We start from the raw sequence: 54,646 nt of genomic DNA on the forward strand, positions 1-54,646 counted from the left end.
AGCCTGACCCGGGCAGCCATCGATCTCGGCAGCAAACAGCTCAAAACCATCAAGGGGTTTCCGGAAGATACCCGCCGCGCCCTCAAGGAGTTTCTCGCCAGCCCGGAGAGTTACGGCATCGGCGATCACCAGAAGAAGGTGATCCGGCTGCTGGAGTTCTACCAGCAGGCGATCAAGATCCAGCTGCTGCCGCGCAAGCCGCTGATCCCCCCTTCGGCGGAGATCCCCACCGAGCTCTCCAGCCCGGCCCCTACCGACTCCTTTGACATCAAGGCACATGCCCAGATTTCAGACGAGTTGCAGCGTCTCATCACCGAGCTCGACTTTGCCGGCGCCGTGGGCGAGAGCCTCGCAGACATCCGCCGCCAGTTGCTCGGGGGCATCACCCCTGCCCTGCTGGCCGAAGTCTGCCTGCAGATCATCGAGCTCATCATCGAGGGTACCCGGGAAGAGCGCAAAGCCTCCCAGGCGTTTCTCAGCACCCTGAACGAGAGTCTCTCCTCGGTCCATTACAGCTTTACCGAATCCCTGGATGAAGGGCGGGCGCTGCAAAATGCCGCCCATCTCAGCGGACAGGCGCTGGAGCGGGAACTCGCCGCCATCGATCGCGCCATGGCAGCCCATGACTCGCCACAGATACTCAGGGGCGCCATTTCTGGGCATCTGGACACCATCCGCCGGCTGCAGCAGGAGCGGGAGGAGATGGCCAACCGCGAGCGCCACCTGCTCACCCGCCTCTCCACCATGGAGTCCAAGCTGCGCTTGATGAAGGAGGAGACCGCCGAGTACAAGAAGCGGCTGACCATCCAGAAACACAAGCTCTTCCTCGACAGCCTGACCCAGGTACACAACCGGGCGGCCCTGGACGAGCGGCTCGAGCTCGAATACAAACGCTGGTTACGCTATGGCACCCCCCTGTGCCTGGCCATCATCGACATCGACCACTTCAAGCACATCAATGACAACTACGGTCACATGGCCGGCGACAAGGCATTGAAGGTGGTTGCCAAGGCCCTGCAGAACGCCTTGCGCGACACCGACTTCATCGCCCGCTTTGGCGGTGAGGAGTTCGTGGTCTTGCTGCCGAACATCAATCCGGACAAGTACCAGAAGCCGCTGGAGAACCTGCGTCAGACCATCAAGAGCATCCCGTTCCGTTTTCGCGATGCCAAGGTGGAGATCACCATCTCCATCGGCGCAACCCTGTTCAAGGATGGGGACAACCCGTCAGATGTGTTTGAACGGGCGGACAAGGCACTCTACCACTCCAAGCACACCGGTCGGGATCAAGTGACACTGGCCTGACAAGCGGCTAAAAAAACAGCGAACAGTCGTCGCCCTATTTCCCTCCACCCTCTGTTACCACTACTATCGATCTCAGGGGATGCAACATAGCGTCCCCTTTTCTCCCCAGGGAAAAACACAACGATAACAAGTGAGTAAAGGGGAACCTATGATTACGCACATCAATCCCGTCGGCAGCATGGATTTGCTGTCACAGCTTGAGGTGGATCGCCTCAAGCAGACTGCCTCCAGCGATATCTATCAACTGTTTCGCAACTGCTCGCTGGCAGTGCTCAATTCCGGTAGCCATACCGACAGCTCCAAGGAGATCCTGGAGCGCTTCAAATCGTTCGATATTCATGTGATCCGGCGCGAGCGCGGGGTCAAGCTGGAACTGTTCAATGCCCCCGAGCACGCCTTTGTCGATGGCGAGATCATTCGCGGCATTCAGGAGCACCTCTTCTCGGTGCTGCGCGACATTCTCTATGTCTCAAATCAGCTCGAGTCCAACCGCCTGGTCAATCTGACCAACTCCACTCATATCTCCAACGTGGTGTTCGCCATCCTGCGCAACGCCAAGGTGATCCTGCCCGGCGCCGATCCCAACCTGATCGTCTGCTGGGGTGGCCACTCCATCAACGAGATCGAATACCAGTACACCCGCGCCGTGGGCAGCGAGTTGGGCTTGCGTGAGCTGAACATCTGTACCGGCTGTGGCCCGGGTGCCATGGAGGGCCCGATGAAGGGGGCCGCCGTCGGCCATGCCAAACAGCGGGTGCGCAACGGGCGCTACATCGGCCTCACGGAGCCTTCCATCATCGCCGCCGAACCGCCCAACCCCATCGTCAACGAGCTGGTGATCCTGCCGGATATCGAGAAGCGGCTGGAAGCCTTCGTGCGCCTCGGTCACGGCATCATCATCTTCCCGGGCGGGGTCGGCACCGCCGAGGAGCTGCTCTACCTGCTCGGTATCATGATGCACCCGGCCAACGATCGCCAACCCATCCCCATCGTGCTGACCGGCCCGAAAGAGAGCGCCGACTACTTCCGCGCCATCGACGACTTCGTCAAGGCGACCCTGGGGGAAGCCGCCACCAGTCTCTACCGGATCATCATCGGCGATGCGCCCGAGGTGGCCCGCGTGATGAAGGAGGCGATGCCGAAGATCCGCGAATACCGCAAGTCGGTGGGAGATGCCTACTCCTTCAACTGGTCCCTGCGGATCGAGCCCGAGTTCCAGCTGCCGTTCGAGCCGGATCACGCCAGCATGGCCAGCCTGGATCTGCATCGCAACCAGCCACCCCAGCTGCTGGCAGCCAACCTGCGCCGCGCCTTCTCAGGCATCGTCGCAGGCAACGTCAAGGAAGGGGGCATCAGGGCCATCGAGAAGAAGGGTCCCTTCAAGCTGCACGGCGACAAGGAGCTGATGCACCTGATGGACAGATTGCTGGAAAGCTTCGTCAAGCAGCAGCGGATGAAGCTGCCGGGCAGCCAGTACGTTCCCTGCTACGAGATAGTCAAATAGTCGGGACACCACAATGCACCGGAGGGGCCCATGGGCCCCTCTTTCATTGACTGGTCTTCTACGGGGTTAGCAGGAGACGCCACCATTGTTACAATGGCACTCCCCGACGCCCGGAGTGCCCCATGCCACACCTGCTCATCATCGATGCCCTCAACCTCATCCGCCGACTGCACGCGGTGCAGAGCCAGCAGGGACTGACCCCGGCTCAGGCCCTGCTCGCCACCCGTGCCAACCTCATCAACACCTGCAAGAAGCTCCTGGCGGCCAGCGAGCCGACCCACGCCATCGCGGTCTTTGACGGTGAGGTCCACAGTTGGCGCAAGACGCTCTATCCCCCCTACAAGGAGGGCCGCACCCCCATGCCGGATGAGCTGAGGGAAGGGCTTGCCGACCTGCAGGACGCCTTCTGGGAGTGCGGTGTGGATGCCCTGCTCTCCCAGACCGACGAGGCGGACGATCTCATCGCCACCCTGGCAAGCGGCATTGCCCAGCACGGCGCCAGCGCCACCATCATCTCCACCGACAAGGGGTTCTGCCAGCTCATCTGCCCGCAGATCCGGGTGCGGGATTACTTCAACAAACGCTGGCTGGATGCCGCCTTCGTCCAGCAGCAGTACGGCGTTACACCGACCCAGCTTGTGGACTTCTGGGCCCTGACCGGTATCAGCGGCTCCAACATCAAGGGGGTGCCCGGCATTGGCCCCAAGACCGCCACCCAGTTGCTGCAGCAATACGGGGACCTGGCTGCCATGCTGGAGGCCTGTGAGCGGGAGGAGGCCACCAGACCCCTGCTCAAGCTGCGCCAGCACCGGGAAGAGGCCCTGCTGGCCCAACGCCTGGTCCGGCTGCAGCACGATATCCCGCTCGGGTTCAACCTGCGGGAGATCCGCTACCCTCCCGTCCCTGATGCCGGGGCGTGATCCCCAGCACACCATTTCCCAAGACAGGCCGTACCTGTTGACATAAATGGGTAAAATGTAAAGAAACATGGAGAATGTGGTGCAAAAATGGTATAAAGCCGACGAATCCTCCCCCTCTGTTCCCTAGAAGTGGATACGCCTCATGTCAAAAAGAAAGATTACCGTCATCCCGGGCGACGGCATCGGCCCCAGCATCATCGAATCCGCCATCCAGATCCTGACCCACGCGGGTTGTGACTTCGACTACGAATACGCAGACGCCGGTCTGGTTGCCCTGGAAAAACATGGCGAGCTGCTGCCCCAGGCCACCCTCGACCTGATCGAGAAGAACAAGGTCAGCCTGAAAGGCCCGCTCACCACTCCGGTCGGCGGCGGCTTCACCTCCATCAACGTCTCCCTGCGCAAGAAGTTCAATCTCTACGCCAACGTGCGCCCCGTCCTCTCCTTCAAGGGCACCAAGAGCCGTTACGACAACATCGACATCATCACGGTGCGCGAGAACACCGAAGGCATGTACTCCGGTGCCGGCCAGAAGCGCAGCGATGACAACCAGAGCGCCGAGGCGATGAGCATCATCACCCGGGAAGGGGCCGAGCGCATCGTCACCTTCGCCTTCGAGCTGGCGCGCCAGGAAGGACGCAAGAAGGTCACCATCATCCACAAGGCCAACATCCTCAAGTCCACCTCCGGCCTGTTCCTGGAAGTGGCCCGTCAGGTCGCGGCCCGCTACCCGGACATCCAGAACGAGGAGATGATCGTCGACGCCGCCTGCATGAACCTGGTGATGTACCCGGAGCGCTTCGATGTGATGGTCACCACCAACCTGTTCGGCGACATTCTCTCGGATCTCTGTGCCGGTCTGGTGGGGGGGCTGGGCATGGCGCCAGGCGCCAACATCGGTGAAGGGGCCGCCATCTTCGAAGCGGTACACGGCTCTGCGCCGGACATCGCCGGCAAGAACATCGCCAACCCCACCTCGGTGATCCTCGCCTCCATCCAGATGCTGGAGTATCTCGGCATGCAGGACAAGGCGGAGCGCATTCGCGAGGCCGTGCGGACGACCATCGAGTCCGGCGATCGGGTGACCCGTGACCTGGGGGGCACAGCGTCCACCAGCGAATTCACCCAGGCCATCATCGACCGTCTATAAATAGAATCCAACCATATGATTTTAAAAGGGAGCTTCGGCTCCCTTTGTTTTATGCCAACGCCTCCCTACCTCCCTCGCCAGATGAATACTATGTTGATATGAGGGATAAGGAGATCCACCATGCGTGCTACTTTCATCTTGCTGATTGTCAGCAGCAGTGCCACGGCATTAGACAGGCCAGTCGACAATGCCTGGTTGACGCCGCCTCCCCAGCACGAGGCGCCAGCCAAGCAGACCTGGCAATCCACCCTGGATACCAACGATCTGCTCAAACAGCCCAAGCCGCTCTCCCTGGGGGTGGATATCACCACCGACAGCAACGGTAATCGGCAGATCACCCCCTATCAGAAACTGAACCTCACGGCAGAGAAGAGCGTCAGCCTCTCCTTCGAAAAGCAAAAGCCCAGGATCAAGTTCAACGCTGGCGGCATCAACACCTCGGTCAAGCTTCGCGGGGATGGCGTCAAGATGCAGTTCAACCCCAGTGACAAGACCATTCCCCTGCAAATTGAGCTGAAGATCACCGACGACGAGTCCATGATGCGTCTGGACTACCGCTTCTGATGACCCAGACACAAAAAAACCGGACGTCGCCGTCCGGTTTTTTCATGCCCTGTTCCCGATGCTGCTTCAGGACTTGGGGGACAGCTTGGAGACCCAGAACTTGTTGTAGACGTGCACCGTGATCTCTTCGCGATCGTGATAGAGCTGTTTGGCCTGAATGATGAAACCGCCGTCGATGTCGGCCAGCAGTCCGCGCAGCACCTCGATGTTGTGCACCGCTTCGGCGTAGCGCTTCTTCATCGGCAGCTTGAGGTTGAACATGGCTTCCTGACAGTCGTTCTCCCTGAACCAGTCGGCCACCATGTGGGTCACTCGCGCCGGCTTGTCCACCATGTCGCACACCAGCCAGTAGGTATTCTTCTTGCTCGGCCGCCACACGAAACCATCGTCACGGATATGCTTCACCTGACCTGTGTCCATCAGGGATTGGGCCATCATGCCGTTGTCCACCGCCGTCACCATCATGCCGCGACGCACCAGCTGATAGGTCCAGCCACCCGGGCAGGCGCCAAGATCCACGGCCTTCAGGCCGGAGCACAGGCGCAAGTCCCACTCTTCCTTCGGCACGAAGACGTAGAACGCCTCTTCCAGCTTGAGGCTGGAGCGGCTCGGGGCATCGGCCGGGAATCGCAGGCGCGGGATCCCCATGTGGAAGGCAGAGTTGTTGAAGGAGTAGGAGTACCCCAGCATCAGGTGGTCATTGGCCAGGAAGAAGGCGTGGAACACGGGACGGTTCGGGGTCTCCTTCTTGGTCAGGATCTCGTTGCTGCGCAGCGCCTGGCGAAGCGGCACGGTGAACTTGCGGCAGAAGGCGGAGAGCTCCTTCGCCTCGTTGGTATCGGCCGTCTCCACCCGCAGATCACCGCAAATGGCGTAACCGCTCGCCGCCTCCAGGATGGGAGAGACCCGATCGCTTATTTCCAGATCTTTCAGCTCGTGGGTCACCACCAGCATCTGGCGAATGAAGATGAGCTCGCGGAACGGCAGCTTGCGCGCCAGCAGATCGGCCTGCTCCTCGTCATACAACTCGAAGATCACATAGCCGCTGTCGTCCTTGACCCGGGCAAAGCCGTAGCACTGCATGTTGCCGGCACGCTCGGTGATCTCTGCCGCCGCCTCTTTCTCAAAACCCGGGCGGCAATAAAGCAGCAGATTATTCATTCTTTCCTCCAAGACGACAGCCGGCCCACATCAGAGCCGCCCATCCCAACATAAAACAGAGGCCACCGGCCGGGGTGATGAGCCCCAGCCCCTTGCTGCCAAGCAGCACCATGGCGTAAATACTGCCGGAGAATCCCAGGATCCCCAGCACAAAGACGGCGCCCGCGAAGGTGATCACCTTGCCGCGCACGCCGCACAGCCCCAGCACCAGCAGGGCCAGGGCGTGGAAAAACTGGTATTGCACGGCGGTGTTGAACGCCGCCAGCAACGAAGGAGCAATGCCGGTCGCCGCCAGCCCGTGAGCGCCGTAGGCCCCGAGCATGGTGGCCGTCAGGCCGAAGAAGCCCGCCAGCACCAGCCAATGTCGTTGGATCTGCATCTTCTCTCCTTGCACGCTTCTTCTCTCGACCCGCTCGAGATGGTCAGGAGCGGCCCACCGCCGCGATAAAATCCTTGATCCGCTCCGCAGCCAGGCGCAGGTTCTCCTGCTCGCTCATGCCGCTCGCCTTTCTCGGTTTGAAACCATGATCCCCGTCGGTCAGCCAGTGGACCGATACGGCGGGTGAGAAGGGGAAATCGGCCAGCTCGGCGCGAGAACCGAAGGTATCGCGCTCCCCCTGCAGCAGCAGCGTGGGCGTCGTGATCAGCTTGAGCACCTCGCCCCGCCATGCGTCGGGCTTGGCCGGGGGGTGGAAAGGATACCCGAGAACGATCAATCCTGCAGCATCCATCTCGTCGTCCCCCTCGCAAAACAGCTCGGCCGCCATCCTCCCCCCCATGGACTTGCCCGCCAGAAACAGCCGGGGATGGGCAAACTGACGCACCATCTCGCGCCAGTGAGCCAGCAGCACGGGTTGTCTGTCCGGCGGCCTGCGTTTGCCGTCCTGAGCCCGTTTGGTCATGTAGGGGAAGTTGAAGCGCACTACCTCGATATCCGGCCCCGCAAGCAGTCGTGACAACTCGGCCAGGAAGCTGTGCTCCATGCCCGCCCCCGCGCCGTGGGCCAGCAGAATGCGAACGGGGGCGTCACTCGCCCCCTCTCTTGTCAGGTCAGTCACCAGGTCAACTCCTCAGGCATCGGCAAGGCGGGCACGCCTGCGGGCCTCTTCCTGCTCCACCAGTTCCAGCATCCAGTCGCGAAAAGCCACTATCTTGCCCTGATCGGACTGCTGCTCCTGACACACCAGATAGAAAGCGTTCTTGCTCACCAGCACCTGTTCGAACGGGCAGATGAGACGACCCGCCTCTATCTCCGGCTGGGCCAGCACGCTGTGGCCGAGCGCCACCCCCTGACCGTGGATCGCCGCCTGGATCACCATGGTGGAGTGGCTGAAGATGGGCCCCTGATTCACATTGGGCGCGTCGATGTCGAGCTGGCGGAACCAGGCCTTCCAGTCGCGCCGGGAGGTGTCGTGCAGCAGGGTGTGACGGGTCAGATCGTCCGGGGTGCGCAGGGGCTTGGGGCCGGTCAGCAACAGGGGCGAGCAGACCGGGATCAGGTACTCGGTGTGCAGCTTGTCCGAACGAAGACCCGGCCAGTTGCCGCGGCCGTAGTAGATGGCCACGTCCACGTCGTCGGTGAGGGAGCCCTCGTCCATGTCCACCGCCTTGATCCGCACATCGATGTCCGGGTGGCGTTCGCTGAACTTGACCAGGCGGGGCACCAGCCACTGGATGGCGAAGCTCGGCTGCAGGGAGACGGTGAGCGCCCCCTTGGCGCTGCGGGCCAGCAGCTTGTCGGTCGCCTCGGAGATGGAGGCAAAGATGTCCTTGATATCGAGGAAGTAGCTTTGCCCCTCCTCGGTCAGTAGCAGGGAGCGATTCTTGCGGCGAAACAGCTTGATGCCGAGATACTCCTCCAGCGCCTTGATCTGGTGGCTGATGGCTGCCTGGGTCACGAACAGCTCTTCTGCTGCGCGGGTAAAGCTCAAGTGACGAGCCGCGGCTTCAAACGCTTTCAGTGCATTGAGCGGAGGTAAACGACGAGACATGGAATCGGCCGACGATGAATTTTTCTAATGGGGCGCATTATAAATTGTCGGTTGCGGGTCGACCAGTGAATAAACATAATTCGCCACGCAATTCGTTGTCATATGGCTCACACCTTCTCTTCCATGTTGGTTTACATGTGGTTTTTGTGAGTGAGTCGACAGTGATTGTGGTGTTGTGTTTCTTCCTCTGCGGGAAGAAGGGCTAAATCAGGTCGATTTAACCCAGTCTGTCATCTGAATGTGTTTGGCGCCTCCGGTTGGATGGCGCCTTTTTTCTTATCCTCCCCTACACCCGGAACTGGCCCACCAGTTGCTGCTGCTTGTCCGCCAGTTGCGACAGCTCGCGCCCGTTGTCGGCGGAGGTCGCCGCTTCCGCCCGAATGGTATGGCTCACGTCGCGAATGTTGCTGACGTTGCGATTGATCTCGTCCGCCACTCCGCTCTGCTCCTGCGCAGCCCTCGCGATCTGCTCGTTCATCTGGTGGATGGTGCCGACAGCCTGGATGATCTGCTCCAGCACGCTGACCGACAGCTCCACCTTGGTGAGGGTCAGATCCGCCTGGTGATGGCCGGTCAGGATCGCCTTCACCACCGCCTCCGTCCCCGACTGCAACTGGCCGATGAGGTTCTGGATCTCGACGATGGCGTTCTGGGTTCGGCCCGCCAGGTTGCGCACCTCGTCGGCGACCACCGCAAAACCGCGCCCCTGCTCACCGGCTCGGGCCGCCTCGATGGCCGCGTTCAAGGCCAACAGGTTGGTCTGCTCGGCAATCCCCTGGATCACCACCAGGATGTCGTTGATGTTGTCGCTGTTGGCGGAGAGGTGCTCCACCACTGGTTTGGCATCGCTTATCACCGTCATCAGTCTGGACATGGCCTCCTGGGTCTGCGCCACCACGGACTTGCCCTCCTGGGCCGCCGTGTCGGCCTCATCGGCCGCCGCCACCGCCGCATTGGCATTGCCGGCGACCTGCAGGGCGGTAGCGCTCAACTCTTCAAACGCGGTCGCCACCAGATCCACCTCCTGATACTGGGACTGCATGCCGGCGCTGGTACGGGCTGCTCCTTGCGCCGCCAGGGCCGCACTGGCCCGAGTGCCCGCAACGGTGTCGATCACCTGGCTGATGGTGGATTGCAGCTTGTCTAGGAACTTGTTGAACCACTTGGCCAGCTCGCCTATCTCGTCATCCCTGCGCAGATCGATGCGCTGGGTGAGATCCCCCTCCCCGCTGGCGATGTCCTTGAGGCGTGCCACCACGGCGCGGATGGGCGCCACGATGCGCTGGGCCATCAGCCAGATGCAGAGCAGGGCGAGCGCCGAAATCCCGCCACCTATGGTGAGCTGGGTTGCCACGCTGCGCTGGGCCTGATCCTCAAGCTCCCCTTGCAGTTGCAGGGCCGAGGCGAGCACCACGGCGCGGGGCAGCTCGATATAGATGCCCCACTTGCGATCCGTACCGCGCATGCTGACCGGCACGAAGGTCTGCAACAGTGCGCCATCCGGGCTCCAGCGCGTCACCACATCTCCCTTGGTCAGCCACCCCTTGAGATCCTGCGCCAGCCCTTGCTGCTCCAGCAGATTGCCAAGGGCGACCGGGAACCCTTCCACGCCGGCCACCCGCCCTTCACTGCTGAGCAGAAGCACCTTGCCCTGCCCCTTGTAGAGGGTCCGGCCCATCTCTTCCACCAGGCTCTGCAGGGTCCCCAGGGAGATGTCGACCCCCACCATGCCAAGCAGGGAGCCCTGGTCCAGCAGCGGCACGGTTACCGAGGTCATCAACACCTGCTGGGTCCCCACCTCGTCCACATAGGGTTCGAGCAGACAGAGCGCCTTGCTGCGGATGCTGCAACTGTACCAGTCGTTCTCAAGACCGCCGTGTCCGGAGGGCTTGTCGTTGGCCAGCATCGCCTCGTCCATCACCTCCAGGTTGACCTTGCCGTCGACCCTGGCCCAATAGCTGGAAAAACGCCCCTTGTCGTTGGCGCCAAGCGCCGTCGACCCCTGATAGTTGTCATCCTCCCCGTCGAGCTGGTTGGGTTCGAATACCGCATAGACACCGAGCAGGTTCGCTGACGACTCCGCCGCATCCTGCAACTGCTGGTTGACGGCATTGCGCAGCGCCTCGGAGTGAACGAAGTTGTCGGCCGCGTTCTTGCGCTGGAACAAGATGCCCTCGGCAAGCAGGGTCGCCCTGAAGTAAGCCTCATCGAGGTAGCTGGTCACCCGGGCTGCCTGGGTCGCCCCCATGGCCTGCATCCAGTTTTCTGCCGCGTGCTGCCCCTCCAGGGTGGTGGAGGTGAGCACCTGCTCCTGCATGCGGGCCGCGTTGAAAAGAGAAGAAGCCACCAGCGCGACGGCACTGGCCAGCAGACAGCAACCGGCGATCAGGGTGATCCGTCCCTGAACAGAAAGAGAACTCATGCCACTATTTCCTAACGTCTACAGATGTGAACACTGTATCGGTTTTGGATACAAAAACTTAACTAAATCAGCAGAGATCCAGGCTTAATTGATTGATTTCACCCGCTCCGGGCAAACCAACGACCAGACCGAGCAGGCGAATGGGTTTTCCTTGAGCCCGTTGCAGTCCCTCGTGCAGCAGATCGTGGAAGCGGGCCGCCTGATAACTCCCCTTGCGATAGACGGTGGTCTGGTGAAAATCGGCAAACTTCAGCTTGATCCCCTGCCCCATCAGCATCTCCGCAGGGCAGGCCTTGGCAAAACGCTGCTCCAGCTCAGGAATGAGCCGGCTGAGCACCTGCCAGCAGGCGTCCTCGTCCAGCACGTCGCTGGCGAGCGTCGTCTCCACACCGATGCTCTTGCGCACCCGCCTGGCCTGCACCGGCTGATCATCATGCCCCCAGATGCGGCCGGCCAGCATCTCCCCGAGCTTGCCGAAACGGGCGATCAGCTCCTCGTTGCCGAGCTGGCGGGCATCTTCGCAGGAGTAGAGCCCGAGGGACTCCAGCCGCTCTGCCGTCTTGCGGCCGATGCCGGGCAGCTTGCCAAGGGGGAGCTGGCGCACGAACTCGTCCACCTCCTGGGGGCGGATGACGAACAGGCCGTCAGGCTTGCGCTGCTCGGAGGCGAGCTTGGCCAGAAACTTGTTCGGCGCCACACCGGCCGAGGCAGTCAGCCCAAGCTCGGCGCTGATGGCGGCGCGGATCTCCGCCGCCATCAGGGTGGCGCTGCCACCGCAGCGGGGACTCTGGGTCACGTCGAGATAGGCTTCATCGAGGGAGAGCGGCTCCACCTGCTCGGTATAGCGCAGGAAGATGGCGCGCAACTGGCGCGAAGTTTCTTTGTAGACGGCCATCCGCCCGGGGATCAGCACCAATGGCGGACAGAGCTTTCTGGCCAGGGCGCTCGGCATGGCGGAGCGTACCCCGAAGCGGCGCGCCACGTAGTTGCAGGTGGAGATGACTCCGCGTCGGTCAGCAGCGCCACCGATGGCGAGCGGCACCTCCCTGAGGGCCGGGTTGTCCCGCATCTCCACCGCGGCGAAGAAGCAGTCCATGTCGATGTGAATGATCTTGCGCATGGCCGTGTCTGTTGCTGTGTCGACAGCCTCCCGAACAGATCATAGGGATAGACCCTGGGCATCCGGCGAGGAGGCGTGTCGAACGACAAAAATACTGTATGGATAACCAGTTGAACGTTCCATGCTACCCCAAGCCTGTCATTTCTGCCAGCGCGCCAGCGCGGGCTAGGGCATAGACTCTCAGGGCTCCCATTTGCGGGGGCTGGGAGGTGCAGGATGAAAAGATTCTGGCCGCTGCTGGGCCTGCTGCTGCCGCTGACGGGCACGAGCAAGGATCACCCGACTGCGGAGTGCAACTGGCTCTATCAGCGCATCGCCGCCTTGGAAAAAGCCATACAGCAAGGGGATGAACTGGGCACCAGGGAGGAGCTGGCAAAGCGAAAGAAAGAGTTCAAGGCAAAGGCATGCAGCCAATATGACTACTGACCCCATGCCACATAAAAAACGAGCCGACCCAGGGGTCGGCTCGTTTCGTTGCAAGGCTGCCTTCAGAGCGATATCCGCCGTTAGATGATGCGGTTGTCCACAAGCATCTTGCGACGGGCCTCTTCCTTGGCCATCTTCTTCTTGCGGTTGTCGCAAGGCTCGGGGCAGTCGCACTCCTTCTCGATCCCGATGGAACCCAGGCCGCCACAGGAGCCGGAGATGGACTTGCGCTGGAAAATGTAGCCGATGGCCATGGCCACCACGACCATCAGAAACACCCCGAAGGTGATCAGAAAGATCTGCATGTAGTTACCCCTTACTTCTTGACCAGATATGGTTTGAAGGCATCCGAATAAGCCTCTTCGAACCCGTCATCCGTCTTGGTGATGGTGAAGATGGCCAGCCCCCGTTCCTTGGCATAGGCCAGGCTCTTCTCCGGCCCCATGACCATAAACACGGTCGCCAACCCGTCTGCTGTCATGCAGGAGGGGTGGATGACGGTCACCGACACCAGGCGGTGCTGGATGGGCTTGCCCGTCAGCGGATCCATGGTGTGGGAGAAGCGCTTGCCGTCCAGCTCGTAATAGTTGCGGTACTCGCCCGAGGTGGCCACCCCGTTGTCACCGGGCAGGATCACCTCCTGTACTGAACCGGCATTGACGGTCGGCTTCTCGATGGCGACACGCCAGGGATGCCCCTTGCCGTTGACACCGTTGATGCGCAGCTCGCCGCCTATCTCCACCAGATAGTTGCGCGCCCCCTGGGACTCCAGGTACTCGGCCACCTTGTCTACGCCAAACCCCTTGGCAATGGCGGAGAGATCCACGTAGAGGTCCGGGATGTCCTTTTGCAGGGTATCGGCATCGGCAGAGGTTATCACATGCAGATTGCCAAGGCCCGTCTTCTGCCGGGTCTGGGCGATCAGCTCGTCGGACGGCACCTTGGTCGGTCTGGCATCCGGCCCAAAGCCCCACAGATTGACCAGAGGACCGACGGTGACGTCCAGCGCCCCGCGGCTCTCGCGGCCAATGTGAATGGCCTCGGTTACCACCCGTGCGGTATCGCGGGAAACCACCACAGGGGTATTGCTCTTGTGCTGGTTGAAGCGTGACAGCTCGGAATCCGGGCGATAGGTCGACATCTGATCGTTGACCCGCTCCAGCAAGACGTCGACCTCGGCTTGCAGCCTGGCGGCATCCTGAACAGCACTATCTGCCACCTTGATGGAGTAGTAGGTACCCATGGTGCTGCCGGTGATGTGGATCTCCGGCTTCGATTGGACCGTTTCCTGACCGCACCCAGTCAAGAAAAAGGCTAGCCCGAAGGCTAGCCAGGTCTTTACAACGCTGTGCATGGATTAACCACCGAAGTCATCCAGCAGGATGTTCTCATCTTCAACACCGAGGTTTTTCAGCATGTTGATGACGGCGGCGTTCATCACGGGAGGCCCGCACATGTAGAACTCGCAATCCTCAGGCGCCTCGTGGTTCTTGAGGTAGTTCTCGAACAACACGTTGTGGATGAAGCCGGTGTAGCCATCCCAGTTGTCTTCCGGTTGCGGATCGGACAGGGCGACGTGCCACTGGAAGTTGTCGTTCTCGGCCTGCAGCATGTCGAAGTCTTCGACATAGAACATCTCGCGCTTGGAACGGGCACCGTACCAGAAGCTCATCTTGCGCTTGGTCTTCAGACGGCGCAGCTGGTCGAAGATGTGGGAGCGCATCGGCGCCATACCCGCACCACCACCGACGAACACCATTTCGGCGTCGGTGTCCTTGGCGAAGAACTCGCCGAACGGACCGGAGATGGTCACCTTGTCACCGGCCTTCAGGCTGAAGATGTAGGAAGACATCTGGCCGGGAGGGGCAGTCCAGTTGCTGGGCGGCGGGGTTGCGATCCGCACGTTCAGCATGATGATGCCGAACTCTTCCGGATAGTTCGCCATGGAGTAGGCACGGATGATCGGCTCGTTGACCTTGGACTCCAGCTCGAAGATCTTGAAGCGATCCCAGTCGCCACGATACTCCTCGGGAATATCGAAGTTCTTGTACTGCACGTGGTGGGCAGGCGCTTCGATCTGGATATAACCACCGGCGCGGAACGGCACGCTCTCGCCATCGGGGATCTGCAGCTTGAGCTCCTTGATGAAGGTGGCCTTGTTGTCATTGGAGATGACGGTACAGTCCCACTTCTTCACGCCGAAGATCTCTTCCGGCAGCTCGATGTCCATGTCGGAACGGACGGTGACCTGACAGGCCAGACGCTCGCCATGACGGGCTTCGCCCTTGCTGATGTGATCCAGCTCGGTCGGCAGGATGTCGCCGCCGCCGGATTTCACACGCACCTTGCACTGACCACAGGAGCCACCGCCGCCACAGGCGGAGGAGACGAAGATACCACTGCCGGCGAGCACGCCAAGCAGCTTGCCACCCGCCGGGCTGGTCACAGCCTTGGCCGGGTCGCCGTTGATGCTGATTGTCACGTCACCGGCGGTCACCAGCTTGGACTTGGCGAACAGAATGACTGCCACCAAGGCCAGCAGGATCACGGTGAACATGACCACACCCAGAATAATTTCCATCTATATTTCCTTTCCGATTACAGGGAAATACCAGAGAAGGACATGAAGCCCAGCGCCATCAGACCCGCGGTGATGAAGGTGATGCCGAGGCCGCGCAGGCCTTCCGGAACATCGGAATATTTCATCTTCTCGCGGATCCCTGCCATCGCGACGATAGCCAGCATCCAGCCTGCACCCGAACCCACGCCATAGACCACGGACTCAACGAAGTTGTAGTCACGCTGCACCATGAAGGAGACGCCGCCGAAGATGGCGCAGTTCACGGTGATGAGCGGCAGGAAGATACCGAGGGCGTTGTAGAGGGCCGGGAAGTACTTGTCCAGGGCCATCTCCAGGATCTGCACCAGGGCCGCGATCACCCCGATGAAGGTGATGAAGCTCAGGAAACTCAGATCCAGACCGGATACCAAGGCACCGTCTTTGAGCACGTAGTTGTAGATCAGGTTGTTGGCCGGGACGGCAACGGTCTGAACCACGATAACGGCAATCCCCAGGCCCATGGCGGTCTTGACCTTCTTGGACACCGCCAGGAAGGTACACATCCCCAGGAAGAAGGAGAGCGCCAGGTTCTCGATGAAGATCGAGCGAATCAACAGACTGATATAGTGTTCCATACCTTAATCCTTCGCCTCCACCTGCTTGGGATCCTTGGTGCGCACGCCCCAGATGATCAGACCAATGATGAAGAACGCACTCGGCGGCAGCAGCAGCAGGCCGTTGGGCACATACCAGCCACCATTGTTCACCAGCGGCAGCAGCTCGATGCCGAACCAGGTGCCGGAACCCAGGATCTCGCGCACGGTGGCCACGGTCAGCAGCACGGCGCCATAACCCAGACCGTTGCCGATACCGTCCAGGAAGGAGGGCAGCGGGGCACTCTTCATGGCGTAGGCTTCGGCACGACCCATCACGATACAGTTGGTGATGATGAGGCCGACGAACACCGACAGTTGCTTGGAGATGTCATAGGCATACGCCTTGAGCACCTGGTCAACCACGATAACCAGCGAGGCAATCACCGCCATCTGGGCGATGATCCGCACGCTGTTCGGGATCTGGTTGCGGATCAGGGAGATGAACAGGTTGGAGAAGGCGGTGACCGCGGTAACGGCCAGCGTCATCACGAACGCCGTCTTCATCTGGCTGGTAACGGCCAGCGCGGAACAGACACCCAGCACCTGCAGTGCGATGGGGTTGTTGCCGAGCACAGGCGTCAACAGCAACTTTTTCATTTCGCTCTTGTCAGCCATTGTTGATTTCTCCTGCACGTACCTTGGCCAGGAAGGGACCGAAGCCCTTGGGGCCCATCCAGAAGTCGAAGGTGTGCTGTACACCATTACCGGTCAGGGTTGCACCAGACAGGCCGTCGATTTCATGCTCGGAACCAGCCGGAGCATGGCCCTTGATCACCCGCAGCGCAGGCTGACCGTTCTGGTCGAACAGCTTCTTGCCGACGAACAGCTCGCGCCAGGCCGGGTTCTCGATCTCGCCACCCAGACCCGGGGTTTCACCGTGGTCATAGTAGGTGATGCCCTTGATGGTCTGACCGTCGGCCGCGACCGCTACGAAGGCATACATGGTGGACCACAGACCCTGGCCGTAGATCGGCAGGATGATGTTGTCGACCTTGCCTTCGGCATCTTTCGCGAAGAACACGGGAACCAGCTTGGAGATCTGACGCAGGCCGGCCTTGTCGTCGGCCGGGGCCAGACGGATGCTCTTGGCCGGATCCTTGGCGGCAACCTTGGTGTCGAAGTTGTCGGCGTCGCCGTCAACGAACTCACCGCTGGTCAGATCCACCAGACGCGCTTCAATCTTGTCGCCATAGAGCTGGGCCAGATCACGCTTGGCCACGGCGCTGATGTCGACGCCGGCGACGGACAGGATGTTGCTTTGCTTGTCCAGTGCCTTGTTTTCCAGCTGGGCCGGACGCAGACCCACGGCAGCCACGGAGACCACGATGGAGCAGACCAGACACAGACCGGTCACTACGGCGAGAGTGCCGGTAGTAGAGTCTTTATTAAACGCCACGTGCGATCCTCCGCTTGATGTTCGCCTGTGCCACGAAATGGTCAAACAAGGGGGCAAACAGGTTGGCGAACAGAATGGCCAGCATCATGCCTTCCGGGAATGCAGGGTTAACTACCCGGATCAGCACCACCATCACGCCGATCAGGGCGCCATACCACCACTTGCCCTTGTTGGTGAAGGCAGCGGAGACGGGGTCGGTCGCCATGAAGGCCATGCCGAACGCGAAGCCACCCAGCACCAGGTGCCAGTGCCACGGCATGCTGAACATGGGATTGGTATCGGAACCGATGACGTTGAACAGCAGGGAGGTCGCAACCATGCCGACCATGACGCCGGCGATGATGCGCCAGGAGGCGATGCGCATGTAGACGATCATGGCTGCGCCGATGAGGATCATCAGGGTGGAAACTTCACCGATGGAACCGGGCAGGTTGCCAAGGAAGGCATCCATCCAGCTGATGGCTTCACCGGTGGCACCGTTGATCAGCGCCATCTGGCCGCCCTGGGCCCACTGGCTCAGTGCGGTTGCGCCGGAGAAGCCGTCAACAGCAACCCAGACCGCATCACCGGAGATTTGACCCGGGTAGGCGAAGAACAGGAAGGCACGACCCGCCAGCGCCGGGTTCAGGAAGTTTTTGCCGGTACCACCGAACACTTCCTTGGCCAGCACCACACCGAAGGTGATACCCAGGGCAGCTTGCCACAGGGGCAGCTCGGGCGGCACGATCAGGGCGAACAGGATGGAGGTCACGAAGAAGCCTTCGTTGATCTCGTGCTTGCGCACCATGGCGAACAACACTTCCCAGAAACCACCGACGATGAAGACGGTGATGTAAATCGGGAAGAAGTGCGCCGCACCGATCAGCATCTTGCTGCCGATGCCGGCGACGGCCGGATCCAGCGAGGCACCGAACAGGGTGGCCAGGGCGTATTGCCAGGAATCGGCACCGGCCGCGCTGCCCATGTGGGCGATGGCGGCGATGGACTGGTTGCCGACGTTGTACATGCCCCAGAACATGGCCGGGAACACAGCCAGCCACACCATGATCATCATGCGCTTCAGATCGATCGCATCACGGACGTGGGCGGCATTGCGGGTCACGGAACCCGGGGTATAAAACAGGGTGTACGCCGCTTCGAACAGGGCATAGTACTTGGCGTACTTGCCACCCGGCTCGAAGTGATGTTCCATATTTTCAAGAAGTTGCTTGAAACTCATCGCTTAACCTTCCAGTTCGATCTTGGTCAGGCACTCACGCAAGACGGGGCCGTACTCTGTCTTGCCGGGGCAGACGAAGGTACAGAGCGCCAAATCTTCCTCATCCAGCTCCAGGCAGCCGAGCGCCTGCGCGCTGTCGGTGTCACCGGAGATCAGATCCCGCAGCAGCAGGGTCGGCAGGATGTCGAGCGGCATCACACGCTCATAGTTGCCGATAGGCACCATGGAGCGATCACTACCGTTGGTGGTGGTAGTGAAGTTGATGAGTTTGCCCTTCATCAGGTGAGAGAGGGTGGTACGGGTGATGGAGAACTTGTTGGCACTGGGTTTGACCCAGCCCATGAACTCTTTCTCACGGCCTTCGCCCAGCACGCTCACCTGGTTGTGGAAGCGACCCAGATAGTCATGGACCCCTTCGGCCTTGGCACCGCTCAGCAGGGAACCGGAGATGATGCGGTTTTCGTCCGCACGCAGCTCGTTGTTGGTCAGCTGGCTGAGGCTGGCACCCAGACGGGTACGCAGCAGACGCGGCTTGATGACGTTCGGGCCAGCCAGGGAGATCACCTTGTCGGTGAAGATCTGGCCAGTGGTGAACAGCTTGCCGTAAGCGATCACGTCCTGATAGTTGATGTGCCACTGCACCTTGTTGGCACCGACCGGATCCAGGAAGTGGATGTGGGTGCCCGGCAGACCGGCGGGATGCGGACCGACGAACACGGCTTCCTTGACCTGGGCCAGGGAGGAGTGCGGCAGGCTGGCTTCGCCCTTGCAGACGTGGACAGTACCATCGGTCAGGCGGGTCAGCACGGCCAGACCGTCGAGGAAGGCCTGGGCCTGTTCCTTGATGATCAGCTCCGCACTGGCGGCCAGCGGGTTGGTGTCCATGGCGGTGACGAAGATGGCGCGCGGGGTGGAACCCACGGCAGGCACCTTGCTGAACGGGCGGGTACGCAGCGCGGTCCATTGGCCTGATGCGACCAGGATCTCCTGCACCTTGCTACGCTCGAGCTGTGGCAGCTCGGCGGAGGCAAAATGCTCAAAGGTCACCTGCTCGTCGGACCCATCGATGTCGATGACAACGGACTGGAGAACACGCTTGGCACCACGGTTGATCTCAGAAACCACACCGGTGGCAGGGGCCGTGAATTTAACGCCGGGATTCTTCTTATCTTCGAAGAGCTCCTGACCTTTAATGACGCGATCACCTACTTTGACAAACATAGTAGGACGCATCCCCACGAACTCTTCGCCGAGTGTAGCAACACGGGTGATGGCCGGGCCATCGTAGATTACTTGCTCCGGAGCACCCAGCACGGGGATGTCCAGTCCTCTTTTAATTGTAATCATACTCACTTGCACTACCGTTAAGGGAAGACAGGTTGGTTAGCGCCGAGAAATACATCACGACGAGTTGTTGAATGAGCCCGTCAACATCGCGGAAAGCTGTCGAAGAAATAAACAAATCAGCAACATACAGGATCATTCAAAAGCGCCTGAGTTTACCACCTTAGGCGAGTTAGCCGCCACGCCAAATGGGGAAAATCCCCGCCCTATCACAAAATTAACCTTCACTGAATATTTCGCGCACGTCCTTGCAAACCGTGGTTTTAAAGGACTTTTCGCAAAACTAACCATATAGAGGTATTTTTCAGGCATAAGGAAAAGGATTAGAAAAAATAATGCCATCCCCCTCATCCCTGGCTGCACACCGTTCGTGATAGCGCTGTTAATGGCCCGAGGAAGGCGCCATCAGGAGGTCCAACGGCTCACGCAAAGGGGGATTTGCTGACGCAACCCGGCGTCTTTGGCGCCTGCTCCCTGGCCTGCCACTCGGATTCGGTATAGGTATGCAACGCCAATGCATGAATGGCTCCCGCCAACTCGTCGGCCAGCACCCCGTTCACCTGACGATGGCGCCCCAGCAAACGCTGTCCCTCAAACGCCTGGCTCACCACGACTACCTTGAAGTGGCTTTCGGAGCCCGGTGCCACCCTGTGCATGTAGCTTTCATTGATCACTTCCAGGTGGCTCGGGGAGAGCGCGGCGGCCAGCTTGGCCTCTATCTGTTGTTGCATGCTCACGGTAAGGACTCCTCGTTGAATATCCGGCCATTGTAGCCAGGGTTGTGCGCCCGATGCATCAGGTACGAAGGATCCGCTCGCTCTCGCCGCACCGGACTGGTGAATTTCTCCGCCGCCGCTAGAATAGCGCCACTTTCACCGCTGCCGGGCAACACGGGGCAGACGGTCGCCATTCATCAATCACACGTTGGACTCTTGCCTATGCAAACCCTGCTCGACACGGCCCACTGCCGCCTGACCCTGTATCGTTACCCGCGGCAGAGCCAGGATCCCCTGCAGGCCTGGGATGCGGCGGACGAGTACCTGATAAGCCACCTTGCCGAATCGCAGCAGGCACCTGACGGCCCCGTCATCATCATGAACGACGGCTTCGGCGCCCTGGCAGGCTATCTGCATGCCCACGCCCCCGTCTGCGTGACCGACTCCCACATCAGCGAGCGGGCCACCCTGGCCAATCTGGCGGAAAACGGGCTGGATCCCCACGCCATCACCCTGCAGGATGCCCTGGCCCCCCTGCCCGATGCCCCCGCCCTGGTGGTGATCAAGGTCTCCAAGTATCAGGCGCTGCTGGAGCAGCAACTGCTTGCCCTGCGCGGGGTCGTCACCCCTGCGACCCGCATCATTGCTGCCGGCAAGGCCAAGGACATCCACACCTCCACCCTCAAGCTGTTCGAAAAGTATCTGGGGGAGACCCGCACCTCGCTCGCCTGGAAGAAGGCGCGCCTCATTCATTGCACCCCGGCCGCCGAGCGCCCGTCCCTGACCAGTCCCTTCCCGACCGTCTGGCCGCTGGAAGGCACCGACATGCTCATCCACAACCATGCCAACGTGTTCTCGCGCACCAGCCTGGATATCGGCGCCCGCTTCATGCTGGACAACCTGCCCATCCACAGTGCCCGCAGGGTGATCGATCTGGGCTGTGGCAACGGCGTGCTCGGGCTCTCCCTGCTGGCGCGGGACAGCGAGGTGGAGGTGACCTTCATCGACGAATCCCGGATGGCGGTGGCGTCCGCACGGCTCAACGTCGAGCACAACCTGCCCGATGCCCTGCCCCGTGCCCACTTCATGGTCAACAACTGTCTCGATGACGTTCCCGTCGGGGCAGCGGACAGGATCCTCTGCAATCCCCCCTTCCATCAGTTGCAGGCGATCACCGATCACATCGCCTGGCAGATGTTCAGCGACGCCCACCGGGTGTTGCCTCAGGGGGGCGAACTCTGGATAGTAGGCAACCGTCATCTGGACTATCACAACAAACTCAAGCGCCTGTTTGGCAACGCACAAGTCGTTGCGTCGAACAGCAAATTCGTTATTTTGAAAGCCATCAAACGCTAAAGATAAAGCTAAAGGAAACCCATGATGAAAAAGTCACTCTTGCTGCTGGCCGCTCTGGTATTGGGCGGTTGTGCTACTCACTGGCCCGAGAGCGCCCTGCTCAACCCGCAAGTCATCCCCTCCAACCAGCAGTACTACTCCGGCAACCGCATCACCATGGAAGGGGTGGACAAGCGTGAAGCCGCCTATGTCTTCTCCATCAAGAAGAAAGAGAAGGCTCCTGTGCTGGTGAACAGCAGTCAGCCTCTCAACAGCCTGCTGGCTGAAAAACTGGCGGAAGGGCTGCGCAGCCAGGGCCTGGAAGTGGGCAACAGCGGCACCACCAACCTGACGCTGGCCATCTCCACTGCCGCCGTCACCGTGGAAGAGAAGACCTTCACCTATGTCACCAAGTCCCGCGTCAGCCTGCAGGTGATTGCGGACTTCCAGGGCAGCAAGCTGACCAAGCAGTTCAACATGTCCTCCAGCAAGGAGGGCCCGGGCGAACCGAGCATGGCCGATCTGGAATCCACTCTGAACCAGCAGCTGGGCAGCGTGCTGCAGCAGATCATGGCCGACGAGGCGCTGCGCGGTTATCTCAAGGGTCAGCCGAGCTGAGCGAGGATATATAAATGAAGAAACTCTGGTTACTGGTCACCCTGATCGCCCCCCTGGCTTTTGCCGGTCAAAAAGTCCAGATGGAGACCAACCATGGCACCATCGTCGTGGAGCTGGCCCCCAAACAGGCGCCCCAGACCGTGAAGAACTTCCTGCGCTACGTGGCAGACGGCAGCTATGACGGCAGCCTGTTCCACCGGGTGATCCAGAACTTCGTGGTGCAGGGTGGAGGCTACAACCAGCAGTTCCAGCCCCTGCCGACCTTCGATCCCGTGGTCAACGAGTCCAGAGGCGGCCTGCCCAACAAGCGCGGCACCATCGCCATGGCCCGCACCCAGGCGGTCGACAGCGCCACTCGCCAGTTCTATTTCAATCTGGTGGACAACGACAACCTCAACGCCAATGCCGGCGCCGGTTACACCGTGTTCGGCCAGGTCGTGAAGGGGATGGAGGTGCTGGACAAACTGGCCCAGGTCCAGACCGGCTACAGCTCCATCCTGCGTGCCAACGACGTCCCCACCAGCCCCATCATCCTGAAGAAAGTGGTGCTGCTCGCGGACAAATAACGCGGCCCGGATCACATTCCACCGCGTCCCTGAACGGGTCACCGGTCTCTTTTTCTATACTCTGCTCCCCGATGTGTGCCACGCATCGGGGAGCAGAACCAGAAGGAGGAGCCGGTGACCTGTCATGATTACATAACCCAACACGCCGGCCCGCTGGCCCAGGCGGTTCGCCATTTTCTGGCACGCAAGATTCCCTATCAGCAGCTGGAAGACTTGAGTTGGCAGCTCCTCTCCCACTGGCAGGCGCTCTGCGTGATCCCCATGGACAAAACCCCCGCCAACGCACAGGAAGGAGTGTTCTGGCATCTGCTTCACAGCCTGCACCTGTGGGATGAGCAGCGCCTCCTCTGTGATGACGCGCTGCGCCTGCAACTCATGGCCTGCGCCAATTTTCTCGCCGACGGGGGCCCCTGCCCGCACCACTGCATCGGCTCACGTCCCTGAAACCTGCCGCCCGCCACTCGGCTTGCCTTGGCTACGCCTGCCGAACCTGACAAAATGACCCCCTTTTCCCAGAGGAGTCAGGCTGTTGAACAATCTCCGCCCGCCCAGTCACACACCGGGCCGCGCCACCCGCTGGCGAGATGCCCTCGCCGTCTATCTGGAAGCGCGGGTACTCATCCTGTTCGCCATGGGATTCTCCTCCGGCCTGCCCTTGCTGCTGGTCTTTGGCACCCTCTCGTTCTGGCTGCGCGAGGCGGATGTCAGCCTGACCGACATCGGTTACATGAGCTGGGTTGCACTGGCCTACGGTTTCAAGTGGCTGTGGTCGCCCCTGGTGGATCGGCTGCCCCTGCCCCTGCTGTCACGGCTGCTTGGGCGACGACGCAGTTGGATGCTGTTCTCCCAGGTGCTGATCGCCCTCTCCCTGGTGGGGATGGCCTATTGCGATCCCAAGACCCAGCTCGCCCAGCTGGCCCTCTTCGCTCTGCTGGTGGCCCTCTCCTCTGCCACCCAGGACATCGTCATCGACGCCTATCGCATCGAATCCGCTCCCGAGCGGCTGCAGGCGGCCATGGCCGCTTCTTATATGACGGGGTATCGACTCGCCATGATCATGGCGGGAGCGGGGGCGCTGGCGCTGGCGGCCTGGCTCGGCAGCAACAGCGGCTATGACTATCGCGGCTGGCAGCTCACCTATCTGCTGATGGGAGGGCTGATGTCTCTTGGCATCCTCACCACCCTGATGAGCCACGAGCCGCAGATCGATCTCAAGAGTCAGGACGAGCAGCAGATGGCGCGCAAGGCCACCCTGCTGGCACGGGGTTGGTCCCCCACGCTGGCCGGGCTGGGGGCCTGGACCTACGAGGCCATCTGGTGTCCCTTCGCCGACTTCTTCCGCCGCTACGGCTCCTCGGCCCTGCTGATCCTCGGGCTTATCGCCTGCTATCGCATCTCGGACGTGGTGATGGGGGTGATGTCCAACAGCTTCTATGTGGATCTGCAGTTCAGCAAGACGGAAGTGGCCACCATCACCAAGGTCTATGGCGTCATCATGACGCTGGTGGGAGCCGCGCTCGGGGGCGTGCTGGTGATGCGCTTTGGCACCCTGCGCATCCTGTTCCTCGGCGCCGTGCTGACCGCCAGCACCAACCTGCTGTTCGCTCTCCTCAACGAAGTGGGCCACAACCTGGAGCTGCTGACTCTGATCATCTCGCTGGACAACCTCAGCGCCGGCATAGCGACGGCTGCGTTTGTAACCTATCTATCGAGCCTCACCAACGTCGCCTTCTCCGCCACCCAGTACGCCCTGTTCAGCTCCATCATGCTGTTGCTGCCCAAGTTGCTGGCGGGGTTTTCCGGTCGGGTAGTGGAGCAGATCGGCTACAGCCACTTCTTCATCGGCACCAGTCTGCTCGGTATTCCGGTGATGATCCTGATCATCATGGTTGCCAAACGAGGTAGCACCTTGTCACCACAAACGCACAAATAGCAAGCGTTTGCGCATTTTAGGGGGTGATTAGATTCACAAATCCTGACAAAGTTCCCTGGTACTTGTTTATCCGCTGAATTTATTTGGCTAGAATCCCTTCCGCTCCTTGTGGGCAGGCTACGGAAAACCTCAACTAACGCACAAGAGACCAATAAAATGGCCAAATTTACCAAGACTCTGATCGCTGCCGGTCTGCTGGCTGCCTCCGCCACTCCGGCACTGGCTGCCGATTACAGCGGCGACATCCACAAGAACGACTACAAGTGGTTCCAGTTCAACGTGATGCACACCATCGATCAGCTGCCCTACGCTGAGTCCGAAGGTGGTTACAACGATACCTACTTCGAAATGGAGTTTGGTGGCCGTTCCGGTATCTTCGATCTGTACGGTTACGTCGACGTATTCGACATCTTCCAGAACCGTCACGACGACAAGCACAACCAGGACAACCTGTTCATCAAATTTGCACCGCGCATCTCCATCGATGCCATGACCGGCAAAGATCTCTCCTTCGGCCCGGTGCAGGAAGTCTACATCGCCAACCTGATCAACGTCGGTGGTCCGGATGGTCTGTTTGAAGCCATGACCGGTCTGGGTGCAGACGTCATGGTGCCCTGGTTCGGCAAAATGGGCATGAACCTGTATGCCCGTCACGTCAATGAAGGCGGTGGCGAGCAGGGCTGGAACGGCTATCAGTTCTCCATGAACTGGTTCAAGCCTTTCTACACCTTCTCCAACGGCAGCTTCGTAGCCTATCAGGGTTACCTGGATCACCTGTTTGATGCCAAGGACACTTCCACCGACGGTACCGCCATGTTCAACGGCCTGTACTGGCACTCCGACCGCTACGCCGTCGGTTACGGTCTGAAGTACTTCAACGACATCTACGGCATCCAGAACGGTTCCTACGGTCTGAAGACCACTGGTTTCGGCCACTACTTCTCCGTGACCTACAAGTTCTAATCGAACTCGTCACACGGACACAAAAAAACCGGAGCAGCTGCTCCGGTTTTTTTATGCCCTCATGCTGGCAGTGGGGGGAGAGTCGCGCCCTCCCCGTTCGCCATCAATCGCGGAAGTTCTGGAACTGCATCGGCTGGCCCAGTTCGGCGCCACGCACCAGCGCCATGGTCTCTTGCAGATCGTCGCGCTTCTTGCCGGTGACCCGCACCTCGTCGCCCTGGATGGCGGCCTGCACCTTGATCTTGGAATCCTTGATGAGCTTCACCAGCTTCTTGGCCACTTCCTTGTCGATCCCCTGCTTGAACTTCACGGTCAGGTGGAAACGCTTGCCGGAGTGGACGCTGTCACCCACGTCCATGGAACTGTTCTCGATCTGGCGCTTGAGCAGGGCGCCGCGCAGGATCTCGACCATCTGCTTGAGCTGGAAATCGGCGTCGGCTTCCAGCTTTACTTCTTCCTTGTTCAATTCGAAGCTGGCTTCCACACCACGAAAATCGAAACGGGTCGCCAGTTCACGGTTGGCGTTATCAACGGCGTTCAACACCTCGTTCATTTTGACTTCAGAGACAATATCGAATGACGGCATAGCCGGGCTCCTCATGCTGTACTTCAGGTTGTGCTGACAGGTGGGCAAATCTACCAGAAAACGGGCAAATTTGCTGATTTCGATGGGATTGCTCTGCTAGAATCCCCTGCGCACAGGAATGGTGAGACCCGTTAGAACCCGTCCAGAAGCGGTCGCGAGAGGTCCGACACTCGGTGAAGTGCAGCCCAGGAACCCGTATGGTTATGCATACATGAGACTCCCTGGCTGCGCATGAACCTTGAGCACGACCCGGCAACCAGCTCATGCACCGGTTCCAGGTATTCACCAAGCGACATCTTCCCTTATCCCGGGTTGGCGGTTGACAGGATGGCAGCCCTTCCCATGATCGAGCCTCTTCATGCCAAGCGGATTACGCGACAACAACCTGAAAACACGCCGTCACCCTGTCTCTCCCGAGTGGACCTTGCTGGGCTGCGGCGCCCTGGGCGGCGTCTTCGCCTCCCTGTTAACCCAAAGCGGCCAAGCAACCCGCCTCCTGCTGCGCGAGCGCCATCGCGCCACCTTGCACCCCGGCGTCGACTTTACCTCCCTTGAGGGGCATACCCAGCTCCTGGCCATCGAACGCGCCTTCATCGACAAGCCGGGCAGCATCAAACGCCTGCTGGTCATGACCAAGGCGGGGCAGGTGATATCGGCCCTCACTCCTCTGGTCGGGCAACTGGCGGCAGGAGTGCCCATCGTGCTGCTGCACAACGGCATGGGGATCGCCGATCAGGTGGTCGCACTCTTCCCCGACAATCCGGTGATCGCCGGTGTCACCAGCCATGGCGCCATGCAGAGCGGCCACTTCGTGTTCCGCCACACCGGCAAGGGGGAGACCTGGCTGGGCCCAATCAACGAAGCGGCCCGTGCCCATGCCCACCTCGCCGACGAGCTGGCCAGCGCCCTGGGTCAGGCCGGTTGGGATGAGCAGATCCTGACACGCCAGTGGCAGAAACTCGCCGTCAACTGCGCCATCAATCCCCTCACCGCGCTCTACAAGCTCAAGAACGGCGAATTGGCCGGTCCGCGTTTTGCCGATGCCCTGCAGCAAATCTGCGTGGAAGTGGCTGACGTCATGCGGGCCGAAGGTCAGCCTACCGGCAGCGAAGAGCTGCTGCGCCGCGTCATGATGGTGGTGGAGCTCACCGCCGACAATTACTCTTCCATGTATCAGGACATGGAACAGGGCCGCGAGACCGAGATAGAGGCCATCACCGGCTTCCTGCTGGGCAAGGCCGCCCTTCACGGTATCGCGGTACCGGTCAATCAGGGCCTCTATCAGGCCGTCAAAGAGAAGCGCTGAGCAGAGCTGGCAAGCAAGGAGTGCAGGATGAGCGTACTGGTACTGGTGGCCCCCGGGTCGGAAGAGATAGAGACGGTTGCCATCGTCGATACCCTGGTTCGGGGTGGCATCGATGTGGTGCTGGCCTCCTGCTGCCCCACTGGAGCGCGCCAGATCCGCGCCTCTCGCGGGGTGCAACTGGTGGCGGATTGCCATCTCGACGAGCTGACTACCCGTGACTTCGATGCCATGGTCGTACCGGGCGGTCTGCCCGGCAGCGAAGTGATCCGCGACACCCCCCTCGCCATCGACCTGCTACGGGAGCAGGCAGGCCTCGGCCGCTGGCGCGCCGCCATCTGTGCCGCACCCGCCGTGGTACTGCACCATCACGGCTTGCTGGGAGATGCGAGCATCACCTGCCACCCGGGCTTTCAGGCCCGTCTGCCAGAGACACAATTGAGCACGGAGCGGGTCGTGACCGATGAAGCCCATCGCCTGATCACCAGCCAGGGCCCGGGTACCGCCATCGAGTTCGCTCTCGAGATAGTACGGGTACTGCGAGGTGACGAGGCCGCCCGTACGGTGGCCGGTCCCATGGTGTTGCCCCCCTCGCTATCGCCATAACCACATCGGGCACTCCGATGAAAGCGACAGAGCCCCCTTGTTTGGTCTATGTTGGCTGCTCTTGTGCTAGATAAAACAATCCGGGCTTCCCCGGCCTGGCACCGGCTGTTAACATGCGCCCCTTATGCCTGTTATGTGCTCTGGGGTGGCCGTCACGCCGCCCTGACCCTGCCCTGTGCGGCCTCTGCCGCCTGACTCCGGTTATGCCGACCGGCCGGTTTACCCGACCATCAACAGCCAATCCAACCCTGTGATCCCCGCCATTCCCCCTGATTTGCGGGCCTGTGGCCATGGATCCTCAACGAGCGAGAAAATCCCCATGCTGGAACGTGCAAGACAAGAGTGGTTCTCCAACATACGGGGCGATCTGCTGTCGGGCATCGTCGTCGCCCTGGCGCTGATCCCGGAGGCCATCGCCTTCTCCATCATTGCGGGCGTCGACCCCAAGGTCGGCCTCTATGCCTCCTTCTGCATCGCCGTGGTCATCGCCTTCGTCGGCGGTCGTCCCGGCATGATTTCCGCCGCCACCGGCGCCATGGCGCTCCTGATGGTGACCCTGGTCAAGGAACATGGCCTGCAGTATCTGCTGGCGGCCACCCTGCTCACCGGCCTCTTCCAGATAGCGGCGGGCTACCTCAGGCTCGGCAGCCTGATGCGGTTCGTCTCCCGCTCCGTGGTGACCGGCTTCGTCAACGCCCTGGCCATCCTTATCTTCATGGCCCAGCTGCCCGAGCTCACCAACGTCACCTGGCAGGTCTACGCCATGACCGCAGCCGGGCTTGGCATCATCTATCTGTTCCCGCTCGTTCCCGTGGTGGGCAAACTGCTCCCCTCCCCCCTGCTGTGCATCGTCATCCTGACGGCGGTGGCCATCACCCTGGGCATCGACATCCGTACCGTGGGCGACATGGGCGAGCTGCCCGATACCCTGCCGGTCTTCCTCTGGCCCGACGTCCCCCTCAATCTGGAGACCCTGGCCATCATCTTCCCCTATTCAGCGGGGCTGGCGGTGGTGGGACTGCTCGAGTCCATGATGACGGCAGCCATCGTCGACGAGATGACCGACACCCCAAGCGATCGCAACCGCGAGTGCAAGGGTCAGGGGATCGCCAACATCGGCGCCGGTCTGCTGGGAGGCATGGCGGGGTGCGCCATGATTGGCCAGTCCGTCATCAACATCAAATCCGGTGGCCGCGGCCGCCTCTCCACCTTCGTGGCGGGGACCCTGCTCATCCTGATGGTGGTCTTCATGGATGAGTGGATCCGTCAGATCCCCATGGCAGCCCTGGTGGCCGTGATGATCATGGTTTCCATCGGCACGTTTTCCTGGGAGTCGGTACGCAACCTGAAGAGCCACCCCCTCTCCACCAACCTGGTGATGGTAACCACCGTCGCCGTGGTGGTCGCGACCCACAACCTGGCACTCGGGGTATTCGTGGGGGTGCTGCTCGCCTCCCTCTTCTTCGCCCACAAGGTTGCCCGCGTCATGCTGGTCAAGAGCGACAGCGAGCGCAGCGGCGCCGTGCGTACCTATCTGGTGCGGGGCCAGGTCTTCTTTGCCAGCGCCGAGCAGTTCCTGGCCGGTTTCGATTTCAGGGAGGAAGTGGAGAAGGTGGTCATCGACCTGACGCACGCCCACTTCTGGGACATCACCGCCATCACGGCCCTCGACAAGGTGGTCATCAAGTTCCGCCGTGAGGGGAAAGAGGTGGCGGTCATCGGCCTGAACGACGCCAGTGCCACCCTGGTCGATCGCTTTGCCATCCACGACAAACACCAGGAGGGAGAGCCCCTGCTGGCCGAGCATTGATCCCGGCGCGCCCCAAGAGGGCGCTGCCTGCAAGCCATAAAAAAAGCCCGTTTCTCCCCATGAGCTGGGCTTTTTTTGGGCTGTTGGATCACAGTCAACACACGCGCCTCGGCTTGCCATCCTCAACCGATGCGGCAATGCGGGGTCATGGCCTGCCGTCAGGGTGCAAGAGGGGCCAGGAAAGCAGGAACAGGGTGCCGCCCCGCCCGCCGGGTTGGCAGACCGCACTGCCGCCGTGGGCCTCGGCAATCGCCTTGACCACGGCCAGCCCGAGCCCGCTGCCGCCACTCTTGCGCGAGCGTGACGGATCCCCCCGGCGAAACGCCTGGAAGATATGGGCGGCGACCTCCTCGCTGATGCCGGGCCCTTCGTCTTCCACGCTCAGGATGCACTGGGTGCCCGAACGATGCAGACGCACGGTCAGCATGCCCGGCACCGCGTGCTTCTGGGCATTTTCCAGCAGCGCCATCAGGGCCTGACGGATGCGAAGTGCATCGCAACAGACCCAGAGCTCGGCATCGAGCTCCCGCTTGAGGGTGAAACCGCTCGCGGCCAGAGGGGTGGCAAACGCCTCAAGCACCACGGCAAGCTCGTCGGCCAGCCTGATCGCCTCTCGTTGCAACTCCAGGTGGCCGCTGTCGTTGAGACTGAGTACCCGCAAGTCTTCGATCAGGTGGGTCAATCCCTCCACCTGACGCAGCAAGCCTTCAAAGAGCGCACGCTCTGGCGGAAATACCCCTTCGGCCAGCCCCTGCAAGCGGCCACGCAAGATGGTCACCGGGGTGCGCAATTCGTGGGCGATGGCGGCATTCCAGAACTCCCGCTCACGGGTCATGCTTTGCAATCGCTCGGCCATGGTATTGAAGTCCCGCACCAGTTGCGCCGTCTCCCCGATCGCCTGTTCATCCAGCAGCACACGGGCGTCGAGCCGATCCTGTTTGGTGCTCCCATCATCATGAACCCGGTCTTCTTCCTGCCCTTCATCCTGGTGCCGATGATCAACGCCATCCTGGCCTGGTCCGCGGTGGATCTGGGTCTGGTTGAGAAGGTCGTGATGCTGACCGCATGGACCACGCCGGCCCCCATCGGCGCCTCCTGGGCGACCAACCGGGCCTTCAGTCCGGTCATCATGTGCTTCATCTGCATGGGGATCTCCGCCCTGATGTATTACCCCTTCGTGCGGGCTTACGAACGCACCCTGCTCAAGCAGGAAGCCGAGACGGCTGAAGCGGAAGAAGCCGCCAGATCAGAAAAAGCAGACACAATCACACCAATTCAGAGTCAGGCGTAAGCGCCAGGCGTAAGCGCCACGCCGCCTGCACGCCGGTCATCAAGAGGAAACTGCAATGCAATATACATTCCCCGAAGGCTTCTGGTGGGGTAGCGCCTCGTCGGCCGCACAATCGGAAGGAGCTGCCAATGTGGGCGGCAAGGCACCGACCATCTGGGATCACTGGTTCGAGACGGAGCCACACCGTTTCCATGGTCAGGTTGGCCCGGCCAACACCTCCACCTTCTACGATCGTTATCGTGAAGACATCGCATTGATGGAACAGATTGGCCACAACAGCTTCCGCACATCCATCTCCTGGGCCCGGTTGCTGCCGGATGGCCACACCGTCAACCAGGAGGCCGTAGACTTCTACAACAAGGTTATCGATGAGCTGCTGGCCAAGGGGATCAAACCCTTCATCGGCCTGTTCCACTTCGACATGCCGATGTACTGGCAGGAGCAGGGAGGCTGGGAGAGCCGCGAAACCGTGGCGGCTTATGCCGAGTACGCAGCGCTCTGCTTCAAACTGTTCGGTGATCGCGTCGCCTGCTGGATGACCTTCAATGAACCCGTTGTGGTAGTGGAAGGAGGGTATCTGTATGACTTCCATTACCCGAACCAGATGGACTTCAAACGGGCAGCCCAGGTGGCCTATCACATGATGCTGGCCCACAGTCTGGCGGTGAAGCGTTATCGCACACTCTCCCTGCCCGGCCAGATCGGCATCGTCCTGAACCTGACCCCCTCCTATCCGCGCTCTTCAAACCCGGCAGACTTGAAGGCCTCGTTCATTGCCGACCTGTTCTTCAACCGCGCCTTCCTCGATCCTGCGGTGAAGGGGGTTTATCCCCAGGAGCTGATCGATATCCTGCGCGAGCACGATCAGATGCCCGTGGTGCAAAGCGGCGACTGCCAACTGCTGGCCGCCGGCAAGATCGATCTGCTCGGCATCAACTACTACCAGCCGCGGCGAGTGAAGGCACGCATGACGGCCATCAACCCGGACTCCCCTTTCCTGCCTGACTGGTTCTTCGAGAATTACGAGATGCCAGGCCGCATAATGAACCCTTATCGCGGCTGGGAAATATATGAGCGCGGTATTTATGACATATTGATCAACCTGCGCGACAACTATGGAAATATCCCAAGCTATATCTCCGAAAATGGTATGGGTGTCGAAGGGGAGCACAGATTCATTGGTGAAGATGGTCAGGTAAAAGACGATTATCGTATCGACTTCATTCGCGGCCACCTCCAGTGGATTCATACCGCCATTGCCGAAGGAAGTCATTGCCGTGGTTATCACCTGTGGACCTTTATTGACAACTGGTCCTGGATGAATGCCTACAAGAACCGTTATGGATTCATCAGCCTTGATTTGGAAAGCCAGCAGCGCACCGTCAAGAAAAGTGGTGAATGGTTCGCCAACGTCTCTCGTAATAATGGATTTTAAGGAGTCATAAATGATGGATCTTGAAGAAGCAGTCATGGGCATCATCGTCAATGCCGGCCAATCTCGCAGTCTCTGTTTCGAAGCCCTGCGTCAGGCTCGTGCTGGCCAGTTCAGCGAAGCGGATGCCTTGCTGCTCCAGGCCACCGACGCGGGGAAGGCTGCCCATGCCGTACAAACCAAACTGATTGAAGCCGATGAGGGCGAAGGCAAGACCAAGATGACACTGGTCATGGTACATGCCCAGGATCACCTGATGACCTCCATTCTGTGCCGCGAACTGGCCACCGAACTGGTCGAGATCTATCGCCGCCAAGCCAGCTGATTTTAACTCATCGGATCGGGAGTCCGTGCTTTTGCCACCGTTATATACGGTGGCTTTTTTTATTCTGGTTATACCAGCCAGCCGTCATGTCTTTCATACCTTTTTCAGGCAATTTCAAAAGTATGAAACTGTCATGACGCGATACCAGTATAAGTTTCAATATCTGTTTATGGCTATTCTGATGCTGCTTGTAGTCATCAATAAAACACTCATTAATAAACACACAGGAATGTGGATAATATGCGTAAACTTGGACTGATGTCAGTATTGCTGATGGCGGGAGGATTATATTCCACTCAGGCATCGGCATGGTGGTGGAGCAATCAGGATTGGCAGGTCTCTGATGGTTGGCGCAATGGCGGGTCAGAATTCGACTGCACCTGGCGCGCCGCCAACGTCTGGATGGAGTCCGGCACGGCCATCCTCCATGCGAAATCCGACAAAGGGAACAAGAGCTGTGCTGAGCTGCGAACCTACAACTACACCCGCAAGGGTCGTTATGAGGTGCAGATGCAGGCAGGATCGGTGCCCGGCACCATCAGCTCCTTCTTTACCTATACCGGAGATGCAGGCACCAGCTCTCACTATGAAGTCGACATCGAGCTGATGGGGGGCACCAACCTGCTCCATACCAACGTCTGGATCCAGGGGCGTCAGTATCCCCAGGACATCGACCTGGGCAAGTACGGTATCTCCATCTGGAACATGGAGCGCTACGCCTTCAACATCGACGAGGCGGGAGTCACCTGGCAGGTCTTCAGCCGTACCCAGAACAAATGGGTGAGCGTGCGCCGCGAGAGCCGCCCCGTCACCAGCTGGATGCAGACGTTTGTGAATAACTGGATCAGCGCCAACCCGAGCTTCCCGCCCAGCTCCTACAACGGCCAGCCCGTCTACGCCAAATACAAGTACGCCAATGTGACGCCCTGGGAGTGATCGCGATGGTCAACTAAATCCGGGCACACGGTGGCATACCCAAAACCGAAGACACAAAAAAGCCCAACTGAATAAATCAGTTGGGCTATATAGATGGCGGAGGAGGTGGGATTTGAACCCACGGATGGTCGCCCATCGCCGGTTTTCAAGACCGGTGCATTCAGCCGCTCTGCCACCCCTCCGCAGCAGTGCGACGCATATTACCCATGCCCCCAGCCCTTGTAAATCCCCACTCCGTTTGTTTGCCCATTTATTGGGCTATCTGGCGCACAAAACCGGCAAAACCGCTACAAACCGTGCTTTTTCAAGCGTATGGCTTGACTTGAAAACAGACTCACCCACTATAGGGGCCACTACCACATCCCCAGCAAGATGGACTTATGAGAATCAAACATGCCCTGTTCGCCGCCCTGACCGGCGCGACCCTGCTTGCGGCGCCCGTGCAGGCGAGCGAGCTGACCAAGAGCGATGTCGAGCAGATCGTGCGCGACTATCTGGTCAAGAATCCGGAGATCCTGGTCGAGATGTCCAACGCCCTGCGTGCCAAGCAGGAGAGCCAGCAGGCCGAGAACGACAAGACGCTGATAGAAGCCCATGCCAAGCAGCTCTTCGCCAACCAGGATCCCGAGAGCGGCAATCCCAAGGGCAGCCTGACGGTGGTGGAGTTCTTCGACTACAACTGCGGCTACTGCAAGCGCGCTCATCCTCTCATTCAGCAACTGCTCTCTGAGGACAAGGAGATCCGCTACATCTACAAGCAGTTCCCCATCCTGAGCGAAACCTCCTACTACGCCGCCCGCGCGGCGCTGGCGGTGAAGCTCGGCCAGCCCGACAAATACCAGACCTTCCACGACAAGCTGTACGCCCATCAGGGGCCCCTCTCCGACGAAGCCCAGGTGAAAGACATCGCCAGAGCCGCCGGCGTGGACTGGAGCAAGGTCGAGGCGAAGATCAAGGACGGCAGCATCGATCAGAATCTGGGTACCAACCGGGCGCTGGCCGAAGCCATGGCTATTTCCGGCACCCCGGCCTTCATCATCGGCGATCAGATCCTGCGCGGCGCACCGCGGGATCTGGCCAGCCTCAAGGCCATCATCAAGGATGTCCGCGCCGGCAAGAGCATTCAGTAACCCACGCGTTGTTCATGAAAAAACGCCCCGGCATGCCGGGGCGTTTTGCTATTCAGGCTGCAAACCATCAGGCCTGATGGGTCGTCGCGAGAAGCTGTCAGCAAGGCGAAGAGCAGTGCAGAGACCCGAGTCTATATGAATAAATGAGGTTCCCGAGCAGCCCATGACCAGTGATCACGGCTTCGCAGCAGGGCCATAACCGTTCGGGTTCTGGCTTTGCCAGCGCCAAGTATCGATCATCATCTGCTCCAGACCCCGCTCAGCCTGCCAGCCCAGCTCGTCACGGGCCAGAGCCGGTTCAGCCCAGCACTCGGCGATGTCACCGGGACGACGGGGCTTGATCTGGTAGGGAATGGCACGGCCACTGGCTGCCTCGAACGCCTTGACCATCTCCAGCACGGAATAGCCCTGACCGGTGCCGAGGTTATAGGTGAAGACGCCGGTATCACTCTTGATGCGGGCCAACGCTTTGAGGTGACCGATGGCGAGATCCACCACGTGGATATAGTCTCGCACCCCGGTGCCGTCCGGGGTCGGATAGTCGTTGCCAAAGACCCCCAGCTCCTTGAGCTTGCCCACGCCGACCTGACTGATGTAAGGCAGCAGGTTGTTGGGGATGCCGTTGGGATCTTCACCGATGAGGCCGCTCTCGTGAGCCCCCACCGGGTTGAAGTAGCGCAGCAGCACGATGGCCCAGCGGGGATCGGATTTGGAGAGGTCACGCAGGATCTCTTCGACCATCAGCTTGGAGCGGCCATAGGGGTTGGTGGCGCTGGTGGGAAAATCTTCCCGCAGGGGTACCGAGGCCGGATCCCCATAGACGGTGGCCGAGGAGCTGAACACCAGCCGAAACACGCCGGCCCTGGCCATCTCTTCGCACAGCACCAGGGTGCCGGTCACGTTGTTCTGATAGTAGGTGAGCGGGATCTGGCCGGATTCCCCCACCGCCTTGAGGCCGGCGAAGTGGATCACGGATGCTATCCTGTGCTCGGCAAACAGCCGCTGCAGGCAGGCTCTGTCCAGAATATCCCCTTCCACGAAGGTGACCGGCTTGCCGGTGATCCGCTCGACCCGCTTGAGCGATTCGGGGGAAGCGTTGGAGAGGTTGTCCAGTACTACGACCTGCTGCCCGGTACCAAGCAGCTCGACCAGGGTGTGGGAACCGATGTAACCGGCTCCCCCCGTCACCAGAATTGTCATTTTTTATCCCGTACTTTGCTGAAACTGGGGTTGAGTCTACCCGCACGACCCGCCCGGGAAAAGCTCGGGATACCAATGACGCCCGTCAGTACTCCAGGCTCACATCCCCTCTGGCGGTGCAGGAACAGGCCAGCGCCACCCCGTTCTCGAGGTCCTGCGCGCTCAGGGTCATCACGCTCTGGCGCTCGATTTCGCCTTCCGTGGTGCAGCGACAGGCGCCGCACACCCCGGCGCGGCAAGCGGCCATCATGGTCTCCCCCGCCCCCTCCAGTGCCGCCAGCAGGGTCTGGCCAGGCAGTATCTTCACTTTCTTGCCGCTCTTTTTGAGGGTCAGCCAGAAGTGGTCGCTATCGGCCGCAACTGGCGCCGCACTCGATGTTCCAGCAGGCAGGCCGAACGACTCCTGGTGCAACTGCTCGGGGGGCAGCCCGAGCCCGGCCAGCATCTCGCTCACCACCGCCATATAGGGGGCTGGCCCGCACAGATAGACATGGCGGCTCAAGAGATCCGGCGCCAATTCCTTGAGCATCCCCGGTGTGAGCCGGCCAACCCAGGGATGAGCCGTTGGCGCCTCTTCCCCAACTTTCTCCAGCACTAAAGCATGGCGCACACCGGCATGAGCCTCGGCCAGTGAAGCCAGTTCCCTTGCGAAGATCACATCCCCGGGGGTTCTGGCGCTGTGAATAAAGCGGATATCGGCGTCCGGTCGCTTGGCGAGCTCGTCCCGCAGCATGGCCCACATGGGGGTGATGCCGGAGCCGGCGCTGAGCAGCAGCGGCCGCTCGCAGGGGAGCGCGGTCAGGTGGAAATCGCCGAAGGGGCCGTCTACCCGGATCTCGTCCCCCACTTGCAGGCTCTGGTGCAGATGGTGAGAGACCAGCCCCACATCCTTGATGGTGACCTGCCAGAAAGGATCCTGCGGGCTGGAGGAGAGGGTGTAGGCGCGGCAGTGGGGCTGGCCGTCAATCATCGTGTGCAGGGTGACGCACTGGCCAGCCAGCACGGAGGGCAGGTCGCCAGCCAGGGGTTCAAATTGCCAGCTCGCCACGTCGTGGGTCTCTGCCCGGCGGGCTATACAGCGCAGGCTCAAAGAGGTGGAGGTCATCGCAAGGCTCCTCTTGCTCGGAAATAGCGTTGAAAAAAGGCGAGCCATCAGGCTCGCCAAAGGCTTACAACATGCTGAGCGTGTAAGGCTGTATCTTTGCTCAGGCCGCCAGGATCTCGGCGAGATCCGCGTCTGCCGTGGTGGTTCCTTTCAGGCCGAACTGCTCCTCCAGCACCTTGAGCAGGGCCGGGGTGAGGAAGGCCGGGGCGGTCGGGCCGGTGCGGATGTCCTTCACACCGAGCGCCAGCAGGGTGAGCAAAATGACGATGGCTTTTTGCTCGAACCAGGAGAGCACCAGGGTCAGGGGCAGATCGTTGACGCCGCACTCGAACGCGTCGGCGAGCGCCAGGGCCAGCTGGATGGCGGAGTAGGCATCATTGCACTGACCCACGTCCAGCAGGCGCGGAATACCGCCGATGTCGCCGAAATCGAGCTTGTTGAACTTGTACTTGCCGCAGCCCAGGGTCAGCAGCAGGCTGTCCTGCGGGATCGCCTTGGCAAACTCGGTGTAGTAGGCGCGCTCGGCACGGTCACCGTCACATCCCCCCACCAGGAAGAAGTGGCTGATTTCGCCAGCCTTGACCTTGTCGATCACTGCGGGAGCGGCCTGCATCAGGGCGTTGCGGGCAAAACCGATGGTGATGAAGTGCTCGAGCTCAACGTGCTTGAAGCCTTCCAGCGCTTGTGCCTTGGCGATAACGGCAGAGAAATCTTCCCCTTCCAGATGAGTCACGCCCGGCCAGCCGACGATGGAGCGAGTGAAGATGCGATCGCTGTAGTTGCCCACGTTCGGGTCGATGATGCAGTTGGAGGTCATCACCACGGCACCCGGGAAGTTGGCAAACTCCTTCTGCTGGTTCTGCCAGGCGGAGCCATAGTTACCCACCAGGTGCGGGTACTGCTTGAAGAAGGGGTAGGCCAGGGCCGGCAGCATCTCGCCGTGGGTGTAGACCTTGATGCCAGTGCCCCTGGTCTGCTCCAGGATGAGCTTGAGATCCACCATGTCGTGACCGGAGACCAGGATGCACTTGCCCGGAACCGGAGTGACGCGAACCTGGGTCGGCTCGGGGTGGCCGAAGGCGGTGGTTTCACCGAGATCCAGCATCTCCATGATCTTGAAGTTGAGCAGGCCAATCTCCATGGCGCACTTGAACAGCGGATCCAGATCGCAGGGATCCGTACCGAGCCAGCTCATGATGCGATGGAATTCGGCGGCTACCCCGGCATCCTGCTGATCCAGCACCCGGGCGTGCTCCATGTAGGCGGCGGCACCCTTGAGGCCGTAGAGGCAGAGCAGGCGCAGCCCCATGATGTCTTCGTTGACCTCGTTCTTGCCCCGGTTGACCGCGGTCTGCGGCGCCTGGGCAAGCTGGGCCAGCAGATCGGCACCCGGCTCGAAGCTGGCCGCGGCGGGCAGTGTGTCGGCCTGCACCGCCAGCGGTGCCAGCTTGGCGGCCAGTTGCTGGCGATAGGCCAGCGCCTGGTTGACGTAGGCGACGATGCGAGCGGAGTCGAAGTTGACGTTGGTGAGGGTGGCAAAGAACGCCTTGGGCACGAAAGCGTCTATTTCGCTGTCGACGATGCCGTGCTCGCGGGCCGCCAGGGCCCAGGCGCTGAGCCCTTGCAGGGTATAGATCAGCACATCTTGCAGGTCGGAAGTTTCCGCCGTCTTGCCGCACATGCCTTGTGCATAGGCGCAGCCATTGCCTGCCGGGGTACGAATAGTCTGTTCACATTGCACACAAAACATCATGTCTCTCCTAATTGGACATTTCAGTTATCTGTTTTGTGGCGATTCTATTCCCCTCCTGGAAAACTTAATAGGCATTCAATTTACCAATTAACATTTCATTGATGCAGATCAAATAGAAAAAAGCCGCCCAAATCGGGCGGCAAGCGGGTGGGAAATCAAGGAGAGACAACTCGGGTGTGCAACAACAGGGGCAATGATACGGGCCGGAGCATGGGCAGCCGGCCCCAGGTTCATCAGGCCAGATAGGCGCGCAGCATCCAGACCAGTTTTTCCTGCTGCTGCACATAGTCGGAGAGGATGGATGCAGTCCCTTCATCACCGGCATCGGCGGCCTGACCCAGGATGCGGCGCTGGGCAACCAGCAGTTCGCGGAAGCTCGCCAGCAGGGATTCCACGCAGGCACGACCGTCATGCAGCCCCTTCTGCTCGGGGATGGCGGACACCTGGATGTAGTCGCTGAAGCTGTGCAGGGGCACGCCATCCAGGGTCAGGATGCGCTCGGCCAGGGCATCGACTTTCAGCAGCAGGTCGTTGTAGATCTCTTCGAATTTCAGGTGCAGCTCGAAGAACTGGTTGCCGCGGATGTTCCAGTGGAAGCCACGGACGTTCATGTAGAGGATCTGGTAGCTGGCCAGCAGCTTGTTGAGCTCGGCGGCCAGAGCTTGTGATTGAACGGTATCAAGACCAATGGGGCTCTTCATGATTCACCTCCAGGTGGTAAGCATTATCGGGAACGGAGTCAGCTTATCCAGAAGCAGACTCAAAGGACAATCGTCTGTGCCTTGCCGATCCATAGCCAATGGCTATCGTCGGCAAAAATGCAACGGCTTTCATTGCTCAAGCCGTTCGATATAGAGGATCACCTCGCCGAGGTGAATGCCGAACTTGCTGATCTTCGCGCGGTTGATCAGGCGATCGTCGTCCAGCAGATACATCCAGTCATCAAAGCTCACCCTCACCACGCTCTCATCCGGCAGTGCCAGATCGAGTTGATAACGCCAGTTGAGGGCAAAGCCCTCTGTCTTGCCTACCGCCTCCCCCACCACGTCTGAAGCCGTGCCGCGCCAGTGGCCATCCGCCCCCTTGCTCAAAAACCAGGTGCGGGTCTGCCGACGGCCATCATCGAAGTAAAACTGCTCGAACAGCTCCCCCTTGCCCTCTCGCCAGTGCCCCTGCATCTCGACCCGAAAGCGACTGGTCACTTCGCCGCTGCGGTCCGTCACCAGGCCGTGGGCCACCAGCTTGCCATTGAAGAAACGGGCGAGATCCCAGCCCGGCCGGGAGCCGCGATAATCGTCAAGACCCGCGCCGCAACCAGAGAGCCACAGCAGGGGCAGCAACCAGGCAAGACGCCACCAGGAAGAGAACTTCATGGAATACTCCATCAGGATTGGCCGCGCAGACGGCGGGTCAGAGCGGGATCCCGGCTGTCGTCAGTCAGCCAGATAGCAAGAAACGCGGGGGCGAAGGCGGGATCATCAAGAGAGCCAAGGAGGCGATCTCGCAACCAGAAGTGGCCCGTGCCTTGCTCGTCCACATAAAAAACCAGCTTGTCGCCGGGGGCGACATCCGGCCAGAGCGTGGCCAGTCGAGCCAGCCAGCGTTGGCGCTCACTCTCGCTACCAAGGCCGAGCCGCTGCCACTCGGCGGCGGTCGCCTCCAGCAGATCCTGGCGCTCGATGGCCCTCGCGTAGGTAATGCTGAGGGCCTGCGGGTAGCGCCCCGGCTGATAGCGACCGCTCTCGCTGTAGAGGGTGGCGTCATAGATCTTGAACCAGAGCCAGCGCATCTCCCCCTGTCCCACGGTTCGCAGCCCCTGCCAGGGGGCGGCAACACTCTGGGCGGTCGCAAGCAGTGGCAGGCTCAAGGCCGCCAGCAGCAGGCTAGTTCCACCCCATGTGCCAACGGGCGGGATCCTCCAGTTCATGCCAGTCCATCTCCTGTTCCTGCAGGGTGTTGATATCCTGCATCACCACGCTCGCCAGATGCCCCTGGGCATCGCGCTGGCAGGCCACCACCAGGTAGAAACGCTCGGCCAGCTCGCACTGGCCATCCCTGGTCCACTTGGAAAACAACAAGGTGTCGGTCGAAAAGGTGTTCATCTCGTCTCACCCTCCAGCTTGACCGTTACCCACAGGAGTACGGGTAACCACCACATCCAGATCACCGCCAGCAGCACTGCGCTTGTCCAGATGCCCCAGGGTAAGTTTACTGCCCCCATGGCGGCCCCCGCCATATAGGAGGAGGCGCCCCCCACCATGCCGAACAGCCCCTGTTGCCAGCGCGGCAAGAGGCGAAGCCAGCGAAGGCCGTGGGAGAGGGTCAGGGCGAAACCGCACCAAAGCAGCAACAGCCAGAGCGGAAAACCGGACGGAAAGTGAAACAGGCCGAGGCGCCAGAGCAGGATGTCGAGCAGGCAGCCTGCCAGGGCGATCGGGATGAGGCGCCAGTCCTGCCCACGGCGGGGGGAGAAGATGAAATGGAGCAGCAGCATCCCGAGCAGCGGGCCCGGTTGCTGCCATGTCACCGCCAGCAACCAGTAGAGATTGAATCCCAGCAGGTGGGCCCACTGCCACATGATCAGCGACCGCTTGCCGGCAAGTCCCCGGACCAGCCATGGGGCCCCGGCTTGGCAGCCTCCAGTTGCACCAGGCTGATGGCCCGCTCCCAGAATCCCCCTTCACAGTAGGCGAAATAGAAGTGCCAGAGCCGGATGAAATCCTGGCTGTAACCGAGCTTGGGCAGCTCCGGGGCCAGCGCCAGGAAGCGTTCGCACCAGTGGGCCAGGGTACGGGCATAGTGGTGGCCGTGATCGTGCAGCCGTACCAGCTGCATGTCGGTCTCCCGCGCCAGCAGACCCGCCATCTGGGAGACGCAGGGCAGGCAGCCTCCCGGGAAGATGTAGCGCTGGATGAAGTCCACCCCGCGCAGATACTGGGCGTGACGCTGATCGGCGATGGTGATGGCCTGGATCAGCAGGCGTCCGCCGGGCTTGAGCAGGCGCGACAACTGGCGGAAATAGTCTGGCAGGAAGGCGTGCCCCACCGCCTCGATCATCTCGATGGAGACCAGCTTGTCATAGCGTCCCTCCAGCTTGCGGTAATCCTCCAGCAGCAAGGTGATGCGATCCCCCAGCCCCTCCCGCTCGATCCACGCCTTGGCATAGTCGTGCTGGGCCCGGGAGATGGTAGTGGTGGTGACCCGGCAGCCGTAGTGACGGGCCGCATAGACGGCGAGACCGCCCCAGCCGGTGCCTATCTCCAGCAGGTGGTCATCCGGCCCAAGCTCAAGCCGCTCACAGATGGTGCGCAGCTTGGCCTGCTGCCCCTCCTCCAGGGTGGCATCCGGGTGGGGATAGATGGCGCTCGAATACTGCATGTGATCGTCGAGAAAGCCCTGATAGAGGGTGTTGCCAAGGTCATAGTGGGCGGCGATGTTGGCGCGCGAACCGGTCAGGGTATTGCGATTGAACCAGTGGCGCACCTTGTTGAACGGGAAGCTGAGCCAGCCGAGGCGCCGTTCCAGGGCGTCGAGCAGCGGCAGATTGCGGGCTAGCAAGCGCACCAGTGCCACCGGCTCCGGGCTGGTCCAGAGACCCTCCACCCAGGTCTCTCCTGCGGCGATGCTCCCTCCCAGCAGCAGGCGGCGATAAAACGCCGGATCCTGCACCACCAGCTCGGCATGCAGGTCGCTGCCCGCCTTGCCGAAACGGTGGCACTCGCTGCCGTCGTGGAGCACCAGCTGGCCCTGCTCAAGGCGCGCCAGCAATTTGAGCAGCAGTTGCTTGGCCCCCTTGTCGATGAAAGAGGCAGAGAGGGTTGATTGAGCAAGTTCCATTAGCAGCTCTCCGAATGGGTCAAGAGTGGGGTCGTTCGGTTGGGATGAACCCGCACCATGAGCTGCTGACAACACCAGGAAGCGGAGTTAAACGGGTGTGTCAGCGTCACGGGCGGCTCTCCGGATGGGTGAAGATGGGGGTGCGTTTGATAAAAAGGCGCAGGGCCTGCCAGTAGATCCCGAGCAGCACCTTCAGGGTCATCCAGGGCCAGCGAGCCAGCAGCGCCGCCAGCCCCTTGCGCGACAGCGGCGCGCGGCGCAGGGCCAGGGTGGCGTCAAACAGCTTGCTCTCACCGGATACGGGGTGGCTCTCGATATGGATCAGCGCCTCCTCTTTCGGCGCCCGGATGCGCCAGTGGTAGCGCATCCCCAGCCCCATGAAGGGGGAGACATGAAAATCCTTGTCATGGGGGGAGAGCGCCGCCAGATCCAGCAGGTAGTAGTGACGCTCGTTCCAGGGGGTATTGGAGACCTCAGCCAGCAGGTAGCGGGTCTCCCCCGCCCGATCGCAGAAATAGAAATTAACCGGGCTGAAATAAAACCCGAGGCAGCGCACGTTGCCAAGGAGCAGCACCCGCCCGCCGGGCTCCGCATCCCCCCCAAGGGCCGCCACCTTGTCCCAGACCGCCTGCTTGAGGGGCCCTTCGCTGCCCCGCAGATAGTCCTCGCGGCGAAACGAGAGCAGTCCGGCCCGCTCCACGGCAAACCAGCGCCCCTGCTCAAGCCCGGGCAGTTCGTCCAGATCCAGCCCCAGCATGAAGAGGCTGTATGAAAAAGCGTGGGCCCTGGGGGCGAAGCGGCGGTGGCGCACCGAGCCTTGCCAGATGGCGCTGATCCCCTCCCCCATTCCCTCGTCCCCTTGCGTCAAGGCTGCGGCGCCGCTCATAGCTCGGCCCCGAAGCGTCTGGCCACGTCCAGGGCGCTGCGCACCCCGTCCTCGTGAAAACCGTTGTACCAGTAAGCCCCGCAGAAGTGGGTATGCTGATGGCCACAGATCTCGCCCCGTCGCTGCTGGGCGGCGATGGAGCCCTGATTGAATACCGGATGATGATAGACGAAACGGCGCAACACCTTGCTCTCGTCCACCCGTCCACGGGGATTGAGGCTGACGCAGAAGGGCGCGGGGGAGCTCACCCCCTGCAGGATGTTCATGTTGTAGCTCACCAGGGGGCGCGCCCCGTCATCCTCACCGAGCTGGTAGTTCCAGCTCGCCCACGCCTTGCGGCGCATCGGCAGGCAGGAGGCGTCGGTGTGCAGCCAGACGTCGTTGGCCTGATAGGGCATGTTCCCGAGGATGGCCCTCTCTCCATCGCTCGCATCTGCCAGCAGGGCCAGGGCCTGATCGCTGTGGCAGGCGAAGATCACCTCGTCAAAATGGGCCTCCTGCCCCTGGCTGGTGACCACGACGCCATCCGCCACCCGGCGCACCGCCTCCACCGGGGTAGCGAGGCGGATGCGCGACTGCCAGCCCGCCGTGAGCGGCCCTATGTACTCTCGCGAGCCACCCGGGATCACATACCACTGGGGCCGGTTCGCCACCTCCAGCAGCCCGTGGTTGGCGAAAAACCGCAGGAAGAAGCTCAAGGGGAAGGCACGCATGTCCGCCAGGGTGGAGGACCAGATGGCCGCTCCCATGGGCAGGATGTAGTGGCGGGCGAAATAGTCGCTGAATTTCCCCGCCAGCAGGAAGTCCCCCAGGGTCAGCTCGGGGGTCAGCTCCCGCTGGCGATGCGCGGCCAGCCAGGCCCGCGCCTCCCGGTTGAAGCGCAGGATCTCGGCGACGAAGCGATAGAAGCGCGGGCTCAGCAGATTGCGGCGCCGGGCGAACAGGGTATCGAGGTTGTGGCCGTTGTACTCCATCCCCTCGGGACTCTTGACCGAGAAGCTCATCTCGGCGGGTTGGCGCCCCACCCCGATGCGCTCCAGCAATTTGAGGAAGTTGGGATAGGTGCGGTCATTGAAGACGATGAAGCCGGTGTCGATGGCATAGTGGCGCCCAGCCTGTTCCACCTCCACGGTGGCGGTGTGGCCTCCCAGGGTCGGCGCCGCCTCGAACAGGGTGATGTCATGCAGCTTGTGGAGCAGAAAACCGGCGGTGAGACCGGAGATACCGGAGCCGACGATGGCGATCTTTTTCTTCATGAAGGGCGTCCTTTCGAAACGAGTGTGCGGCCAAGGCGCAGCCAGAGCCCTGTCGGCAGGGCGCCGAGCAGGCGCAGCAGCCAGATGAAGCGACGGGGAAAGTGGATCTGGTGGCGACCGGCGGCAAGCCCCGTCATGATGGCGCGGGAAGCCTCTTCCACCGTCACCAGGCAGGGCATGGGAAAATCATTCTTGTCGGTGAGCGGCGTCTGCACGAAGCCCGGGCGGATCAGGGTCACCCCGATGCCCTTGCTGGCCAGATCCAGGCGCAACGTATCCGCCAGATAATCGAGGGCCGCCTTGGAGGCGCCATAGGCCTCCGCCCGTGGCAGGGGCAGCCAGCTCACCGAGGAGCTGACGATGGCAAGCCGTCCACCCGCCCCCAGCCGCGGCAGCAAGGCAGCCAGGGCGTTGCCGGTGGCAATGAGGTTGGTCTCGATGACCCGGGCAAACAGGGCGCCGTCAAAGCCTTCTGCCGGATCCATGTATTCACAGTTGCCCGCATTGAGAATGAGCAGGTCGAGGGCGGGCAGGCTTGCGGCCACCCCGGCCATGGCGGCGCTGTCGCGCGCATCGAATCGCAAAGGGGTGATCCCCAGGTCGGCCAGTGCCTGCAAGCGCACCTCGTCCCGGCCACAACCCCACACCTGCCAGCCGGCGCGCCGATAATCCAGCGCCAGCTGGCGGCCGATGCCCGAGGTGGCCCCGGTGATCAGCACCCGGCCACTCATGTCCCCAGCCTCCCCTTGATGGCCCGTACCACGGGCCCCAGCAGTGGCAACTGCTCGTAGAGCATGGCCCCGAGATCGAAGTAGTCCCGGTGCAGGCACACCTTGCCCCAGGAGTCGAACGTCAGCCGGGTGGCCCCCTCGACCCTGACGGCCCGACCACCGGCAATCCTGGGGTGGGAGAAGGTCATGACCCAAGCGAGCCAGGCTTCGTTGCCCGACTGCTGCTGACTCGTTATCTCGAAACTGCACTGGGCAAGGCGCTCATAAAGGGAGGAAAAGTAGCGGGTGAGCGCGGCTAGCCCCTCTATCCGGTGCGCAGGATCGATGAAGAGCACCTCATCGGCATAGATCTCCGGCAAGCGGTGCAACTGATGCTTGTCCAGTTGCAGGTAGAGGATGACAAAGCGGGCCAGCGCGTCATTCATGCTAGTTTTTCTCCAATTCGCGGAACATCTCGATGGCCCTCACCCGTGCAACGGCATGATCCACCATGGGGGCCGGATAATCCTGCCGCCCCTTGAGCCGCAACCAGTCGTGGGGCTCGTGGAGATAGGCAGCAGGCACATCCGCCAGCTCAGTGACCCAGGTACGAATGAACTCCCCTTGTGGATCAAATCGTTGCCCCTGGGTAGTGGGGTTGAAGACCCGGAAATAGGGCGCCGCATCGGCCCCTGTCCCCGCCGCCCACTGCCAGCCGCCATTGTTGGCCGCCAGATCCCCGTCGATGAGCCGGCTCATGAAGTAGTCCTCCCCGAGCCGCCAGTGGATGTGGAGATCCTTGGTGAGGAAGCTCGCCACTATCATCCGCAGCCGGTTGTGCATCCAGCCGGTGGCGTTGAGGCAACGCATGGCCGCATCGACCACGGGGTAGCCGGTGCGCCCCTCGCACCAGGCGGCGAAGGCATCCGGATCCCAGCTCCACGGCAGGGCCGCCGTCTCCGGCTTGAAGGGGCGGTTCATGGAGAGGCTCGGGATCAGCACCAGCAAGTGGCGGTAGAACTCGCGCCAGATGAGCTCATTGAGCCAGACGAAACCGGGTTGGGCCTTCGACTGGGGCCGGTAGCCGAGACGCTGCTGCAGCGCCCCCACGCACTGGCGGGCACTGATGATGCCCGCCGCCAGATAGGGGGAGAGCACGGAGGTGCCCGCCAGCGCCGGAAAGTCCCGGGTCTCGCCGTAATCGAGCACCGCCTGATCCAGAAAAGCGTGCAACCGGCGGCTCGCCTCGGCCTCCCCCACCGGCCAGCGGGTGTCCGCCGTCAGATCCCCCAGCCCGTCGTCCACCCACTCCCGCTCGGCCAGGGGCAGCCACGGCAACGGCTCGCCGCGTGGTGCGGGGGCACGGTGAATGACGAAGCCATCCTCCTCGAGAGCCTTGAGCCAGGCGCGGCTGAAGGGGGTGAAGACCTTGAACATCTCCCCCGACCCGGTCAGCACCCGACCGGGCGGCAGCACGCAGCAGCCGTTGAACCAGTGGCTGGTCATGCCCTGCTCCCCCAGCGCGGCGCTGACGGCGTGGTCGCGGCGCAGCTCGTCAATCTCGATGGCCTGGTTGGCGTAGAGCTGGCTCACCCCGAGATCCCGGCAGAGCGCCGTCAGCGCCGTCGGCACCTCGGCAAAGGTCTCGACCCGCAGCAAATGAAGCGGAATGCCGAGGGCCGCCAGCTCGCGGCCCATGGCATCCACCTGTGCCAGCATGAAGCGCTGACGGACCGGGGCCAGCTTGTGCGTCTGCCACTGGGTCGGCGAGACGATGAAGAGTGCGGCGACCGGTTCATCTCCGGCGCAGGCGTGGCGCAGGGCCGGGTTGTCGGCCAGACGCAGATCGTTGCGAAACCAGACCAGCCTCATGACGGTGTTCTCCCGCCCTTGCCCTTCGCCTTGGCAGTGCGGGGCGTCGCACTGACCTCTGCCAGGGTGGCGTGCCAGTTGCGGGCACGCCGCCACGGCTCATCGTAGAGGCGTCCCAGCTCGCCAAAGAAGCGGGTGCCCTCAGGCCATTCGGCGGCCTGGTCCTGCTTGCCGAGCCCGGCCCCCAGCAGGATCAGCCAGGGGGGAGTGGCGCGCCCCTCCAGCAGGGTGGCATGGCGGGGCTCCACCGCCCCCAGCAGTTGCACCTCATAACCCTGACCAATGAGCTCATACGCAGCCCAGACCAGATCCAGCGGCCCCACCTGCCCCCAGCTTGCCAGGGTGACGGGCACGCCTTTCTCCTGCTCGATGAGGTGGCGGGCGAAGCGGGTATGCAGCCAGCCGAGCCACACCTGTTGCAGCAACTCGCCATCGGGGCGCTCGCGCCACAGCCCCAGCAGCCGCTCCACCAGGGGCTGCAGCACCCGGCTGCGCACCAGCTCGAAGGGGTAGCTCGCCAGCAGATCGCCAAGCTCGGCCTCCGCCTTGCGCTGGTTGAAAGCGAGCAGCGCCTGGCTGAACTGCTCCAGGGTCTGCTGCCAGTGATCGCTCACCGGCGCACTCTGGGGCTCGCTCAACAGCCCCTTCACCTGACCTATGCTCACCCCCCGCTCCAGCCAGCTCAGGATCTCGCCTATCTGGCGGATATCCTGCTCGCTGTAGAGACGATGGCCCTTCTCGGTTCGGGCCGGTTGCACCAGCCCGTAGCGGCGCTGCCAGGCGCGCAGGGTGACGGCGTTGACGCCGGTGAGGCGGGAGACCTCGCGAATGGGGTAGACGCCCTCGTCGGGGAGAGGTGCGGCTGCTTGTGATTCATCAGACATGAGAGAGTCCATCAGACGTTGGGAAGAGGCCCCGGTCATCCACCAGGGCCTGCACAGAGGGTTCAGAGCCCGTAGCGCAGCTTGAGCGTGTCGGGATGAAGGTCGAGGTAGGCCTGCTCGGCCAAATCCAGCCACACCTTCACAGCCCGTAACGCAATTTCAGCGTGTCGGGATGGGGATTGAGGTACACCTGCTCGGCGAGATAGGGGTTCGGGTACTCGCGCAGGTAGTGGCGGATCAGGGTAAGGGGCACCAGCAACGGGAAGACTCCGGTGCGGTACTTGTCGATGGTGTCGCACAGCTCCTGCTTCTGGGCCGGGGTCAGCACCCGCTTGAAGTAGCCCTGCAGGTGCATCAGCACATTGGTGTGGCTGCGGCGGTTGGCGCGAAGAGTCAGCGCCGCCATCAACCCCTGGATGTAGCTGTCGGCCACCTCCTGCAGGTTGGCCTTGCCAAGGTTGGCGAGCAGGCGCCCCAGCGCCCGGTAGTGGGTGGTGGCGTGGGAGAGCACCAGGTACTTGTAGCGTGAATGGAAGCGGATCAGGGCTGAGGCGGTGATCCCCCGGGCGCAAAGCTGCTGCCAGTCGTGGTAGGCGAAGACCCGCAGCACGAAGTTCTCCCGCAGGATGGGGTCGCACAGGCGGCCATCTTCCTCCACCGGCAGCAGGGGGTTGGCCTCCATCAGCGCCTTGGCGAAGAGGCCGACCCCCTCCTTGGCGCTCCCCTCGTTGTTGGCGCCATAGATGCGCACCCGCTCCATGCCGCAGCTGGGGGACTTGGCGCAGAGGATGTAGCCGGAGAGGAAGTCGAGCTGGCGTGCCTTCTGCTCGCTGAAGGCAATCAGCTTGTCGGTGACGTCGAAGCTGCCGTTGCTTGCCTCGGCCCGCACCTCGCCCTGGCGCTTCACCAGCCGGATGGCGGCGCGGGGAGCCCCCAGGCCAATGGCCATCTCGGGGCAGACGGGGTGATAGTCGAAATGGGCGCCCAGATCCCGTTCGCAGAAACTGGATCGTTTGTGGCCCCCGTCGAAGCGCACTTCCTGGCCGAGCAGACAGGCACTGATACCGACCTTGATCTTGTACATGATGAAGCCCCTTGTATAAGCCTTGAGTAAGTTATAGCAGTTATACAAAAAATTGGAAGCTGTATAACTATTGCGAACTGATACGGCCAGGGGGCGGCGGGCGGATCAGCCCCCATAAAAAAAACCCATGACCGAAGTCATGGGTAAAGGTGAAGACCCTGCAGGAAGGATGATCAGAAGCTGTATTTCACACCCAGGCTGGAGATGGAGCCTTTTTGCAGATCCCAGTTGCGATAGGTGTAGTCGGCGGTGAGGGCCAGGTTCTGGGTCAGCTTGTACGCCGCCCCCGCCTTGAAGTCGTGCATGTCGTCGGTCATGTTGGCGTAGCGATAGCCGGTGGAGAGCTCGACGGCGCCGATGTCGTAGCGCAGGCCCACTTCTCCGTAGAGGCTGCCGCTCTTCTTGCGGGCCAGGGTATCCCAACCGGAGTGGTTCACGTCGGAGGCCAGCTCCCGTTCCAGGCTGTAGCCCATCAGGCCGGTTTCACCGTAGAGGTTCAGTCCGGTGCTGAGGGGGGTGTAGACACCCATCCCCAGGCTGGAGATGGCCATGCTGTCGTTGCCGCTGCTGCGGGAGGTGTATTCGCTGCCGATCCGGCCATAGACATTGCTGGTGAAGCTCTTGGAGAGATCCAGGCTCAGGCCGCCGAAGTCGCGGTTCTCCCCATCCTTGCCACCGATGTAGTCAGACTTGGTGTGGGCCCAGGTGGCAGAGCCCTTGGCATAGCTGAAGGCATCTTGCGCCAGGACGGAGGTGGAAGAGAGACCGGCCAGAACCAGAACAGACAGTGCGATCTTTTGCATTTTGTTGACTCCATGGGTTGAGTTAGGCGGACCTAACTGGAATGGAGCCATTGTGACGGGCAAAGGGGGTAACGCCGAGGAGCAAGCTGTTGCCAAACCATGTCAGATGTAAGCGGATATTGCTGGCGGTTACCGGTGCAACACTCTGCGGGGGAGCGAGGGCTCCCCCGCCGTCATCCTAGCGGAACTCCACCTCGTCGATCTGCACCCGCACCAGCGGCTTGCCGGTGAGGCCGGCGGGTCGTGCCAGCTCGATGGCCCGGGAGGTGCGTGCCTCCCCCTTGCGCAGGTAGGAGTCAGGCAGGCGGTTCTCCCCGACCCAGAAGCGCACGGGCTCGCTCGAGAGCTGCACCCCGTCGGCGCTGAACAGGGTCAGGCTGCCGTTGACGCGCACCACGTTGCGACTGCCGGTGTTGCTCACCACGAACTGCAGGCTGAGGGGATCGTCCCCCGTCACCAGGCCCAGCTTCACCGTGATGCCGTCCCGGGTCGCCTGGGAGAGCAAGTCGGGATGGGCCATGGCCTGCTCGGTCAGCACCGGGGCCGCGACACTCGCCGTCACTGCCTGACCGGCTACCGTGGCTGCCGGCTTGACCAGCAGGTATTCCCAGGTGAAATCGTCATTGAGTTGCACCTGGCGACCATCCGGCAAGGTGATCTGGTGCAGGGGAGCCGCCTCGGCCAGCAGAGGGCACAGACAGAGGGCGACCAGCAGTCGGGAGAGGGGTTTCATGGGCAGGCACTCGATAAAGGATGCGAAGGGGGCAGTATAAAGAGTCGCGCCCTCCTTGCCTATGACCCCCCTCACGTTACGCCCCGGCTCAGATGACCAGGGGGTGGTGATCCTCCAGCGTGGCCAGATCCAGGGTCACCAGATCGAACTGGGCACTCCTGAGGGCCTTCTGGATGGTGGGCTGCATGTCGAACACCAGGGCCCGCAGCCGTTCGGGCACCCGGATCCTCGCAAGGGTGGTGACCCTGTCACCCAGGGTATGGAAGAAGACCTGGGCTCCCCCCAGCCCCATGTCCACCAGCATCTGCTCGGCCATGTCGACCATCCGCAGGTGCCGCCTGTCCAGGGAGGCCATATCGACAAACCGCCGGCTCAGGCAGGCCTCCCCCACGTCTCCCCAGAGCGCCAGTTGCCGCTTGTGAAAGCCGTAGCGAAAATCCCGGTTGGTCATCCCCTGCTCGGCAAAGATCCAGAGGGTGTTGGCGGGCAGGCTGTGGAATCGGCGCAGGTACTCCCGCTTCTCCTCCACCGAGGCCGACATCAGCAGCGGCGGGCCCTCTTCATGTTCGAGCTGCTGGCAGAGGTAGCGCACCGGGTCGGTCACCTCGGCGAGGTGGCCCAGGTGGGCGCTGAAGATCATCTCGTCGGTCTTGAGCACCTGATGGGGGATGCCGTAGTGCCGGCAGTAGCGCTGTGCCCTGGCCACCGACTGGCGGCTGAGGGTGGGGTTGTCCAGGGTGATGGCGCTAAATCGCACCCCGCTGGCCCGGCACAGATCCATGCTGTAGCAAGATTCCAGTCGGCCGGAGAAGGAGACAAGCAGTTCGCTGTAACCGGCCAGGGTGTTGATGAGCCTCTGTTCCCTGGCTTGAAAGGTCTGATCGTATCCCCGATGCAGCGCAACGACATTGGCATCCATAACAACAACTCCGGATGATGAACTGGATACCATTTTGCCCGCACCAAGCTGAATATACACTTAAAGAGCATGGATAAAGCTGTACGTTATTTGCCCTCAATCAAGGTTTTGCACACTTTTTTCGCTGCGAAGCGAAACTGGCTCTCCTCAGGCAGGCAACAACCCCTGAGCGATCAGATGCGCCCGGCACCGGGCCGGATCGGTGAAGATCAGCCCCCGCAGACCGAGCGCCTCGGCCGCCGCCACGTTGGCCGGGCTGTCGTCGATAAAGAGGCACTCCCCAGCCTTGAGGTCGAACGACACCAGCAGATAGCGGTAGATGTCGGGCTCGGGTTTGAGCATCCGCACCCGGGCCGACACCACCTTGCCGCTGAAGAAGCGCCAGAAGGACTGATGCTGCTCCAGCCAGTCGATGCTGGCGTGCCCCATGTTGGAGAGGGCATAGAGGGGGTGGCCTGCACCGTGCAGTTCTTCGATGAGCGCCACCATGGCGGGATCCGGCACAAGGGAGGACGGCACCGCCTGCAAGATGGCCAGATTCTCCGCCATCGACAGGCCGGTGCGCCCCTGCGCCTGACGGGCCATGGTGTGCAGGGAGAGGGTCCCCCTGTCCACCTCCAGCCAGTCCGGGTGGTTGAACAGCTGATCCGCGATCGCTGTCGCCCCCTCGGGTCCGCGCACCCCACTCACTATGGCCACCGGATCCCAGCGCACCACCACCCTGCCCAGATCGAAGATCACCGCCATCGTCTCGTCCCCTCTATGTGTTGTTGCCACGGATGTGGTCACGGCGGTTGCCACAAACAGGGACCAGAACGACGCTCACTCTCCCCCTGCAACCCGAGCCACCACCCTGCCCCGTTCAACGCCCCCGGGCAAGTTTTACTTGCATCGCACCGCCAAATCCCTTAATGGTTATGGCGTTACATTCAGGACACGCCCATGAACACACCATTCTTCTTTGTTTTCTCGTTTACCCGGCCCACATGAGGGAAGGCCCGTCGTCACGTGAACCATTCGCGTAAACAGAAACCAAAGACGAATCGAGCCTCCCCAGCGGAGGCTTTTTTTTGCACCACACACCACAGAATCACTGGATAGGGAACCACCATGGCAACGCTCGACGAGATCAGACACGACATCACCCAGTTGGATCAGGAGCTGCTCGCCCTGCTGGCCAAACGCAAGACCCTCAGCATCGAGGTCGCCCGCGCCAAGCAGGCCAATCCCCGTCCCATCCGTGACCACCAGCGCGAGCAGGACTTGCTGGTCGCCCTGATCCAGAAAGGGCGCGCCCTCGGACTGGATGCCCAGTACATCACCCGCATCTACCACACCATCATCGAAGACTCCGTGCTCTCCCAGCAGGCCTACCTGCAGAGCCTGCTCAACCCCCAGCAGCAGGAGCCCATGACCAGCGTCGCCTACCTGGGACCGCGCGGCTCCTACTCGAGCCTGGCCGCCCGCAAGTACCTGGCCCGCTACAAGGATCAGGTGATCGAGGTGAACTGCCAGAACTTCCGCGAGGTGCTGGACACAGTGGAGTCGGGCCGTGCCGCCTTCGGGGTGCTGCCCATCGAGAACACCAGCTCGGGCTCCATCAACGAGGTGTACGACGTGATGCAGCACACCACCCTCTCCATCGTGGGTGAGCTCACCTATCCCATCGAGCACTGCATCCTCACCGCCGTGCCCACTGAGATCGAACGCATCAAGACCTTCTACGCCCATCCCCAGGTGTTCCAGCAGTGCTCCCATTACCTCAGCAAGCTGGAAGGGGCGCGCCACGAGATCTGCGACTCCTCCTCCAGCGCCATGATGAAGGTCAAGGAGCTGGCAAGCCCGGAAGCGGCGGCCATCGGCAGCGCCGCCGGCGGCGAGCTCTATGGCCTCGACGTGCTGGCCGAGCAGCTCGCCAACCAGAAGGAGAACTACAGCCGCTTCATCGTGGTGGCGCGCAAACCCATTGACGTTGCGCCCCAGATCCCGGCCAAGACCACCCTCATCATGTCCACCTCCCAGAAGCCGGGCTCCCTGGTGGAGGCGCTGCTGGTGCTGCGCAGCCACGAGATCAACATGACCAAGCTGGAATCCCGTCCGGTGCAGGGCAACCCCTGGGAGGAGATGTTCTACCTGGATGTCTCCGCCAACCTGCAGACCCCGGCCATGCAGGCCGCCCTGCTGGAGCTGACCAAGATCACCCGCTACATCAAGGTGCTGGGCTGCTACCCGAGCGAAGACGTCAAGCCGACCGCCGTGCCGCCCGTCTTGATGGGAAGCTGATGGGGAGCGGATCCCGCCCCTGCCACACAAAGG

57 protein-coding genes, 1 tRNA gene, 1 pseudogene and 1 other annotated feature (1 of these 60 running past the window's edge) are annotated in these 54,646 nt (G+C 61.5%); of the genes and pseudogenes, 21 read left to right on the top strand and 38 right to left on the bottom strand.

Annotated elements, in window-relative coordinates; translation table 11 throughout:
- The 5 genes from AB5Y64_RS17070 to AB5Y64_RS17090 all read left to right on the top strand — a co-directional run.
- On the top strand, nt 1–1,305 hold the 3' portion of the coding sequence (locus AB5Y64_RS17070; RefSeq protein WP_368204296.1) for a GGDEF domain-containing protein. Its footprint begins 297 nt before the window's first position; 1,305 of the gene's 1,602 nt are visible here — the last part of the coding sequence; the start codon falls outside the window, past its left edge; the stop codon is at nt 1,303–1,305.
- A gap of 148 nt (nt 1,306–1,453) precedes the next feature.
- The gene (gene ppnN, locus AB5Y64_RS17075; protein WP_216993900.1) at nt 1,454–2,809 is read left to right on the top strand and encodes a nucleotide 5'-monophosphate nucleosidase PpnN; all 1,356 of its coding nucleotides are present in this window, start codon (nt 1,454–1,456) and stop codon (nt 2,807–2,809) included.
- Between the two features lie 122 nt (nt 2,810–2,931).
- A complete protein-coding gene (gene xni, locus AB5Y64_RS17080; protein ID WP_069785575.1) occupies nt 2,932–3,729 on the top strand; it encodes a flap endonuclease Xni in 798 nt (265 codons plus the stop codon).
- Nucleotides 3,730–3,871: 142 nt separating this feature from the next.
- On the top strand, nt 3,872–4,879 hold the full coding sequence (locus AB5Y64_RS17085; protein ID WP_049636264.1) for an isocitrate dehydrogenase: 1,008 nt from the start codon (nt 3,872–3,874) through the stop codon (nt 4,877–4,879).
- Between the two features lie 120 nt (nt 4,880–4,999).
- Complete coding sequence (locus tag AB5Y64_RS17090) at nt 5,000–5,443, top strand: hypothetical protein (protein WP_010673379.1); 444 nt, start codon at nt 5,000–5,002, stop codon at nt 5,441–5,443.
- Nucleotides 5,444–5,509: 66 nt separating this feature from the next.
- Here AB5Y64_RS17090 and rlmM read toward each other — a convergent pair whose 3' ends face one another.
- From rlmM to dinB, 6 genes are all read right to left on the bottom strand, one after another.
- A complete protein-coding gene (gene rlmM / locus AB5Y64_RS17095; protein ID WP_041214679.1) occupies nt 5,510–6,604 on the bottom strand; it encodes a 23S rRNA (cytidine(2498)-2'-O)-methyltransferase RlmM in 1,095 nt (364 codons plus the stop codon).
- Nucleotides 6,597–6,983 carry a DUF423 domain-containing protein gene (locus AB5Y64_RS17100; protein WP_010673377.1) on the bottom strand — a complete coding sequence of 129 codons (387 nt, stop codon included), beginning with the start codon at nt 6,981–6,983 and terminating at the stop codon, nt 6,597–6,599. Before AB5Y64_RS17100 ends, rlmM begins: the two co-directional genes overlap by 8 nt.
- A 43-nt stretch (nt 6,984–7,026) precedes the next feature.
- Complete coding sequence (locus AB5Y64_RS17105; RefSeq protein ID WP_069651748.1) at nt 7,027–7,662, bottom strand: alpha/beta fold hydrolase; 636 nt, start codon at nt 7,660–7,662, stop codon at nt 7,027–7,029.
- A 12-nt stretch (nt 7,663–7,674) separates the two neighbouring features.
- Nucleotides 7,675–8,595: a transcriptional regulator GcvA gene (locus tag AB5Y64_RS17110; protein ID WP_029313926.1), complete on the bottom strand. Its 921-nt coding sequence runs from the start codon at nt 8,593–8,595 to the stop codon at nt 7,675–7,677.
- Nucleotides 8,596–8,881: 286 nt separating this feature from the next.
- The gene (locus AB5Y64_RS17115) at nt 8,882–11,017 is read right to left on the bottom strand and encodes a methyl-accepting chemotaxis protein (protein WP_045523602.1); all 2,136 of its coding nucleotides are present in this window, start codon (nt 11,015–11,017) and stop codon (nt 8,882–8,884) included.
- Between the two features lie 67 nt (nt 11,018–11,084).
- Nucleotides 11,085–12,137 carry a DNA polymerase IV gene (gene dinB / locus AB5Y64_RS17120; RefSeq protein ID WP_010673373.1) on the bottom strand — a complete coding sequence of 351 codons (1,053 nt, stop codon included), beginning with the start codon at nt 12,135–12,137 and terminating at the stop codon, nt 11,085–11,087.
- A gap of 216 nt (nt 12,138–12,353) precedes the next feature.
- On the opposite strand from dinB, the gene AB5Y64_RS17125 reads away from it, so the two are divergent.
- Nucleotides 12,354–12,563 (top strand): hypothetical protein, encoded by a 210-nt coding sequence (locus AB5Y64_RS17125; RefSeq protein ID WP_010673372.1) that lies wholly within the window; start codon nt 12,354–12,356, stop codon nt 12,561–12,563.
- Nucleotides 12,564–12,643: 80 nt separating this feature from the next.
- Here the strand turns inward: AB5Y64_RS17125 and nqrM are convergent, their stop codons facing one another.
- From nqrM to AB5Y64_RS17170, 9 genes are all read right to left on the bottom strand, one after another.
- Entirely contained in the window at nt 12,644–12,868 is a 225-nt protein-coding gene (gene nqrM / locus AB5Y64_RS17130) for a (Na+)-NQR maturation NqrM (protein WP_010673371.1), read from the bottom strand.
- Nucleotides 12,869–12,879: 11 nt separating this feature from the next.
- Nucleotides 12,880–13,917, bottom strand: a complete 1,038-nt coding sequence (locus tag AB5Y64_RS17135; protein WP_029313924.1) for an FAD:protein FMN transferase — start codon at nt 13,915–13,917, stop codon at nt 12,880–12,882.
- 3 nt (nt 13,918–13,920) lie between these two features.
- Nucleotides 13,921–15,144: an NADH:ubiquinone reductase (Na(+)-transporting) subunit F gene (gene nqrF, locus AB5Y64_RS17140; RefSeq protein ID WP_010673369.1), complete on the bottom strand. Its 1,224-nt coding sequence runs from the start codon at nt 15,142–15,144 to the stop codon at nt 13,921–13,923.
- Nucleotides 15,145–15,161: 17 nt separating this feature from the next.
- The gene (gene nqrE / locus AB5Y64_RS17145) at nt 15,162–15,758 is read right to left on the bottom strand and encodes an NADH:ubiquinone reductase (Na(+)-transporting) subunit E (RefSeq protein ID WP_005303538.1); all 597 of its coding nucleotides are present in this window, start codon (nt 15,756–15,758) and stop codon (nt 15,162–15,164) included.
- 3 nt (nt 15,759–15,761) lie between these two features.
- Nucleotides 15,762–16,394 (bottom strand): NADH:ubiquinone reductase (Na(+)-transporting) subunit D, encoded by a 633-nt coding sequence (locus AB5Y64_RS17150; RefSeq protein WP_005303545.1) that lies wholly within the window; start codon nt 16,392–16,394, stop codon nt 15,762–15,764.
- Nucleotides 16,387–17,175 (bottom strand): Na(+)-translocating NADH-quinone reductase subunit C, encoded by a 789-nt coding sequence (locus AB5Y64_RS17155; protein WP_029313922.1) that lies wholly within the window; start codon nt 17,173–17,175, stop codon nt 16,387–16,389. Before AB5Y64_RS17155 ends, AB5Y64_RS17150 begins: the two co-directional genes overlap by 8 nt.
- Entirely contained in the window at nt 17,165–18,394 is a 1,230-nt protein-coding gene (locus AB5Y64_RS17160; protein WP_010673367.1) for an NADH:ubiquinone reductase (Na(+)-transporting) subunit B, read from the bottom strand. The genes AB5Y64_RS17155 and AB5Y64_RS17160 overlap by 11 nt, the downstream gene beginning before the upstream one ends.
- A gap of 3 nt (nt 18,395–18,397) precedes the next feature.
- A complete protein-coding gene (locus AB5Y64_RS17165; RefSeq protein WP_041211275.1) occupies nt 18,398–19,741 on the bottom strand; it encodes a Na(+)-translocating NADH-quinone reductase subunit A in 1,344 nt (447 codons plus the stop codon).
- A 419-nt stretch (nt 19,742–20,160) separates the two neighbouring features.
- Complete coding sequence (locus tag AB5Y64_RS17170) at nt 20,161–20,469, bottom strand: BolA family transcriptional regulator (protein ID WP_010673364.1); 309 nt, start codon at nt 20,467–20,469, stop codon at nt 20,161–20,163.
- A 207-nt stretch (nt 20,470–20,676) separates the two neighbouring features.
- Between AB5Y64_RS17170 and AB5Y64_RS17175 the strand changes: the two genes are divergently transcribed.
- The 6 genes from AB5Y64_RS17175 to AB5Y64_RS17200 all read left to right on the top strand — a co-directional run bounded on the left by AB5Y64_RS17175 (nt 20,677) and on the right by AB5Y64_RS17200 (nt 25,869).
- A complete protein-coding gene (locus tag AB5Y64_RS17175) occupies nt 20,677–21,810 on the top strand; it encodes a methyltransferase (RefSeq protein WP_010673363.1) in 1,134 nt (377 codons plus the stop codon).
- Between the two features lie 24 nt (nt 21,811–21,834).
- Nucleotides 21,835–22,407, top strand: a complete 573-nt coding sequence (locus AB5Y64_RS17180) for a YajG family lipoprotein (protein ID WP_039040711.1) — start codon at nt 21,835–21,837, stop codon at nt 22,405–22,407.
- Between the two features lie 14 nt (nt 22,408–22,421).
- Nucleotides 22,422–22,973: a peptidylprolyl isomerase gene (locus tag AB5Y64_RS17185; protein ID WP_010673361.1), complete on the top strand. Its 552-nt coding sequence runs from the start codon at nt 22,422–22,424 to the stop codon at nt 22,971–22,973.
- Nucleotides 22,974–23,087: 114 nt separating this feature from the next.
- Nucleotides 23,088–23,417 carry a hypothetical protein gene (locus tag AB5Y64_RS17190; RefSeq protein ID WP_052816331.1) on the top strand — a complete coding sequence of 110 codons (330 nt, stop codon included), beginning with the start codon at nt 23,088–23,090 and terminating at the stop codon, nt 23,415–23,417.
- A gap of 187 nt (nt 23,418–23,604) precedes the next feature.
- A complete protein-coding gene (locus tag AB5Y64_RS17195) occupies nt 23,605–24,906 on the top strand; it encodes an MFS transporter (protein ID WP_324046321.1) in 1,302 nt (433 codons plus the stop codon).
- A gap of 156 nt (nt 24,907–25,062) precedes the next feature.
- Entirely contained in the window at nt 25,063–25,869 is an 807-nt protein-coding gene (locus AB5Y64_RS17200; protein WP_010673358.1) for an outer membrane protein OmpK, read from the top strand.
- A gap of 103 nt (nt 25,870–25,972) precedes the next feature.
- Here the strand turns inward: AB5Y64_RS17200 and AB5Y64_RS17205 are convergent, their stop codons facing one another.
- Nucleotides 25,973–26,455, bottom strand: a complete 483-nt coding sequence (locus AB5Y64_RS17205) for a YajQ family cyclic di-GMP-binding protein (protein ID WP_010673357.1) — start codon at nt 26,453–26,455, stop codon at nt 25,973–25,975.
- Between the two features lie 358 nt (nt 26,456–26,813).
- On the opposite strand from AB5Y64_RS17205, the gene AB5Y64_RS17210 reads away from it, so the two are divergent.
- The 3 genes from AB5Y64_RS17210 (at nt 26,814) to AB5Y64_RS17220 (ending at nt 30,174) form a co-directional block, all read left to right on the top strand.
- On the top strand, nt 26,814–27,761 hold the full coding sequence (locus tag AB5Y64_RS17210) for a ketopantoate reductase family protein (protein ID WP_039040714.1): 948 nt from the start codon (nt 26,814–26,816) through the stop codon (nt 27,759–27,761).
- A gap of 27 nt (nt 27,762–27,788) precedes the next feature.
- Complete coding sequence (locus tag AB5Y64_RS17215; RefSeq protein ID WP_200164424.1) at nt 27,789–28,364, top strand: DJ-1 family glyoxalase III; 576 nt, start codon at nt 27,789–27,791, stop codon at nt 28,362–28,364.
- A 319-nt stretch (nt 28,365–28,683) separates the two neighbouring features.
- Nucleotides 28,684–30,174, top strand: a complete 1,491-nt coding sequence (locus tag AB5Y64_RS17220; RefSeq protein WP_200164038.1) for a SulP family inorganic anion transporter — start codon at nt 28,684–28,686, stop codon at nt 30,172–30,174.
- A 145-nt stretch (nt 30,175–30,319) separates the two neighbouring features.
- Here AB5Y64_RS17220 and AB5Y64_RS17225 read toward each other — a convergent pair.
- Nucleotides 30,320–31,105 (bottom strand): annotated as a pseudogene (locus tag AB5Y64_RS17225) (ATP-binding protein); the annotation flags it as partial.
- Here AB5Y64_RS17225 and AB5Y64_RS17230 point away from each other — a divergent pair.
- From AB5Y64_RS17230 to AB5Y64_RS17245, 4 genes are all read left to right on the top strand, one after another.
- Entirely contained in the window at nt 31,052–31,465 is a 414-nt protein-coding gene (locus AB5Y64_RS17230; RefSeq protein ID WP_234035444.1) for a hypothetical protein, read from the top strand. The pseudogene AB5Y64_RS17225 and the gene AB5Y64_RS17230 sit on opposite strands and share 54 nt — an antisense overlap.
- Nucleotides 31,466–31,520: 55 nt before the next feature.
- Complete coding sequence (locus tag AB5Y64_RS17235; RefSeq protein WP_161469950.1) at nt 31,521–32,900, top strand: glycoside hydrolase family 1 protein; 1,380 nt, start codon at nt 31,521–31,523, stop codon at nt 32,898–32,900.
- 10 nt (nt 32,901–32,910) lie between these two features.
- On the top strand, nt 32,911–33,222 hold the full coding sequence (locus AB5Y64_RS17240) for a PTS lactose/cellobiose transporter subunit IIA (protein ID WP_010673336.1): 312 nt from the start codon (nt 32,911–32,913) through the stop codon (nt 33,220–33,222).
- Nucleotides 33,223–33,462: 240 nt separating this feature from the next.
- Nucleotides 33,463–34,158, top strand: coding sequence for a family 16 glycosylhydrolase (locus AB5Y64_RS17245; RefSeq protein ID WP_080560416.1), 696 nt, complete (start codon nt 33,463–33,465; stop codon nt 34,156–34,158).
- A 94-nt stretch (nt 34,159–34,252) separates the two neighbouring features.
- Here AB5Y64_RS17245 and AB5Y64_RS17250 read toward each other — a convergent pair.
- A tRNA-Ser gene (locus AB5Y64_RS17250) sits at nt 34,253–34,340 on the bottom strand.
- A 198-nt stretch (nt 34,341–34,538) separates the two neighbouring features.
- On the opposite strand from AB5Y64_RS17250, the gene AB5Y64_RS17255 reads away from it, so the two are divergent.
- A complete protein-coding gene (locus AB5Y64_RS17255; RefSeq protein ID WP_103858963.1) occupies nt 34,539–35,288 on the top strand; it encodes a DsbA family protein in 750 nt (249 codons plus the stop codon).
- Nucleotides 35,289–35,462: 174 nt separating this feature from the next.
- On the opposite strand, the gene galE is transcribed toward AB5Y64_RS17255, so the two are convergent.
- The 20 genes from galE to AB5Y64_RS17355 all read right to left on the bottom strand — a co-directional run bounded on the left by galE (nt 35,463) and on the right by AB5Y64_RS17355 (nt 53,077).
- Nucleotides 35,463–36,488, bottom strand: coding sequence for a UDP-glucose 4-epimerase GalE (galE, locus tag AB5Y64_RS17260; RefSeq protein WP_039041346.1), 1,026 nt, complete (start codon nt 36,486–36,488; stop codon nt 35,463–35,465).
- Between the two features lie 85 nt (nt 36,489–36,573).
- Nucleotides 36,574–37,593 carry a hybrid-cluster NAD(P)-dependent oxidoreductase gene (locus AB5Y64_RS17265; RefSeq protein WP_109421953.1) on the bottom strand — a complete coding sequence of 340 codons (1,020 nt, stop codon included), beginning with the start codon at nt 37,591–37,593 and terminating at the stop codon, nt 36,574–36,576.
- A gap of 100 nt (nt 37,594–37,693) precedes the next feature.
- Complete coding sequence (gene hcp, locus AB5Y64_RS17270; RefSeq protein WP_319899587.1) at nt 37,694–39,343, bottom strand: hydroxylamine reductase; 1,650 nt, start codon at nt 39,341–39,343, stop codon at nt 37,694–37,696.
- A gap of 236 nt (nt 39,344–39,579) precedes the next feature.
- A complete protein-coding gene (locus tag AB5Y64_RS17275) occupies nt 39,580–40,047 on the bottom strand; it encodes a Dps family protein (RefSeq protein WP_010673329.1) in 468 nt (155 codons plus the stop codon).
- 129 nt (nt 40,048–40,176) lie between these two features.
- Nucleotides 40,177–40,719: a DUF3833 domain-containing protein gene (locus AB5Y64_RS17280; RefSeq protein ID WP_080768134.1), complete on the bottom strand. Its 543-nt coding sequence runs from the start codon at nt 40,717–40,719 to the stop codon at nt 40,177–40,179.
- Nucleotides 40,720–40,730: 11 nt separating this feature from the next.
- Nucleotides 40,731–41,273, bottom strand: a complete 543-nt coding sequence (locus AB5Y64_RS17285) for a chalcone isomerase family protein (RefSeq protein ID WP_162624617.1) — start codon at nt 41,271–41,273, stop codon at nt 40,731–40,733.
- Nucleotides 41,230–41,448 carry a TIGR02450 family Trp-rich protein gene (locus AB5Y64_RS17290; protein ID WP_010673326.1) on the bottom strand — a complete coding sequence of 73 codons (219 nt, stop codon included), beginning with the start codon at nt 41,446–41,448 and terminating at the stop codon, nt 41,230–41,232. The genes AB5Y64_RS17285 and AB5Y64_RS17290 overlap by 44 nt, the downstream gene beginning before the upstream one ends.
- The gene (locus tag AB5Y64_RS17295; protein WP_368204300.1) at nt 41,445–41,924 is read right to left on the bottom strand and encodes a DUF2878 domain-containing protein; all 480 of its coding nucleotides are present in this window, start codon (nt 41,922–41,924) and stop codon (nt 41,445–41,447) included. Before AB5Y64_RS17295 ends, AB5Y64_RS17290 begins: the two co-directional genes overlap by 4 nt.
- A 2-nt stretch (nt 41,925–41,926) precedes the next feature.
- A complete protein-coding gene (locus tag AB5Y64_RS17300) occupies nt 41,927–43,183 on the bottom strand; it encodes a cyclopropane-fatty-acyl-phospholipid synthase family protein (RefSeq protein ID WP_010673324.1) in 1,257 nt (418 codons plus the stop codon).
- Nucleotides 43,184–43,289: 106 nt separating this feature from the next.
- On the bottom strand, nt 43,290–44,069 hold the full coding sequence (locus AB5Y64_RS17305) for a DUF1365 domain-containing protein (RefSeq protein ID WP_103244406.1): 780 nt from the start codon (nt 44,067–44,069) through the stop codon (nt 43,290–43,292).
- Complete coding sequence (locus AB5Y64_RS17310) at nt 44,066–45,325, bottom strand: NAD(P)/FAD-dependent oxidoreductase (protein ID WP_109421948.1); 1,260 nt, start codon at nt 45,323–45,325, stop codon at nt 44,066–44,068. Before AB5Y64_RS17310 ends, AB5Y64_RS17305 begins: the two co-directional genes overlap by 4 nt.
- The gene (locus AB5Y64_RS17315; protein WP_010673321.1) at nt 45,322–46,056 is read right to left on the bottom strand and encodes an SDR family NAD(P)-dependent oxidoreductase; all 735 of its coding nucleotides are present in this window, start codon (nt 46,054–46,056) and stop codon (nt 45,322–45,324) included. The genes AB5Y64_RS17310 and AB5Y64_RS17315 overlap by 4 nt, the downstream gene beginning before the upstream one ends.
- Nucleotides 46,053–46,481 (bottom strand): nuclear transport factor 2 family protein, encoded by a 429-nt coding sequence (locus tag AB5Y64_RS17320; RefSeq protein ID WP_171865467.1) that lies wholly within the window; start codon nt 46,479–46,481, stop codon nt 46,053–46,055. Before AB5Y64_RS17320 ends, AB5Y64_RS17315 begins: the two co-directional genes overlap by 4 nt.
- A gap of 1 nt (nt 46,482) precedes the next feature.
- Complete coding sequence (phrB, locus tag AB5Y64_RS17325; RefSeq protein ID WP_264787452.1) at nt 46,483–47,907, bottom strand: deoxyribodipyrimidine photo-lyase; 1,425 nt, start codon at nt 47,905–47,907, stop codon at nt 46,483–46,485.
- Nucleotides 47,904–48,791: a MerR family transcriptional regulator gene (locus tag AB5Y64_RS17330; RefSeq protein WP_111896709.1), complete on the bottom strand. Its 888-nt coding sequence runs from the start codon at nt 48,789–48,791 to the stop codon at nt 47,904–47,906. The genes phrB and AB5Y64_RS17330 overlap by 4 nt, the downstream gene beginning before the upstream one ends.
- 139 nt (nt 48,792–48,930) lie before the next feature.
- On the bottom strand, nt 48,931–49,875 hold the full coding sequence (locus AB5Y64_RS17335) for a DUF523 and DUF1722 domain-containing protein (protein ID WP_010673317.1): 945 nt from the start codon (nt 49,873–49,875) through the stop codon (nt 48,931–48,933).
- A 173-nt stretch (nt 49,876–50,048) separates the two neighbouring features.
- Nucleotides 50,049–50,678 (bottom strand): outer membrane beta-barrel protein, encoded by a 630-nt coding sequence (locus tag AB5Y64_RS17340; RefSeq protein WP_039041374.1) that lies wholly within the window; start codon nt 50,676–50,678, stop codon nt 50,049–50,051.
- Between the two features lie 178 nt (nt 50,679–50,856).
- Nucleotides 50,857–51,411: a DUF3157 family protein gene (locus AB5Y64_RS17345; protein WP_368204302.1), complete on the bottom strand. Its 555-nt coding sequence runs from the start codon at nt 51,409–51,411 to the stop codon at nt 50,857–50,859.
- A gap of 88 nt (nt 51,412–51,499) precedes the next feature.
- Complete coding sequence (locus AB5Y64_RS17350) at nt 51,500–52,363, bottom strand: hypothetical protein (RefSeq protein ID WP_161469945.1); 864 nt, start codon at nt 52,361–52,363, stop codon at nt 51,500–51,502.
- A 114-nt stretch (nt 52,364–52,477) separates the two neighbouring features.
- Nucleotides 52,478–53,077 carry an HAD family phosphatase gene (locus AB5Y64_RS17355; protein ID WP_161469965.1) on the bottom strand — a complete coding sequence of 200 codons (600 nt, stop codon included), beginning with the start codon at nt 53,075–53,077 and terminating at the stop codon, nt 52,478–52,480.
- Between the two features lie 191 nt (nt 53,078–53,268).
- Nucleotides 53,269–53,402, top strand: a sequence feature (Phe leader region).
- A 38-nt stretch (nt 53,403–53,440) separates the two neighbouring features.
- Between AB5Y64_RS17355 and pheA the strand changes: the two genes are divergently transcribed.
- Nucleotides 53,441–54,613, top strand: a complete 1,173-nt coding sequence (pheA, locus tag AB5Y64_RS17360) for a prephenate dehydratase (protein ID WP_010673312.1) — start codon at nt 53,441–53,443, stop codon at nt 54,611–54,613.
- The last annotated feature ends 33 nt before the right edge of the window (nt 54,614–54,646 follow it).

Origin of the sequence: Aeromonas sp. R5-1, assembly GCF_040908265.1 — a bacterium.
GTDB lineage: Bacteria > Pseudomonadota > Gammaproteobacteria > Enterobacterales > Aeromonadaceae > Aeromonas > Aeromonas caviae.

Excerpts from the sequence above, each read along its gene's own strand:
- ppnN (WP_216993900.1), top strand. The coding sequence starts at position 1,454 with ATGATTACGCACATCAATCCCGTCGGCAGCATGGATTTGCTGTCACAG.
- xni (WP_069785575.1), top strand. The coding sequence starts at position 2,932 with ATGCCACACCTGCTCATCATCGATGCCCTCAACCTCATCCGCCGACTG.
- AB5Y64_RS17085 (WP_049636264.1), top strand. The coding sequence starts at position 3,872 with ATGTCAAAAAGAAAGATTACCGTCATCCCGGGCGACGGCATCGGCCCC.
- AB5Y64_RS17090 (WP_010673379.1), top strand. The coding sequence starts at position 5,000 with ATGCGTGCTACTTTCATCTTGCTGATTGTCAGCAGCAGTGCCACGGCA.
- rlmM (WP_041214679.1), bottom strand. The coding sequence starts at position 6,604 with ATGAATAATCTGCTGCTTTATTGCCGCCCGGGTTTTGAGAAAGAGGCG.
- AB5Y64_RS17100 (WP_010673377.1), bottom strand. The coding sequence starts at position 6,983 with ATGCAGATCCAACGACATTGGCTGGTGCTGGCGGGCTTCTTCGGCCTG.
- AB5Y64_RS17110 (WP_029313926.1), bottom strand. The coding sequence starts at position 8,595 with ATGTCTCGTCGTTTACCTCCGCTCAATGCACTGAAAGCGTTTGAAGCC.
- AB5Y64_RS17115 (WP_045523602.1), bottom strand. The coding sequence starts at position 11,017 with ATGAGTTCTCTTTCTGTTCAGGGACGGATCACCCTGATCGCCGGTTGC.
- dinB (WP_010673373.1), bottom strand. The coding sequence starts at position 12,137 with ATGCGCAAGATCATTCACATCGACATGGACTGCTTCTTCGCCGCGGTG.
- AB5Y64_RS17125 (WP_010673372.1), top strand. The coding sequence starts at position 12,354 with ATGAAAAGATTCTGGCCGCTGCTGGGCCTGCTGCTGCCGCTGACGGGC.
- nqrM (WP_010673371.1), bottom strand. The coding sequence starts at position 12,868 with ATGCAGATCTTTCTGATCACCTTCGGGGTGTTTCTGATGGTCGTGGTG.
- AB5Y64_RS17135 (WP_029313924.1), bottom strand. The coding sequence starts at position 13,917 with ATGCACAGCGTTGTAAAGACCTGGCTAGCCTTCGGGCTAGCCTTTTTC.
- nqrF (WP_010673369.1), bottom strand. The coding sequence starts at position 15,144 with ATGGAAATTATTCTGGGTGTGGTCATGTTCACCGTGATCCTGCTGGCC.
- nqrE (WP_005303538.1), bottom strand. The coding sequence starts at position 15,758 with ATGGAACACTATATCAGTCTGTTGATTCGCTCGATCTTCATCGAGAAC.
- AB5Y64_RS17150 (WP_005303545.1), bottom strand. The coding sequence starts at position 16,394 with ATGGCTGACAAGAGCGAAATGAAAAAGTTGCTGTTGACGCCTGTGCTC.
- AB5Y64_RS17160 (WP_010673367.1), bottom strand. The coding sequence starts at position 18,394 with ATGAGTTTCAAGCAACTTCTTGAAAATATGGAACATCACTTCGAGCCG.
- AB5Y64_RS17165 (WP_041211275.1), bottom strand. The coding sequence starts at position 19,741 with ATGATTACAATTAAAAGAGGACTGGACATCCCCGTGCTGGGTGCTCCG.
- AB5Y64_RS17170 (WP_010673364.1), bottom strand. The coding sequence starts at position 20,469 with ATGCAACAACAGATAGAGGCCAAGCTGGCCGCCGCGCTCTCCCCGAGC.
- AB5Y64_RS17175 (WP_010673363.1), top strand. The coding sequence starts at position 20,677 with ATGCAAACCCTGCTCGACACGGCCCACTGCCGCCTGACCCTGTATCGT.
- AB5Y64_RS17180 (WP_039040711.1), top strand. The coding sequence starts at position 21,835 with ATGAAAAAGTCACTCTTGCTGCTGGCCGCTCTGGTATTGGGCGGTTGT.
- AB5Y64_RS17185 (WP_010673361.1), top strand. The coding sequence starts at position 22,422 with ATGAAGAAACTCTGGTTACTGGTCACCCTGATCGCCCCCCTGGCTTTT.
- AB5Y64_RS17195 (WP_324046321.1), top strand. The coding sequence starts at position 23,605 with ATGGGATTCTCCTCCGGCCTGCCCTTGCTGCTGGTCTTTGGCACCCTC.
- AB5Y64_RS17200 (WP_010673358.1), top strand. The coding sequence starts at position 25,063 with ATGGCCAAATTTACCAAGACTCTGATCGCTGCCGGTCTGCTGGCTGCC.
- AB5Y64_RS17205 (WP_010673357.1), bottom strand. The coding sequence starts at position 26,455 with ATGCCGTCATTCGATATTGTCTCTGAAGTCAAAATGAACGAGGTGTTG.
- AB5Y64_RS17210 (WP_039040714.1), top strand. The coding sequence starts at position 26,814 with ATGCCAAGCGGATTACGCGACAACAACCTGAAAACACGCCGTCACCCT.
- AB5Y64_RS17215 (WP_200164424.1), top strand. The coding sequence starts at position 27,789 with ATGAGCGTACTGGTACTGGTGGCCCCCGGGTCGGAAGAGATAGAGACG.
- AB5Y64_RS17220 (WP_200164038.1), top strand. The coding sequence starts at position 28,684 with ATGCTGGAACGTGCAAGACAAGAGTGGTTCTCCAACATACGGGGCGAT.
- AB5Y64_RS17235 (WP_161469950.1), top strand. The coding sequence starts at position 31,521 with ATGCAATATACATTCCCCGAAGGCTTCTGGTGGGGTAGCGCCTCGTCG.
- AB5Y64_RS17240 (WP_010673336.1), top strand. The coding sequence starts at position 32,911 with ATGATGGATCTTGAAGAAGCAGTCATGGGCATCATCGTCAATGCCGGC.
- AB5Y64_RS17245 (WP_080560416.1), top strand. The coding sequence starts at position 33,463 with ATGCGTAAACTTGGACTGATGTCAGTATTGCTGATGGCGGGAGGATTA.
- AB5Y64_RS17255 (WP_103858963.1), top strand. The coding sequence starts at position 34,539 with ATGAGAATCAAACATGCCCTGTTCGCCGCCCTGACCGGCGCGACCCTG.
- galE (WP_039041346.1), bottom strand. The coding sequence starts at position 36,488 with ATGACAATTCTGGTGACGGGGGGAGCCGGTTACATCGGTTCCCACACC.
- AB5Y64_RS17265 (WP_109421953.1), bottom strand. The coding sequence starts at position 37,593 with ATGACCTCCACCTCTTTGAGCCTGCGCTGTATAGCCCGCCGGGCAGAG.
- hcp (WP_319899587.1), bottom strand. The coding sequence starts at position 39,343 with ATGTTTTGTGTGCAATGTGAACAGACTATTCGTACCCCGGCAGGCAAT.
- AB5Y64_RS17275 (WP_010673329.1), bottom strand. The coding sequence starts at position 40,047 with ATGAAGAGCCCCATTGGTCTTGATACCGTTCAATCACAAGCTCTGGCC.
- AB5Y64_RS17280 (WP_080768134.1), bottom strand. The coding sequence starts at position 40,719 with ATGAAGTTCTCTTCCTGGTGGCGTCTTGCCTGGTTGCTGCCCCTGCTG.
- AB5Y64_RS17285 (WP_162624617.1), bottom strand. The coding sequence starts at position 41,273 with ATGAACTGGAGGATCCCGCCCGTTGGCACATGGGGTGGAACTAGCCTG.
- AB5Y64_RS17290 (WP_010673326.1), bottom strand. The coding sequence starts at position 41,448 with ATGAACACCTTTTCGACCGACACCTTGTTGTTTTCCAAGTGGACCAGG.
- AB5Y64_RS17295 (WP_368204300.1), bottom strand. The coding sequence starts at position 41,924 with ATGTGGCAGTGGGCCCACCTGCTGGGATTCAATCTCTACTGGTTGCTG.
- AB5Y64_RS17300 (WP_010673324.1), bottom strand. The coding sequence starts at position 43,183 with ATGGAACTTGCTCAATCAACCCTCTCTGCCTCTTTCATCGACAAGGGG.
- AB5Y64_RS17305 (WP_103244406.1), bottom strand. The coding sequence starts at position 44,069 with ATGAGCGGCGCCGCAGCCTTGACGCAAGGGGACGAGGGAATGGGGGAG.
- AB5Y64_RS17310 (WP_109421948.1), bottom strand. The coding sequence starts at position 45,325 with ATGAAGAAAAAGATCGCCATCGTCGGCTCCGGTATCTCCGGTCTCACC.
- AB5Y64_RS17315 (WP_010673321.1), bottom strand. The coding sequence starts at position 46,056 with ATGAGTGGCCGGGTGCTGATCACCGGGGCCACCTCGGGCATCGGCCGC.
- AB5Y64_RS17320 (WP_171865467.1), bottom strand. The coding sequence starts at position 46,481 with ATGAATGACGCGCTGGCCCGCTTTGTCATCCTCTACCTGCAACTGGAC.
- phrB (WP_264787452.1), bottom strand. The coding sequence starts at position 47,907 with ATGAGGCTGGTCTGGTTTCGCAACGATCTGCGTCTGGCCGACAACCCG.
- AB5Y64_RS17330 (WP_111896709.1), bottom strand. The coding sequence starts at position 48,791 with ATGTCTGATGAATCACAAGCAGCCGCACCTCTCCCCGACGAGGGCGTC.
- AB5Y64_RS17335 (WP_010673317.1), bottom strand. The coding sequence starts at position 49,875 with ATGTACAAGATCAAGGTCGGTATCAGTGCCTGTCTGCTCGGCCAGGAA.
- AB5Y64_RS17340 (WP_039041374.1), bottom strand. The coding sequence starts at position 50,678 with ATGCAAAAGATCGCACTGTCTGTTCTGGTTCTGGCCGGTCTCTCTTCC.
- AB5Y64_RS17345 (WP_368204302.1), bottom strand. The coding sequence starts at position 51,411 with ATGAAACCCCTCTCCCGACTGCTGGTCGCCCTCTGTCTGTGCCCTCTG.
- AB5Y64_RS17350 (WP_161469945.1), bottom strand. The coding sequence starts at position 52,363 with ATGGTATCCAGTTCATCATCCGGAGTTGTTGTTATGGATGCCAATGTC.
- AB5Y64_RS17355 (WP_161469965.1), bottom strand. The coding sequence starts at position 53,077 with ATGGCGGTGATCTTCGATCTGGGCAGGGTGGTGGTGCGCTGGGATCCG.
- pheA (WP_010673312.1), top strand. The coding sequence starts at position 53,441 with ATGGCAACGCTCGACGAGATCAGACACGACATCACCCAGTTGGATCAG.